This window comes from Parapontixanthobacter aurantiacus (assembly GCF_009827635.1).
In the GTDB taxonomy this organism is placed as follows: domain Bacteria; phylum Pseudomonadota; class Alphaproteobacteria; order Sphingomonadales; family Sphingomonadaceae; genus Parapontixanthobacter; species Parapontixanthobacter aurantiacus.
In genome coordinates this window covers 113,377-157,610 of the sequence record NZ_WTYW01000004.1, presented here as the reverse complement: position 1 = coordinate 157,610, position 44,234 = coordinate 113,377, and the positions used below count along the sequence as shown (strand labels likewise).

General features: G+C 63.2%; 49 protein-coding genes and 1 tRNA gene (1 of these 50 running past the window's edge). 34 read left to right on the top strand and 16 right to left on the bottom strand.

Annotation, left to right across the window (positions count from 1 at the left end; translation table 11 throughout):
• Positions 1-148: 148 nt before the first annotated feature.
• Positions 149-225, bottom strand: a tRNA-Arg gene (locus tag GRI38_RS12865).
• Positions 226-351: 126 nt separating this feature from the next.
• On the opposite strand from GRI38_RS12865, the gene GRI38_RS12860 reads away from it, so the two are divergent.
• From GRI38_RS12860 to GRI38_RS12820, 9 genes are all read left to right on the top strand, one after another.
• The gene (locus tag GRI38_RS12860; protein WP_160684860.1) at positions 352-750 is read left to right on the top strand and encodes a hypothetical protein; all 399 of its coding nucleotides are present in this window, start codon (positions 352-354) and stop codon (positions 748-750) included.
• 96 nt (positions 751-846) lie between these two features.
• Positions 847-1,389 (top strand): MmcB family DNA repair protein, encoded by a 543-nt coding sequence (locus GRI38_RS12855; protein ID WP_160684857.1) that lies wholly within the window; start codon positions 847-849, stop codon positions 1,387-1,389.
• 133 nt (positions 1,390-1,522) lie between these two features.
• Positions 1,523-2,239, top strand: coding sequence for a sterol desaturase family protein (locus GRI38_RS12850; RefSeq protein ID WP_160684854.1), 717 nt, complete (start codon positions 1,523-1,525; stop codon positions 2,237-2,239).
• Positions 2,240-2,259: 20 nt separating this feature from the next.
• Positions 2,260-2,718 (top strand): DUF2141 domain-containing protein, encoded by a 459-nt coding sequence (locus tag GRI38_RS12845; protein WP_237487544.1) that lies wholly within the window; start codon positions 2,260-2,262, stop codon positions 2,716-2,718.
• Positions 2,719-2,833: 115 nt separating this feature from the next.
• On the top strand, positions 2,834-4,720 hold the full coding sequence (locus GRI38_RS14375) for a PAS domain-containing protein (protein WP_160684851.1): 1,887 nt from the start codon (positions 2,834-2,836) through the stop codon (positions 4,718-4,720).
• 43 nt (positions 4,721-4,763) lie between these two features.
• The gene (locus tag GRI38_RS12835; protein ID WP_160684848.1) at positions 4,764-5,903 is read left to right on the top strand and encodes a phosphatase domain-containing protein; all 1,140 of its coding nucleotides are present in this window, start codon (positions 4,764-4,766) and stop codon (positions 5,901-5,903) included.
• Between the two features lie 97 nt (positions 5,904-6,000).
• Positions 6,001-7,383: a M48 family metalloprotease gene (locus GRI38_RS12830; RefSeq protein WP_160684845.1), complete on the top strand. Its 1,383-nt coding sequence runs from the start codon at positions 6,001-6,003 to the stop codon at positions 7,381-7,383.
• A 40-nt stretch (positions 7,384-7,423) separates the two neighbouring features.
• Positions 7,424-8,116 carry a DsbA family protein gene (locus tag GRI38_RS12825; RefSeq protein ID WP_160684842.1) on the top strand — a complete coding sequence of 231 codons (693 nt, stop codon included), beginning with the start codon at positions 7,424-7,426 and terminating at the stop codon, positions 8,114-8,116.
• A gap of 32 nt (positions 8,117-8,148) precedes the next feature.
• Positions 8,149-9,108 (top strand): PDZ domain-containing protein, encoded by a 960-nt coding sequence (locus GRI38_RS12820; RefSeq protein WP_160684839.1) that lies wholly within the window; start codon positions 8,149-8,151, stop codon positions 9,106-9,108.
• Here GRI38_RS12820 and GRI38_RS12815 read toward each other — a convergent pair.
• Entirely contained in the window at positions 9,105-9,737 is a 633-nt protein-coding gene (locus GRI38_RS12815; RefSeq protein ID WP_160684836.1) for an HD domain-containing protein, read from the bottom strand. The genes GRI38_RS12820 and GRI38_RS12815 overlap by 4 nt on opposite strands.
• Before the next feature lie 74 nt (positions 9,738-9,811).
• Here GRI38_RS12815 and GRI38_RS12810 point away from each other — a divergent pair, with 74 nt between their 5' ends.
• The 5 genes from GRI38_RS12810 to GRI38_RS12790 all read left to right on the top strand — a co-directional run bounded on the left by GRI38_RS12810 (position 9,812) and on the right by GRI38_RS12790 (position 13,950).
• A complete protein-coding gene (locus GRI38_RS12810; RefSeq protein ID WP_160684833.1) occupies positions 9,812-11,032 on the top strand; it encodes a sensor histidine kinase in 1,221 nt (406 codons plus the stop codon).
• A gap of 5 nt (positions 11,033-11,037) precedes the next feature.
• Positions 11,038-11,835 (top strand): LytR/AlgR family response regulator transcription factor, encoded by a 798-nt coding sequence (locus GRI38_RS12805; protein WP_160684830.1) that lies wholly within the window; start codon positions 11,038-11,040, stop codon positions 11,833-11,835.
• Between the two features lie 20 nt (positions 11,836-11,855).
• Entirely contained in the window at positions 11,856-12,737 is an 882-nt protein-coding gene (gene nadC / locus GRI38_RS12800; protein ID WP_160684827.1) for a carboxylating nicotinate-nucleotide diphosphorylase, read from the top strand.
• Between the two features lie 62 nt (positions 12,738-12,799).
• Entirely contained in the window at positions 12,800-13,240 is a 441-nt protein-coding gene (locus tag GRI38_RS12795) for a hypothetical protein (protein ID WP_160684824.1), read from the top strand.
• The gene (locus tag GRI38_RS12790; protein ID WP_160684821.1) at positions 13,240-13,950 is read left to right on the top strand and encodes a ribonuclease T2 family protein; all 711 of its coding nucleotides are present in this window, start codon (positions 13,240-13,242) and stop codon (positions 13,948-13,950) included. The genes GRI38_RS12795 and GRI38_RS12790 overlap by 1 nt, the downstream gene beginning before the upstream one ends.
• A gap of 55 nt (positions 13,951-14,005) precedes the next feature.
• Here the strand turns inward: GRI38_RS12790 and GRI38_RS12785 are convergent, their stop codons facing one another.
• Complete coding sequence (locus tag GRI38_RS12785) at positions 14,006-14,581, bottom strand: hypothetical protein (protein WP_160684818.1); 576 nt, start codon at positions 14,579-14,581, stop codon at positions 14,006-14,008.
• 60 nt (positions 14,582-14,641) lie between these two features.
• On the bottom strand, positions 14,642-15,097 hold the full coding sequence (locus tag GRI38_RS12780; RefSeq protein ID WP_160684815.1) for a nucleoside deaminase: 456 nt from the start codon (positions 15,095-15,097) through the stop codon (positions 14,642-14,644).
• A 142-nt stretch (positions 15,098-15,239) separates the two neighbouring features.
• Between GRI38_RS12780 and rpmB the strand changes: the two genes are divergently transcribed.
• Positions 15,240-15,527, top strand: coding sequence for a 50S ribosomal protein L28 (rpmB, locus tag GRI38_RS12775; protein ID WP_160684812.1), 288 nt, complete (start codon positions 15,240-15,242; stop codon positions 15,525-15,527).
• A 53-nt stretch (positions 15,528-15,580) separates the two neighbouring features.
• Here rpmB and GRI38_RS12770 read toward each other — a convergent pair whose 3' ends face one another.
• The 4 genes from GRI38_RS12770 to xseA are packed head-to-tail and all read right to left on the bottom strand — an operon-like array spanning position 15,581 to position 19,258.
• Positions 15,581-16,594 carry an esterase-like activity of phytase family protein gene (locus tag GRI38_RS12770; protein ID WP_160684809.1) on the bottom strand — a complete coding sequence of 338 codons (1,014 nt, stop codon included), beginning with the start codon at positions 16,592-16,594 and terminating at the stop codon, positions 15,581-15,583.
• Positions 16,595-16,626: 32 nt separating this feature from the next.
• The gene (locus GRI38_RS12765) at positions 16,627-17,547 is read right to left on the bottom strand and encodes a M23 family metallopeptidase (protein WP_160684806.1); all 921 of its coding nucleotides are present in this window, start codon (positions 17,545-17,547) and stop codon (positions 16,627-16,629) included.
• Positions 17,547-17,750, bottom strand: a complete 204-nt coding sequence (locus GRI38_RS12760) for a DUF2093 domain-containing protein (protein WP_160684803.1) — start codon at positions 17,748-17,750, stop codon at positions 17,547-17,549. Before GRI38_RS12760 ends, GRI38_RS12765 begins: the two co-directional genes overlap by 1 nt.
• Before the next feature lie 26 nt (positions 17,751-17,776).
• Positions 17,777-19,258: an exodeoxyribonuclease VII large subunit gene (gene xseA, locus GRI38_RS12755; protein WP_160684800.1), complete on the bottom strand. Its 1,482-nt coding sequence runs from the start codon at positions 19,256-19,258 to the stop codon at positions 17,777-17,779.
• Between xseA and purD the strand changes: the two genes are divergently transcribed.
• Positions 19,257-20,561, top strand: coding sequence for a phosphoribosylamine--glycine ligase (gene purD, locus GRI38_RS12750; protein WP_160684797.1), 1,305 nt, complete (start codon positions 19,257-19,259; stop codon positions 20,559-20,561). The genes xseA and purD overlap by 2 nt on opposite strands.
• 5 nt (positions 20,562-20,566) lie before the next feature.
• On the opposite strand, the gene GRI38_RS12745 is transcribed toward purD, so the two are convergent.
• From GRI38_RS12745 to otsB, 3 genes are read right to left on the bottom strand one after another with little or no spacing between them, the layout of a single operon-like run.
• Complete coding sequence (locus GRI38_RS12745) at positions 20,567-21,952, bottom strand: alpha,alpha-trehalose-phosphate synthase (UDP-forming) (protein ID WP_160684794.1); 1,386 nt, start codon at positions 21,950-21,952, stop codon at positions 20,567-20,569.
• A gap of 16 nt (positions 21,953-21,968) precedes the next feature.
• On the bottom strand, positions 21,969-23,804 hold the full coding sequence (locus GRI38_RS12740; RefSeq protein WP_160684791.1) for a glycoside hydrolase family 15 protein: 1,836 nt from the start codon (positions 23,802-23,804) through the stop codon (positions 21,969-21,971).
• Positions 23,801-24,559, bottom strand: a complete 759-nt coding sequence (otsB, locus tag GRI38_RS12735) for a trehalose-phosphatase (protein ID WP_160684788.1) — start codon at positions 24,557-24,559, stop codon at positions 23,801-23,803. Before otsB ends, GRI38_RS12740 begins: the two co-directional genes overlap by 4 nt.
• Positions 24,560-24,739: 180 nt before the next feature.
• Between otsB and GRI38_RS12730 the strand changes: the two genes are divergently transcribed.
• The 10 genes from GRI38_RS12730 to GRI38_RS12685 all read left to right on the top strand — a co-directional run bounded on the left by GRI38_RS12730 (position 24,740) and on the right by GRI38_RS12685 (position 31,876).
• Positions 24,740-25,195, top strand: a complete 456-nt coding sequence (locus tag GRI38_RS12730) for an SUF system Fe-S cluster assembly regulator (RefSeq protein ID WP_160684764.1) — start codon at positions 24,740-24,742, stop codon at positions 25,193-25,195.
• Positions 25,192-26,697 carry a Fe-S cluster assembly protein SufB gene (sufB, locus tag GRI38_RS12725; RefSeq protein WP_160684761.1) on the top strand — a complete coding sequence of 502 codons (1,506 nt, stop codon included), beginning with the start codon at positions 25,192-25,194 and terminating at the stop codon, positions 26,695-26,697. The genes GRI38_RS12730 and sufB overlap by 4 nt, the downstream gene beginning before the upstream one ends.
• 136 nt (positions 26,698-26,833) lie before the next feature.
• Positions 26,834-27,238, top strand: coding sequence for a hypothetical protein (locus tag GRI38_RS12720; RefSeq protein ID WP_160684758.1), 405 nt, complete (start codon positions 26,834-26,836; stop codon positions 27,236-27,238).
• Entirely contained in the window at positions 27,235-27,741 is a 507-nt protein-coding gene (locus GRI38_RS12715) for an endonuclease domain-containing protein (RefSeq protein WP_160684755.1), read from the top strand. The genes GRI38_RS12720 and GRI38_RS12715 overlap by 4 nt, the downstream gene beginning before the upstream one ends.
• Positions 27,742-27,879: 138 nt before the next feature.
• On the top strand, positions 27,880-28,626 hold the full coding sequence (gene sufC / locus GRI38_RS12710; RefSeq protein WP_160684752.1) for a Fe-S cluster assembly ATPase SufC: 747 nt from the start codon (positions 27,880-27,882) through the stop codon (positions 28,624-28,626).
• On the top strand, positions 28,623-29,015 hold the full coding sequence (locus GRI38_RS12705; protein ID WP_160684749.1) for a hypothetical protein: 393 nt from the start codon (positions 28,623-28,625) through the stop codon (positions 29,013-29,015). The genes sufC and GRI38_RS12705 overlap by 4 nt, the downstream gene beginning before the upstream one ends.
• The gene (locus GRI38_RS12700) at positions 29,012-29,770 is read left to right on the top strand and encodes a SufD family Fe-S cluster assembly protein (protein ID WP_160684746.1); all 759 of its coding nucleotides are present in this window, start codon (positions 29,012-29,014) and stop codon (positions 29,768-29,770) included. Before GRI38_RS12705 ends, GRI38_RS12700 begins: the two co-directional genes overlap by 4 nt.
• A complete protein-coding gene (locus GRI38_RS12695; RefSeq protein ID WP_160684743.1) occupies positions 29,767-30,996 on the top strand; it encodes a SufS family cysteine desulfurase in 1,230 nt (409 codons plus the stop codon). Before GRI38_RS12700 ends, GRI38_RS12695 begins: the two co-directional genes overlap by 4 nt.
• Positions 30,997-31,007: 11 nt before the next feature.
• Positions 31,008-31,520 (top strand): SUF system Fe-S cluster assembly protein, encoded by a 513-nt coding sequence (locus tag GRI38_RS12690; RefSeq protein ID WP_160684905.1) that lies wholly within the window; start codon positions 31,008-31,010, stop codon positions 31,518-31,520.
• Positions 31,520-31,876 carry a HesB/IscA family protein gene (locus GRI38_RS12685; protein ID WP_202389986.1) on the top strand — a complete coding sequence of 119 codons (357 nt, stop codon included), beginning with the start codon at positions 31,520-31,522 and terminating at the stop codon, positions 31,874-31,876. Before GRI38_RS12690 ends, GRI38_RS12685 begins: the two co-directional genes overlap by 1 nt.
• Before the next feature lie 27 nt (positions 31,877-31,903).
• On the opposite strand, the gene GRI38_RS12680 is transcribed toward GRI38_RS12685, so the two are convergent.
• Together GRI38_RS12680 and GRI38_RS12675 are read right to left on the bottom strand one after the other, a co-directional pair.
• Entirely contained in the window at positions 31,904-32,335 is a 432-nt protein-coding gene (locus tag GRI38_RS12680; protein ID WP_237487543.1) for a hypothetical protein, read from the bottom strand.
• Positions 32,332-33,027, bottom strand: coding sequence for an EI24 domain-containing protein (locus GRI38_RS12675; protein WP_160684737.1), 696 nt, complete (start codon positions 33,025-33,027; stop codon positions 32,332-32,334). Before GRI38_RS12675 ends, GRI38_RS12680 begins: the two co-directional genes overlap by 4 nt.
• 151 nt (positions 33,028-33,178) lie before the next feature.
• Between GRI38_RS12675 and GRI38_RS12670 the strand changes: the two genes are divergently transcribed.
• Positions 33,179-34,174, top strand: a complete 996-nt coding sequence (locus GRI38_RS12670; RefSeq protein WP_160684734.1) for an adenosine kinase — start codon at positions 33,179-33,181, stop codon at positions 34,172-34,174.
• Between the two features lie 29 nt (positions 34,175-34,203).
• Here the strand turns inward: GRI38_RS12670 and GRI38_RS12665 are convergent, their stop codons facing one another.
• Positions 34,204-36,060, bottom strand: coding sequence for a DUF885 domain-containing protein (locus GRI38_RS12665; RefSeq protein WP_160684731.1), 1,857 nt, complete (start codon positions 36,058-36,060; stop codon positions 34,204-34,206).
• Between the two features lie 362 nt (positions 36,061-36,422).
• Between GRI38_RS12665 and GRI38_RS12660 the strand changes: the two genes are divergently transcribed.
• From GRI38_RS12660 to GRI38_RS12645, 4 genes are all read left to right on the top strand, one after another.
• A complete protein-coding gene (locus GRI38_RS12660; RefSeq protein WP_160684728.1) occupies positions 36,423-37,457 on the top strand; it encodes a quinone-dependent dihydroorotate dehydrogenase in 1,035 nt (344 codons plus the stop codon).
• A 15-nt stretch (positions 37,458-37,472) separates the two neighbouring features.
• Complete coding sequence (gene ggt, locus GRI38_RS12655) at positions 37,473-39,197, top strand: gamma-glutamyltransferase (protein WP_337191293.1); 1,725 nt, start codon at positions 37,473-37,475, stop codon at positions 39,195-39,197.
• An 89-nt stretch (positions 39,198-39,286) separates the two neighbouring features.
• Positions 39,287-41,089, top strand: coding sequence for an AMP-dependent synthetase/ligase (locus tag GRI38_RS12650; protein ID WP_160684722.1), 1,803 nt, complete (start codon positions 39,287-39,289; stop codon positions 41,087-41,089).
• A gap of 53 nt (positions 41,090-41,142) precedes the next feature.
• Positions 41,143-41,550, top strand: coding sequence for an energy transducer TonB (locus GRI38_RS12645; protein WP_160684719.1), 408 nt, complete (start codon positions 41,143-41,145; stop codon positions 41,548-41,550).
• 121 nt (positions 41,551-41,671) lie between these two features.
• On the opposite strand, the gene GRI38_RS12640 is transcribed toward GRI38_RS12645, so the two are convergent.
• Together GRI38_RS12640 and GRI38_RS12635 are read right to left on the bottom strand one after the other, a co-directional pair.
• Complete coding sequence (locus GRI38_RS12640) at positions 41,672-41,917, bottom strand: hypothetical protein (protein ID WP_160684716.1); 246 nt, start codon at positions 41,915-41,917, stop codon at positions 41,672-41,674.
• Positions 41,918-42,045: 128 nt separating this feature from the next.
• Entirely contained in the window at positions 42,046-42,354 is a 309-nt protein-coding gene (locus tag GRI38_RS12635; protein ID WP_160684713.1) for a UrcA family protein, read from the bottom strand.
• Between the two features lie 191 nt (positions 42,355-42,545).
• Between GRI38_RS12635 and GRI38_RS12630 the strand changes: the two genes are divergently transcribed.
• The 3 genes from GRI38_RS12630 to GRI38_RS12620 form a co-directional block, all read left to right on the top strand.
• Positions 42,546-42,818 carry a hypothetical protein gene (locus tag GRI38_RS12630; RefSeq protein WP_160684710.1) on the top strand — a complete coding sequence of 91 codons (273 nt, stop codon included), beginning with the start codon at positions 42,546-42,548 and terminating at the stop codon, positions 42,816-42,818.
• Positions 42,819-42,923: 105 nt separating this feature from the next.
• The gene (locus GRI38_RS12625) at positions 42,924-43,745 is read left to right on the top strand and encodes a diacylglycerol kinase family protein (RefSeq protein WP_160684707.1); all 822 of its coding nucleotides are present in this window, start codon (positions 42,924-42,926) and stop codon (positions 43,743-43,745) included.
• Positions 43,742-44,234 carry the 5' portion of a metallophosphoesterase family protein gene (locus GRI38_RS12620; RefSeq protein ID WP_160684704.1) on the top strand. 368 nt of this gene lie beyond the right edge of the window, so the window shows 493 of its 861 coding nt (coding positions 1-493); the start codon lies at positions 43,742-43,744; its stop codon lies beyond the right edge, outside the window. Before GRI38_RS12625 ends, GRI38_RS12620 begins: the two co-directional genes overlap by 4 nt.

Sequence of the window (44,234 nt, the reverse complement as noted above, 5' to 3'; positions counted from 1 at the left end):
ACCCTCGTGTCACACGTAATTGTCGAGAATGCTCCATCAGAACAATCGTTTAGAGCGTCCTGAGAGGGGGTCTTGTGTGACACACTTGTGCTACACGTCGAGCCACGAGCGTCCTTAAGATGCTGTGTTTCCAACGATTTTTGGAGAATGGCGCACCCGACAGGATTCGAACCTGTGACCTCTGCCTTCGGAGGGCAGCGCTCTATCCAGCTGAGCTACGGGTGCACGAAAAGCGTTCTGCGCCCTAGCAAGCCTTCGAACGGCGCGCCAGCCTCTTATCGCGCGACCGCTCGGCGCCTCGTTTGGGTCTTATGCTTTTGGCAAGTTTCTGCGGCTATAGCGCCTTTTCCTATGGCAGCATCTTCCGACAATATGGCCGTGGCTCTTGCCCAAGAACCGGACACGGCGACCGGCCTCGCGGCGATCGAGGAGCGTTTGGCGAGCCATTGGAGCGCCATTCGCGAAGCGGCCATGGTACTCGCCGAATTCGGCGCGATCGACGATGACGATATATCCGACGTGCTGATGGATACTCCGGACTTCGCGTCTTTTCGCGCGGGCGAAAATCTACGCCTCGCCTCATTTATGATCAGCGATTGCGCCGCCGCGCTCGAACCGGGACTGCGCGCTTTGCAGGCGGTGCGCTCGGAAGGCCGGGAAACTCGCGTCGCCGCGCGGGCCTTGTTCGGCGAACTTACCCGCGCGCACGATTCGCTGATAAGGTTGTGCGGCATCCGCCTGACTGTCTGAGCGTAGGCTCGGCAGGATGTAAGCTTCTCCCGATAATCGTCGTCGACTTCCGATTGGCCGGTTGACGAAGTTCCCTTTCTGTTCCAGCAAGCAGGCATGTCGAACAAAGCGTCCGCCGCCCTTCTCGCCGATTCGTCCAGCAGCTGGGACAAGGGCGATTGCACGTCGGTCGATCCTGGCGTTTGCGACGCGCTTGCCGTGGCGAGGGGAATCAAGCGGTTGTTCGCGCGCAACGGCATCTGGTGCCTTGCCGAGATGCCGCTGCGCAACGGACGACGAGCGGATCTGATGGGTATCGACGACAAGGGGCGCGTCGTGATCGTCGAGATCAAGGTGCAACGCGGCGACCTGCTGGGTGATGGCAAATGGCCCGACTATCTCGATCATTGCGACCGGTTCTATTGGGGGATCGCGCCGCATCTCGACCGCTCGGTGCTCGATACCGAGGCCTATCTTCCGGAGCGGTGCGGGGTCATCGTCGGCGACGCCTACGATGCCGAGATCGTTCGGCCTGCCGCGTCGGACCCGTTGGCCGCGGCTCGGCGCAAGGTGGAAGTCGAGCGGTTGGCGCGCGTCGCCATGAGGCGGCTCTGTCAGGCGGAGGACGAGGAATGCGCCCAGTGGGGAACTGGGGAATAGCTGCCCGACGACGGCGGATTCAGAATCAACTCGCGACATCGACTGTTTCCGCGATGCAACGCGCATCGCCAGACGGACAAGAATGTCGAGATTTTTCATCGTAATGTCAGTCGCCGCGCGATAGTCTCGGCGAATGTTTTTCGGAATCCTCGTCTCCGCTCTTGCCATGAGCGCGATTGTCGCGCTGCGTTACGCGCTGACGAGCGGTTTCTTCGCGTGGGCGACGGAGCGGAAGATACCGGGCCGCCATGCCGCCCTCAAAAACCAGATCGGCCGGGAAATCCGGTGGTCGCTGCTGGCGGCACTGATCTACGGGGTGCCAGCCGGTATCGTCGCATGGGGTTGGGAAGAACGCGGCTGGACGCAGATCTATTCCGACTGGTCCGCCTATCCATTCTGGTATGCGCCGGTTTCTTTGCTGGCTTACCTGTTTCTTCACGATACGTGGTTCTACTGGACGCATCGCGCGATGCACGACCCGCGCCTGTTCAAGCGAATGCACGCCGTTCATCACGCCAGTCGTCCGCCAACGGCCTGGGCGGCTATGAGCTTTCATCCGAGCGAGGCTTTGACCGGGGCGATCGTCATTCCGCTGCTCGTCTTCATCATCCCCATCCATATCGCGGTCCTCGGCCTCGTTCTTTTGGTCATGACCGTCATGGGCGTGACGAACCACATGGGCTGGGAAATCTTCCCGCGGCGCTTCGTCCGTTCGCGTATGGGAAGCTGGTTCATCACCGCGAGCCACCATCAGCGTCATCATGAACAATATCTTTGCAATTATGGCCTATATTTCCGCATCTGGGATCGCCTGTGCGGCACGGACAAGGGGTTGTCCGGCAAAATCTGACTTCGGAGGGAATGATCGGAATGCGCTTGAATACGGGATTTTCGCTGGGCCTTGCCGCCCTGTCGCTGACGATGCTGACCGGCGCGACGGCACCGGCAAAGGAAAGCGGTGGCATTCATGTATCGATCACCGACCTGCGCTCGCATGACGGTGTCGTCCGGGCCTGCCTGACCGCGCGCCCGGAAGCCTTCCCCAAATGCGACAAGGACCCTGCCGCCCTGCGCAAGGTCGTCGATGCCGGCGAGAGGGCGGACTTCTGGTTCAAGGGCGTTGCCGCGGGCCGCTATGCCATCGCGGTGCTGCATGACGAAAACGACAACGGCAAGGCGGACCGCGCCATTACGATGATTCCGACCGAAGGTTTTGGCTTTTCGCGCGATGCGAAGGTTCGTTTCGGCCCGCCCAAATTCGAGGAAGCGGCGTTCGAACTTGATCGCGGCAACAAGCAGATGCCGATCAGGATGCGCTACATTCTCTGACCACGCGCCGAACCGCCCGATCAAGGTCAAACTTGAACGTCGTGCTTAAGAATATGTTTACCATGCTCTTGCACATAGGTCCTCAAGGAAAAGACCTTTGGGGGGCATCAGCCACATGGATACGCTTCGCGGCCAGTTCGACAATGACGATTTGCTCGGGAATCTACCCGAAGGTCTGGCAACCGAACTAGAGGAAGAAGGCTTCGGCGTGGATGGCGAGATTGCCGAAGCGCCGCCCTCCCCCGTCGGTCAGGACGAACGGCGCATGCAGGTTCGCGCCTACAATCACTGGGCGGAATTGCTCGGCGACCAGAACTTTCCCGCGATCGAGGATCTCGACCCGGCCTCGCTCGAGGATTTCGGGCCCTACAGCGTCCTTCTCGACTTTACCTCCGGAATCGAAAGCCCCGGCATCCAGTTTCTCGGTGCGCGGCTGGCCGAGGAATGCGGTGCCGACACTGCCATCAAAAATCTCGATGACGTGCCGAGCCTGTCGCTGCTCAGCCGGATCACCGATCACTACATGCAGATTCTCGCGAATCAGGCACCGATCGGATTCGAAGCGGAGTTCGTCAATCAGCGCAACGTGACCGTGATGTATCGCGGTATCCTGCTGCCCTATTCGAGCGATGATGAGACGATCGACTTCATCTACGGCGTCATCAACTGGAAGGAAGTGGCGGACGACCGGACTGCCGATGAGTTGCTGCTCGAAATCGATCAGGCGCTCGCCGTGGACGACGCGAACGAGGATGACGCGGATGACGGCATCCTCGATCTCGCACTGGTCGGCGTGATGACGGGCGACGATACGCCAGCCGAAGAGGCGCTTGCGCAGGATGAGACGGCGCTTCCCGAGCCCGCCTTCGGCGTCGTCGAGGAACAGGACGAGACGGAGGATGCCGTCGAATTTGACGAAGACGATCTCGGTTATGAGGACGACGAAGAAGAGGATAACGACGACGCGATCTTCCTGCAGCCCGATTTCGGCGACGACGATGTCGACGAGGAAGGCGAGGAAATCATCGTCGACGATTCGGCGCTTCCCAGCCTGATGGGCATCAGCATCGGCAAGACCGAAACGAAGGTCGCGATCGACCTGTCCGATTATTCGCCCGGCAAGCAGGACAGCTTCCCGTTCCGCGACGAAGACGATCTGTTCGCGCAGGATGAACCGGTCGAGGCGGCGATCGACAGCGACACCGCTTACACAAGCGAGACCAGCGATCATGATGGAGGTTTCGCGCCCTTCGTCGAGTTCGGCGAAGACGAAGACGAAGCACCTTTGGCGTTCGATGACGAGCAGCCTGCGGACCAAGCAGTCGACGAAACTGAACCGGCAACACCGCGCGAGCTGTCCATTCCGGCGATCGCCGATAAATTCGAAGACACCGCGCCCGAAGGCCTGCACGAGTGCCTCGCGGTGGCACGCGAATTCGCCTACACCGCCCGTAACAGTGAGGATCGCAGCCGTGCTGCCCTCTACGAAGCGGTAGGCCGAGCCTACGACGTCAGCATCGAGGCCGCCAACGCCCCGGAAGATTTCGCCGAATTGCTCGAAGACAATGGCATGAGCGCGCAGGATCGCGCGCCCATGACGCCGGTCGTGAAGCTCGTATTCGGCGCCGATTACGACAAGACGCGGCTTACCGAATATGCCACCGTTCTTGCCCATGCGCACCGTGTGGGAGTGGAACGCGGCAAACTCGGCGGGTTCCTTTCGGAAACGCGCGGCGGCCTCAAGGAAGTGGTCCGGACCGAACGCAAGCTGCGGCGAGAGGAAAAAGGCGAGACCGTCGCGGAACGCATCGAACCACGCCCGGCAATTGCAAACAAGCTGCGGGCCTTGCCGGAAACATCGCTCGAAGACCTGCCGATCGACGGCGCGGAATTCGCCCTCGTCATGGTGCGACGCACGGAGGAAGGCGAGCTGGTCGTCCTGGGAGAAGTGCCTCAGGACATACCCATGATCGAAAAGGCAGCGAAAAAGCTTATCGGATAGGGCGTTTGCTATGCGCGGGGCGACATTGTAGCGCCCCGGCATCATGCAATTCCTGTTCAGCCATCCCGTCCGCATCCAGCCCTATTTCGGGTATCGCAATCGCGAGCGCCTGCGCATCTCCGTCCGCGCCTTGCGGCAGAAGCGGCGCGAATTCAACGCGTCGGGCAAATGGCAGGCGATGCGCACCATGTTGTCGCAATTCGCCTCTAAGGAAGCGATGGAAGTAAGTGTTGCGCTGGAAATCGAGCATGGCGGTGAGACAACCCTGCACGATGGCGTCACCGACAAGGAAGGGTTCGTACATTTCGATGTCGCACTCGAACCCGCAGCGGAGCTTCCCGAACGGACAAGCTGGGAATCGGTGGTCATTCGATGGTCGAATAGCGACGGCGAGCAGGAAGCGACTGGCCAGGTACTCGTTCCCGGACGCCATGCCGGGCTCGGCGTCATTTCCGACATAGACGACACGATCATCGAGACCGGCATTACCGGGAACTGGCGTGACGTCGCGCGAAACTGGCGGCGCGTGCTGGCGCAGATGCCCGACGAACGCTTGCTCGTTCCAGGCGCGGACATCTTCTACCAGGCGATGGGCGGCGGCGAAGTCCTGCCCGCCGGATCGGCCCACGCCGGCGAACGGCACAGGGCAACGGCCAATCCCTTCTTCTACGTCTCGTCCAGCCCGTGGAACCTGTTTTCCTACCTCGTTGCATTCCAGAAAGGGCGCGGATTGCCACTGGGCCCGATCGCCTTGCGCGATTGGGGCTTCAATCGCGAGACTTTGGGAAAGGCCAGTCACGGCGCGCATAAGCTGGCTGCCATGGATACCATCCTCGGTACCTATCCCGAAATGCAGTTTGCACTGATGGGAGACGACACGCAGGGCGATCTTGTCGCATTCGGCAAGATGGTTGAAAGCCACCCGGGTCGGATCAGAGCCGTACTTATCCGCCAGGCCGGTGAAGCCATGAGCAGCGAGGAACTTGCCGCCAAGGCAACGATCGAGGCGGCCCGCGTTCCGCTCTGGTTGGGCAGTGATTACAGCACGGGCGCCGCTTTTCTCGAAGAGATCGGACTAAGGGGGGAAAGCGCTGCCGAAGAACTGGCAAAGACGATCGAGACCAAGGGCAAGGCGCCTCCCGGCGATCCCGCTCCTCCAACAGGGAAGGCGAGCAGCAGCTAGGGTCGATCGAGCCATCATTCGAGCGGGCGATGGCTAAGCCGCCTCCATGCAAAGCTTCAGTTCCGGTTCAGGCGAAAATGCGCTATCGCTTCGAACCATGCCAACCCGTCCGGCCCGTCTTTCCGCAAGAGCTTTCGCGCGCATCGCGGCCCTGCTCGCCATGTTCACCTGGGCCGCGCAGCCAGCGCTGGCACAATCGGTGCTGCGCGATGCCGAGACCGAGGCGCTGCTGGACGATATGGCGGCGCCGCTCGCCGAGGCCGCTGGGCTCGATCCGTCCAATCTCGACATCGTTCTCATCAACGATCCGACCATCAACGCCTTCGTTGCGGGCGGGCAGGTCGTCTATATCCATAGCGGTCTGATCGACGCCGCCGATACGGCGAACGAAGTCCAGGGCGTCATCGCGCACGAACTCGGCCACATTACCGGCGGTCACATCAACCGCTATAGCGAGGGTGCCGGGAATGCGACGAACATCACGATCCTGTCCATGTTGCTGGGTGCGGCCGCTGCTGCGGCAGGCGGCGGCGGAGAAGCCCTCACCGGCATCATGATGGCCGGTCAGCGGGCCGCCTTAGGCAATTTCCTCGCTTTCAGCAGGGTTCAGGAAGCATCGGCTGATGCCGCCGGGGCCAAGTACTTGTCGGAAGCGGGAATTTCCGGTCGCGGATCGCTGTCCTTCTTCAACAAGCTGGAAAACCAGGAACTGCGCCGCGGCATTCCGCGCAATGCAGAAACCGAATTCATCCGCTCACACCCCCTCTCCAGCGACCGCATCTTCCGCCTGCGCGAGGACTACATGCGCGATCCTGCCTGGGACGCGCCCGACGATGCCGATCTGCAGCAAAGGTTCGAGCGGGTGAAAGCGAAACTCGCGGGCTATCTCGATCCACCCGATCGTACCTTGCTCGACTATCCGGAAAGCGACCAGAGCGTCGCTGCCCGTTACGCCCGCGCCTATGCCTATCACAAGCACGCCTACATGGATAAGGCGCTGGCCGAGACGACAGCCCTTATCGAGAGCGACCCCGCCAATCCCTATTTCCTCGAACTGAAGGGGCAGGTTCTGCTCGAATCCGGGCAGCCGGAAGAGGCGCTTGCGCCGCTTCGCCAAGCGACCGAACTGACGGGCAACCATCCGCTGATCGGCGCGGTCTTCGGCCATGCCCTGATCGCGACGGAGAACGACGCGAATTACGAGGAGGCGGAGCGCGTTCTTCGCGCCGCGGTCGCGCGTGACCGGGCCAACCCCTTTGCCTGGTATCAGTTGGGCATCGTCTATGCCGCACGCGGTGACGAGGCGCGCGCCATGCTTGCGAGCGCCGAACAGCAGGTGTTGCGGCGCGATTATCTGTCCGCACTCCGCAGCGCACAGGCCGCGGAAGGGCGCTTGCCGATGGAAACGCCGGATTGGATTCGCGCGCAAGACATCGTATTGCAAGCCCGCGCCGCGCTCGAGGAAGCCCGGGACCGTTAAGCGCGCAATCGATCCACGCAAATTCAGACGAGGGAAGTACATGCGGCAATATCTGGTGACGGCGATCGTCGCACTCGTGGCGGGGTTTGCCGGGGCGGCATTGTGGTCCTTCAGCGGCCTCGGCGATGCCAATACGCGCGAATACCTCGTCGCCAATCCCGAGATACTGCCGGAAATGGCGGAAGCCTATCAGGCAGCGCAGATGGAGGAGCGGCTGGGTTCGATCCAGTCGCAGGTGACCACCGCCTTTCCCGGCGCGGTGTTAGGTAACCCCGACGGTTCGAAGACACTCGTTAAATTTACCGATTATGCCTGTGGCTATTGTCGGGCGAGCACCGAGGATATCGATCGGCTCGTCGCACAGGATCCGGACCTGAAGGTCGTCGTGCGCGAGTATCCCATTTTTCCGGGCAGCGACCAGGCTGCTCGCATGGCCTTGGCTGCGGCGCGGCAGGGTAAATACCCCGCCTTCTACCACGCGATGTTCGAAGCCGGATCGACCGACGAAGCGAGCATCCTTGCCGCTGCGCAGAAGGCAGGGCTCGACATGGATCAGGCAAACGCTTTCGCCTCATCCGAAGAGGCGGCACGCGAACTGGCGCAAAACATCGGTTTCGCCCGAGAACTCGGTTTTTCCGGGACGCCGAGCTGGGTGGTCAACGGGCAGCTGATCGAAGGTGCCGTCGGCTACGAGCAGTTGAAGAGCGCCATCGACGCCCCGCAGGCCGGCTGACGATGATATTGCTGCGGCTAGCGATCGCCGCAATGCTTGCTCTCGCGCCTGTCGCAGCGAGCGCGCAGGCACCAGCGAAACAGGCCGATACGCAGGCTGCAGTAACCACCTGGCAGGCGCGGGAAGCGCGCCTGTTCTCGATCGGGTGGAAGCTCGTCACCGGCAATGCCGCCTTTTGCGAGAATGCGGAGCCCGCCGCGGGATTCCTGCTGCACGATGCGGCTACCTATAGCGACGCCGATGGCGTCAGGCGCGCGCTGGGCCTCTCGGGCGACATCGCGGTACAGGCTGTCGCTGCCGGATCGCCCGCCGACCGAGCGGGTCTGCAACCGAACGATACCATCCACTCGATCAACGAAGTCATGGTGGAGCGCGACTTTCCCTTTACCGAACCAGCTTGGCAGCGGCTCGAAGACGTACGCGCAGCAATCGGGGAGGAACTCGCCCTGTCGCGCCCCGCGATCATCGGCTGGCAGCAGCCTGACGGGACGCCGCGCGGCGAAGCGCTGTCGCCGGTTCAGGCCTGCCCGACCTGGTTCGAATTGCGCGGCAAGGGAACGGATGCGATGGCAGAAGGAAGGCGCGTGATCTTCGGGTACGAGTTTCCCGGCTTCGCCTACGCGGAACCCGAGCTCGCGGCAGCTATCGCGCATGAACTCGCACATAATCTGCTCGGCCATCGCAAGTGGCTCGATGCCGCGGGGCGGAAGAGGAGCAATGTCAGGGCGACCGAGCGGGAAGCGGATCGGCTGATGCCCTGGCTGCTCGCAAATGCAGGTTATTCCCCACGCGCAGCACAGGAATTTATGACCCGCTGGGGGCCACGGCATGATGGCGGGCTATTGCGCAAGCGAACGCATGACGGCTGGGACGAACGGGCGAAATTCATCGCTGCCGAAATAGCGCTTATCGAACCGCTGCTTGCCGAAACCGGCTCGGCCGACTGGCGCTGGCATTTCCGGCGGGATGTCGCGCCTTTGCGCGCCAACTAGGCAGCTTCGGCGTTCTCCGCAGCCTTGGCGTACATCGATTTGAGCGGTCGGGCCATGACCCGTCGAACCATCGGCTCGAAAAATTCGAGGCTTTCGCTTTCGTAATCGGGGTCGAAGGCGGCCTGGTCGTATTTCTCGCAGAACTCCGCGCAGGCATCGAAATGTTCGTGGTCGCGGAACTGCTCGCGCACGTTTTGGTCCATGCCGAGAAAATGGAAGTAGTAATAGCCCTGAAACGCACCGTGGTTCTGGCAAATCCAGTGAATTTCTTCCGAGACGAAGGGCTTGATGATCGAGGCCGCGACCTCGGGATGATTGTAGGTTCCCAGCGTATCGCCGATGTCATGCAGCAGCGCCATGACGACATACTGCTCGTCCCGCCCGTCGCGATAGGCGCGTGTGGCGGTCTGCAACGAATGTTCGAGGCGGCAGACCGGGAAGCCGCCGAAATCTCCGTCGAGCAGGCGCAGATGGTCGAGCACGCGGTCGGGCAGGTCCTTGGCAAAAGCCATGTATTGCGATCCGATCTTGGCCCAGTCTTCCTTCGTGCCTTCCTTCATCTCCCGAAACTTCGCCCGCTCCATCGCATCATGGGCGAGGGCCGCTTCTGTCCTTGTCTCGTTGCTCATTCGTCTCTCCTGCGTGCCGGAACAATCCTAGCCGCTGGCAAGACATAGCACAATTCGGCTAAGGGAGGCGAATAATGGCCGTGTTGCCGATCAAACCGACGCCGTTCTTCGACAACAAGAACCGGGCATTCTGGAACCTCCAGTTCATCGGCTGGGGCGGGGCCTTCATCCTGCGCTCCGCATCGGCGCTGTCGGGCGGGCAGGAACTGAGCTTTCTCGTCGTCACGCTGATCGAGATGATTACCGGTTTCTCGATCAGTCTCGTCCTTTCGGTCATCTATCGCCAGTTGCTGCACCGCCGACCGCTTATCGCCTGGGGTCTGAGCGGCGTCGCACTAGCCTTCGCCGTCCTCCTGTTCGCCTTCATCAACAGCTGGGTCATCACGCTTTACCGCCCTGGCGCGGAAGGGGCGTTCGGACCCTTGCTCATCGGCATCTTCTTCTTCGACCTGACCTTGCTCGGCGCATGGTCCGCGCTCTACTACGCCATCAATTTCTACCTGCAAATCGAGCAGCAGGCCGACCGAATGCTGCGCCTCGAGGCGCAGGCGGCAAGCGCGCAACTCGACATGCTGCGTTATCAGCTCAATCCGCACTTCCTGTTCAACACGTTGAATTCGATCAGCACGCTCGTTCTCCTGAAGCAGACGGAGCCCGCCAATGCGATGCTGACGCGGCTTTCGTCCTTCCTTCGCCACACGCTCATCACCCAGCCGAGCGGCAAGGTAACGCTCGATCAGGAAATCGAGACCCTGAAACTCTATCTCGACATCGAACGGATGCGTTTCGAAGAACGCTTGCGCACGTCGTTCCGCGTCCAGCACGAGGCGGCGGTCGCCTGCCTGCCGTCTCTCCTGCTGCAGCCGCTGGTCGAGAACGCAATCAAATACGCCGTTTCGCCGCAAGAGGAAGGCGCCAAGATCAGTCTCGTCGCACAGCGCATGGGCGACCGCTTGCGCATTGCCGTAAGCGACACCGGACCGGGACTTCGTCGCGAGCAAGACTGGGCGACGGCCCGGGGCGCACCGGCCCGCGGGGGCGCTCGTCCCGTTTCTACGGGCGTTGGTCTCGCGAATATTCGTAATCGGCTCGCTCAGGCCTATGGCGAAGATCACAGATTCGAAATCAGAACCCCCATCGATGGCGGCTTCATGGTCGTCATCGAAATCCCCTATGAGGTGGACGAAACGGAAGCAGCGAAGCTGGCCGCAGCCAAGCGACGCGGAGAGACGGCGAAACCCTCGCTGGCGACCAGCGTTGTATCCGAATTCGCCACCCCGAAAACTGGAAGTTGACCCCAATGACCATTCGAACACTTCTCGTCGATGACGAAAAACTGGCGATCCAGGGTCTTCAGCTGAGGCTGGAGCCGCACAAGGACATCGAGATCATCGGAACCTGCGCCAATGGACGCGAAGCGATCCGGGCGATCAAGACGCAAAAGCCCGATCTCGTCTTCCTCGACATTCAGATGCCCGGTTTCGACGGCTTTAGTGTTGTCCAAGGCGTCATGGAAATCGAACCGCCGCTCTTCGTGTTCGTCACCGCGTTCGAGGAGCACGCCATCCGCGCCTTCGAAGCGAATGCGGTGAACTATCTCATGAAGCCCGTCGACGAGGACAAGCTGGCCGACACGATCGAGCGCGTGCGGCATCGTTTGTCGGAGAAACGGTCCGCAGAAGAGGCGGAAAAGCTGAAGAACGTGCTCGCCGACGTGGCCCCCGGCGTCGCTGAGGAATTCGGCGAGCAGCAGGGCGAAAGCAGCGATCGCTTCGAGAAACTGATCAATGTGAAGGATCGCGGCCAGATCTTCCGCGTAGAGGTCGACAGCATCGAGCACATCGAGGCCGCAGGCGACTACATGTGCATCTACACGGGCGACAATTCGCTGATCCTGCGCGAAACGATGAAGGATCTCGAACGGCGGCTCGACCCGCGGACATTCCAGCGGGTCCACCGCTCGACCATCGTCAATCTCGATCAGGTCCGGCAGGTCAAGCCGCATACCAATGGCGAATGCTTCCTCGTGCTGGATTCGGGTGCCGAGGTGAAGGTTTCGCGCTCTTACCGCGACGTCGTCGCCCGCTTCGTGCATTGATCCGCGACTCGGTATAGCATTTGAGCGGCTTTCAACTTCCCGGCTTCGACCTCGAGCAATTCGTTCGCGATACGCTTGCGGAGGACCTCGGCGCGGGCCTGCCCGGCGGTGGTCGCGACGTGACGAGCGAGAGCGTCATTCCCGCCGATGCGCGCTTTTCCGGGGTCATGGACAGCCGCGATGCCATCACGGTGGCCGGCCTGCCGATAGCGGAAGCACTCTTTCGCGAACTCGATCCGCACATTGATGTCGAGATGCTGGTCAAGGATGGTGAGCGGGTGCCTGCGGGTACCGATCTCCTGCATGTCGAGGGCAAGGCGCGAGCCCTGCTGACGGCGGAGCGAAGCGCTCTGAACACCGTGCAGCATCTCTCGGGAATTGCGACCATGGTTCGGCAGTATGTCGATGCGATGGACAATCCCGGCTGCACCCTGCTCGATACGCGCAAGACCATACCTGGCCTGCGCCATCTCGAAAAGTATGCGGTTCGCATGGGCGGCGGCAGCAATCACCGCATGGGATTGTGGGATGCGGCGATGATCAAGGACAACCATGTCGCGGTTGCCGGCGATGTGGGAACGGCGGTTTCCCGGGCTCGCGATGCAGGCGTGGCGAAGATCATCTGCGAAGTGGACCGGCTCGACCAGATCGAACCGGCGATCATGGCCGGAGCCGACCACCTCCTCCTCGACAATATGCCGCCCGAGATGCTGCGCGAAGCCGTGGACATCGTGAACGGCCGCGTCCCGACCGAGGCGAGCGGCGGCATCGATCTCGACACGATCAGGGCGAAAGCTGCGACAGGCGTCGATTACGTCAGCGTCGGCCGCCTGACGCAAAGCGCCCCTGCGGCGGATATCGGCCTCGACTTCAAGCCGCTTCGCTCGCCTTCCGCGGGATAAGCCTTGCGCTCCTTGCCGGGGGCGCACACACTGGCCTTTCCAATTTCGGGAGGGGGCAAACAATGACGCGACCAGATTCAATACGAATGTTCGAGAAACTGTTCCTGGCGAGCATTGCGCTAGGGATCGTCAACATGATCATCTCCTTCGGCGATACGCAGGCGACGCTCGCGGACGACCCGGCAACCGCACAGCTCGGTTCCGGATTCGCCATTTTCATCGGCTTGTTCGTGCTCGGGGTGAACCTGCTCTTCTGGTTCTTCATCGCACGCAAGGCGAGCAACATCGCCAAGTGGATCCTCGTTGTCTTCACCGTCCTCGGCCTCGTCATGCTGCCTGGGACGCTCGCTACGCTGAGCGGCTTCGCGCTGATCCTTTCCCTGCTTGTGACGGCGCTGCAACTCGCGGCCATCGTTTTCTTGTTCAAGCAGGATGCGAAAGAGTGGTTTGCCGGCAAGAGGCGCCCGAAGCGCGAGCACGATACCGACGTTCGCATGCGGTAATGCGGCGGACAGCGCGCCTCATCGCGCCGCTGCTGTGCCTTGTCGCGCCTGCTGCGGGGCTTGCCCAGGCCTATCAGTGCCGCATCCCGCCCAAGGTCAGCGTCCCGCAGGTTCGCCCCGACGGACCGTCGCGCCCTCTCGCCGTGACCGGCTACACGCTCGCGCTTTCGTGGTCGCCCGAATATTGCAAGGGCCGCGAAGCCGCCGCCGCGCAGCGGTTTCAATGTTCCGGCAGTAGCGGAACCTTCGGTTTCGTCGTGCACGGGTTATGGCCAGAAAGCAGGGGCAACAGCTGGCCCCAATGGTGCGCGACGCGCCGCGAACCGACGCCCGCGACGATCCGCAGGAACCTGTGCACTGTGCCCTCCGCCGCCCTCATCGCGCGTCAGTGGGCAAAGCATGGTGCGTGCATGACGAGGCGGCCCGAAACCTATTTCAACATTACCCGCATCCTCTACGATTCGCTCGCGTGGCCAGACTTCGACGCGCTTTCGCACAAGCCCGACCTGACGGCGGGGGATGTGCGGAGCCTGTTCGCGGCGGCGAATAAAGGCTGGAGCGAAGCTGCGGTCGGCGTGAAACTGAACGAGCGTGGCTGGCTTCAGGAGCTACGCCTTTGCTACGACCGGCGCTTCCGTCCGAAAGCCTGCGATCGGCGGCGCTTCGGCGCGGGGAACGAGCAAGCTGCGAAGATCTGGCGCGGGCTGTAGGAGATGGGCCCCTGTCGTGCGCCCTGCGACGCCCAGCACTGATTACACAGCTGAGCTAATCTGCCTGACGGTCAGCTTCCTCGGCAACGAAGTCCGCAAGCAGATGTCTGACATGAGAGACAGGCTTGCCATCGCTCCCCTGCCTGACTGGAAATTGGAGAAGTCCGGCTTGGGAGCAAGCTATTTCGGTGAGAGGGGTATCCGCCCCTTCCTCGCCCATGCAATCAGCGATTGCTCCGTTTTCATCCATCAGGACCACGAGCGAGACCCTGGATCGCTCGGCGTCGTCCGGTAGGCGCTTAACCGAAATTTCGAAATCGCTTTTGAACTGGAAACTTGGCCGCTCGCCTCGTTCGACACGCATCAGGAGAATTTCCCCATGGACGGGATCGCTTCCCACATTTCTGGCGGGTTCTTCCACGATACGCCCGATAACCGGATCGCAGGTGCGTTGCACTTCGCGCTCGCTCGCAGCAGGATAAAGGACGTCGCATTGGAGAATTTCGCCGGCCGGATCGACAAACAGTTCGATTGCTGTTGTCGAGCCGAGAAGGCGAATGGCCCTGAAAGTGCCGCTATCGATCTCGGGCAGGCTTATCGCCGCTGCTCCACTCAAAATCAGTTCAAGCATAGGTTATCGTCGCAGACGACGTGCAGCGGGACAATCCAAAAGTTCAGAAGTGACGGGACACTATCGCCGCCGCCTGAAGAATTCGGTCAGGAGGTCCGTCGCCTGTCCCGCCCCGATCCCCGAATACACCTCCGGCCGGTGCAGCGTCTGCGGCTGCTCGAACAATTTGGCGCCATGCTCGATCGCGCCGCCTTTCGGATCGCTCGCGCCGTAATAAAGCCGCGCAATCCGGGCATGAGATATGGCTCCTGCGCACATCGCGCAGGGCTCCAGCGTGACCCAGAGATCGCACCCTTCGAGGCGCTCTCTGCCGAGCGCGGCGGCGGCAGCGCGGATCGCGACAATCTCCGCATGGGCTGTCGGGTCGAACGTTCCACGTGGAGCATTGTGACCTTCGCCGATAACCTGCCCGTCCTTGACGACGACCGCCCCCACCGGAACTTCGCCGGTCGCCGCCGCTGCCTCGGCCAATCTCAGCGCATGCGCCATCGGTTCGGGTAGAGACCATTTCGCCATCCTGCGCAGCGTGCTAACGAACCCATGGGGCGGCGGCAATGATGCATGGAGCCGCTTGACGAAACGGCGGCCGGCGGTTAAGCGCGCGCCTTTCCGAACAACATCGGCATCCTGGCCGAATCAATTCGAGACGAGATCAATCATGTCGCGCATTTGCGAACTTACGGGCAAGGGTCGTCTGACCGGCCACAATGTCAGCCACGCCAACAACCGCACGAAGCGCGTGTTCCTGCCGAATCTGCAGAACGTCACGCTGCTTTCCGAGAAGCTGGACCGCGCATTCAAGTTCCGCGTGTCCACCCACGGCCTGCGCTCGGTCGAGCACAATGGCGGTCTCGACAACTGGCTGCGCAAGACGAAGGATGAGAAGCTGTCCGCCAATGCCCGCAAGGTGAAGCGCGAACTGCTGAAGGCCGACAAGGCCGCCTGACGGTCTGCTATCTGGCTAAAGATCGGGGCGTCGGACGAGAGTCCGGCGCCTTTTCATTTGGGCAATTGCCTCGCGGATAGCCGCAGCTTGTAAAGCAGGGTCCGCTGATTCGCGCTGAAATTGTCGTCGGCGATCAGCCAGACGATCACCGATCCGTCCGCGTCGCGGCGGGTTGCGAGCCCTTCGAAATTCTCGCTCGGCAAGGGCGGTTCGATCCGCGCGAGCACTGCGCCGCTCCACTCACCCGACCGGTCGATGTTATCGAGGCTGGCGACCAGCAATGCGGAGCGAAAGCGCGGCGGCAGGGCCGGAACGAAATCGCGCAACAGGATAAGGACATGATCCTCCGTCAGCATGGCCGCATCGACGGGGCGGTATTCGGGCGGGCTACGAAAGACCGTCTCGCGCGTTTCGGGTTCTTTGAGCGGGTCGCCCGCGAAAACCGCCGCGCGATGCGCGGTCACATCTCCCAACAGCCCGAACAGCCAGCCGCTGCCCCCCTCGGCAATGGCCAGGAACCTGCCGTCCGGCAGGCGCAGCAGGGTTTCCGGTCCCGAATTGAAGTTCCAGTCGGACAGAGCCTCGGGCGCGATCCGGCCGGTCCGCTTCAGATCGGGGTCGTAGCGCTCGATCGTGTTTGTCTGCTCGTATGCCGCCCAGATGGTCCCGGTGTCAGGGTCGCGGGTCAGCGCTTCCAGATCGACATCGCGCTTGTCCTGCTCCGGTCCGGGGGCGAACTGCCCGATCTGCGCCGCCTCGATCAGCGCGGAAGCACCCGGTTCGGGCGGCGTGAAGACCAGGATGTTCCCGGCATCGCTCCCGGCGATGAGGCGGCCGTCTGGCAGGAAGGTCAGCGCGGAATACCCGCCGAAGCGATCGTTGCCGCTCGACAACTCCCGCAGCCCGTCGATCGCAAAGCTTCCGACCGTCCCGCCTTCGGGTATGGGAAGGGGGGAGACCGCGACCGGCGAAGTGACGTCGCGCGGCGGCTTCGGCGTCCTGACGAACGTGCCGGGCGCGAGTGCAATCGCTACGCATAATCCTAGGAACAGGCGAAATTTCCGCATAGACGAATGCTTCGCCTCGCTTCAGTCGAGGATCAGTCCATCGGCCCCGTGAACAGGAGCGGGTCGAGCCGCGCATCCTTCCATTTCAGGCTCCAGTGCAGATGTGCCCCGCGCGCGCTGCCGGTATCGCCGACGAGGCCGAGCGGCTCACCCTGCTTCACCCGCTGCCCTTCGCTTACCAGCAGGCGCGAGGAATGGAGGAACGCGCTGTTGAGGCCCTGACCGTGATCCATGATGATGAGCCCGCCTTCGAGGCTGAACCCCTCGCGCGCAAGCGTCACGACGCCGTCCGCCGGCGCGACGTAGGCGACGCCCGCCCCCGGCGCGATGTCGATCCCGCTGTGATAGCTTCCCGCTTCGCCGCGATAATATCGCTGCGAGCCGAACCGGCCCGAAATGCGCCCCTTGACCGGCCAGACGAAATCCTGCCGCCAGCCCTCGCTGCCCGTCTCGTTCGCCCGTGCCGTGCCGATCGCTTCGAGTTCGGGGCGGCGGCGGTCGAGAAAGGCCTGCGAGGGATTGCTGATATTCCGCGCGAGATCGACATGCTCGATGTTCCAGTCGCGCGGCGAGACAGCGATCGGGCTCTCGATCGTCTTTCCGTCGGCCCGTGTCGCGACCAGCCGGATCGCCGGCCCCTGATCGCGGTCGAAGGCAGCGAAGAACCGGCCTTTCGCATCCAGCGTCAGCTCCTGCTCGCCAAGGCGCGCGCTGCGCGTTCCCGCCGGCGCCTGTCCCCTGATCCAGCCGCCTTGCGTCAACTCACCGTCATAGACGAACGTCGTCGGTCCGGCAGGCTCGGGTTCGGGTTCGGGCAGAACCTGTTCTACCGCGATCGGCTCGACCACCTCGCGGTCCTGGGCGGGATTGGCGGAATTGCGGCTATCGGCTTGCGGGGAGGGGACGCAGGCTGCGCAAAGCCCGGCCAGGCCCAGCATCGCGGCTCGCCGCATCACGTGCCCTCGGTCAGGCGCTGCGTGGCAAGCTGCGCGCTGGCATAGGCCTCCTGGTGCTCGACGCTCCAGTAGCGCAGCTCTTCCAGCGGAATGGCAACGCCCGACATGGCGCAATAAACGTGGTTCCCGGTCCGCAGCACGCGAAAGCCGTTGGGGCCGTATTGGAGTTTCGCTCCATCATCACTCGAAGACATCAACATAGTCGATGCCTCTAACACAGATGGGATTAACCGAACAAATCCTGTTGGCCGCGATTTTCCGGCGGACCGTCCTTCTTTGGCGTACGGGGCTTCGTTCGCGGGGCAGGCGTCGTCGGGCGGGAAGATTGTTGCCCCACGCGAAGCGTGCCGTCCTTGAACTCGATCGCGAGCGCATCGGCCTGCACCGCCTGTTGCTCGCTCGTCAGCAGCGTGCCCTCCCCGTCGCGCACGAGCGCAAAGCCGCGCTGCAGGGGCGCCTTGGGATCGAGCGAGGCGAAGATGCGGCTCTGATTGTCGAGCAATTCGCCCTTCCGCGCGATGCGCTGGACGATGAGGCGTGGGGCGAGCCGTGTATTGGCAAGCGCGGTTCGGGCTTCCCGAAAGCGCTGGCGCAATAGCGGGGCGGACAGTCGCGCCGCATCGGACTGAAGCCGTTCGCGAGCCTCCACCGCGCGATCCTGCAGGCCGCAACGCAGGGCTTCGGACGCCTCGTCGAGGCGCTGCATCTGCGGTTGCAGGAGGCTGCCGGGCTGCGGCAAGCGCTCCGATCGTGCAGCCAGCCGCTCGCGCCCGAGCGATACCGGGCGCATCGCGCATTTCTGCTGGCGATGGGCGAGGTCGGCAATGAAACCCGCCAGATCGATACGCACCGGAACCGCCATCTCCGCCGCTGCCGTCGGGGTAGGTGCGCGGCGGTCCGCGGCAAAATCGGCAAGCGTCGTGTCGGTTTCGTGCCCGACCGCGCTGATGACCGGAACCGGCGATTCGGCGATTGCGCGGACCACGCTTTCCTCGTTGAAGGACCACAGATCCTCGATCGAGCCTCCGCCCCTGGCGACGATCAGCAAGTCGGGGCGCCGCATCGGGCCGCTTTCCGGAAGCGCGCCGAAACCGCGGACGGCTTCCGACACCTGCCGCGCCGCATCCTGCCCCTGCACGAGGACCGGCCAGACCAGCACCTCGCTCGGGAAGCGGTCGGCCAGACGGTGCAGGATATCGCGGATGACCGCCCCGGTCGGTGACGTGACGACACCGATACGGTCGGGCAAAAAGGGCAAGGGGCGCTTGCGCGAGGCAGCGAACAGCCCCTCCCCCTCAAGCCGCGCCTTGGTCTTTTCGAGAAGGGCGAGCAGCGCGCCCTCGCCGGCAAGTTCCATCGTGTCGATGACGATCTGATATTTCGAGCGGCCGGCATAGGTCGTCAGCTTGCCGCTCGCGATCACTTCCAGCCCGTCCTCCGGGCGAAAGGCAAGATTTCCTGCATTACCGCGCCACATGACGCCGTCGATGACCGCCTTCTCGTCCTTCAGCGCGCAATAGAGATGACCCGAGGCCGCCCGCTTCACGCCCGACAGCTCGCCGCGCAGGCGGACATGACCGAAGCGATCCTCCACGACCCGCTTGAGCGCGTTCGATATCTCGCTGACGGAATAGGCGTGCGCGTTGTCGCCTGCCGCTTCGCGCGCTAGGAGGCCGCTGTCATTCCCGGATTGCGAAGGTGAAGCCATGAATATCCTGTTGATCGGCAGCGGTGGTCGCGAACATGCGCTATGCTGGAAACTGATGCAATCCAGCCTGCTCGCGGGGGACGGGGATACGCTGTTCGCCAGTCCGGGCAACCCCGGAATGGCGGAAGAAGGGGCGCGCTGCGTGCCGCTCGACACTGCCGATCATGGCGCTGTCGTCCAATTCTGCCGCGACAATAAGGTCGAGTTCGTCGTCATCGGTCCGGAAGCACCGCTGGTCGATGGTCTGGCCGACAGTCTGCGTACTGCGAACATGGCGGTTTTCGGCCCTTCGGCAGATGCAGCGCAGCTCGAGGGCAGCAAGTCCTTCACTAAGGAGTTGTGCGACCGGGCGAGCATCCCCACGGCGCGGTATATCCGGACCTCTTCGCTCGAACAGGCATGGGGCGCGCTGAAGCAGTTCGATCCGCCGTTCGTGCTCAAGGCTGACGGACTGGCGGCAGGCAAGGGCGTCATCATCGCGGAAACCCGCGAGGAAGCGCAGGAAGCACTGGCAGAAATGTTCGACGGCAAGTTCGGTTCGGCAGGGGCCGAAGTCGTCATCGAGGAATATCTCGAGGGCGAGGAAGTCAGTTATTTCGCGCTAACCGACGGAAATGACATCGTTTTTCTCGCCAGTGCGCAGGATCACAAGCGCGTCGGCGGGGGCGATACCGGACCCAATACCGGCGGCATGGGCGCCTATTCCCCCGCCCCCGTCCTGACAAAATCCTTGGAAAACAAGGTGATGGACGAGATCATCAGGCCGACCGTCACGACCATGGCAGCCGAAGGTCGTCCCTATTCGGGCGTTCTCTTCGCAGGGCTCATGCTGACCGAAAAAGGCCCGCAACTCATTGAATACAATGCCCGCTTCGGCGATCCGGAGTGCCAGGCGATCCTGTCGCGGATGACTTCGGATCTCGGCGAACTGCTCCATGCCTGCGCCACCGGTTCGCTCGGCAAGACGGCGCCCGAACTCGCGCAAGACACTGTTATCACTGTCGTTCTCGCCGCAAACGGCTATCCCGGAACGCCGGAAAAGGGCGGCACGATAAGCGGCCTCAAGGATGCCGAGAACATCCACACAGGCACCAAGATCTTCCACGCGGGCACCAAACGAGGCGACGATGGCGGATTGGTCGCGAATGGCGGGCGCGTCCTCAATGTCACCGCTCGCGGAGCCGATATCGGCGCGGCACGGGACAAGGCTTACGCGGCTATCGATGCCATTCATTTTCCAACCGGCTTCTGCCGACGCGACATCGGCCATCGTGCCCTCGCGCGGGAAAACGCGGCCGAGTAAGCCTCTCAGGTTTCGAGAGCGCGCAGATCCTCGATGATGTCGCGCGTCCATTCGGCGACATTGTCCTCGCGAACGCTGTCGTTCAGCCGCTCCCACCGCTCCTTGCGTTCGTCGAGCGGCATGTCCATCGCCTGCCTTATGCCATGCGCGATGTCGTCGGCGCTGTGCGGATTGATGAGGATCGCATCCTGCATCTGCAACGCGGCCCCGGCAAAGCGCGAGAGGATGAGGACGCCGGGGTCTTCCGGATCCTGCGCCGCGACATATTCCTTCGCGACGAGGTTCATGCCGTCGCGCAGCGGCGTCACGAGGCCAATCTTCGAGGCGCGATAGATGCCGAACAGTTCGGCCATCGAATGACCCTGATTGACGTAGCGGATCGGCACGAGATCGACGCAGGACAGCGCACCGTTGATCTGGCCCGTCTTGCGTTCCAGCGTCTCGCGAATGTCCTGGTAGGAATCGATGCTTTCCCGGCTCGGCGGAGCAATCTGGATATAGACGAGATCGCGCACCTTTTCGGGATAGCGGTCGAAGAAGCGGGCGATGCCGTCCATGCGTTCGGGCAGGCCCTTGGAATAGTCGAGCCGGTCGACACCGATCATCGAGATACGCTTGCGCGTGCTGGCAACGACGCTGTCATAGGCCTGCCGGGCTTCGTCCGTGTCGCCCTGCGCCATGAAATGATCGTAGTCGATGCCGATCGGATAGGCGCGAGCAATCGTCGTCCGCTCGCCGAGCGAGACGCGTCCCGTTTCCTCGTCCACGTCCGCGCCCAGTTCCTTGCGACAGAAATGCAGGAAGCTTTCCAGCCATTCCTCGCTCTGGAAGCCGACGAGGTCGTATTCCAGCATCGTTCGCACCAGCCGCTCGTGATAGGGTAGCGAGACGAGCAACCGCGTCGGCGGCCAGGGAATGTGAAGGAAGAATGCGAGTTTGTTCTTCAGCCCCTTCGCGCGCAGCCGCTCGCCCAACGGAATGAAGTGATAGTCGTGGACCCAGATGAGGTCGTCTTCCTCGATGAGGTCGGCGGCGGCATTGGCGAACAGGTCGTTGACCCGCTCGTAACCCTTGCCGAACTCGCGCTCATATTCGGTGAGGTCGATGCGGTAGTGGAACAGCGGCCACAGCGTCGAATTGGCGTAGCCGTTGTAATATTCCTCAACGTCCTGCGGCGCGAGGTCGATGGTCGCGGTGGTCACGCCCTGGTTGGTCTGGATATGCGGCTCGCGCTCCGGATCTTCGCTTTCCTCGCCCGACCAGCCGAGCCAGATGCCGTCATGTTTCTTGAGCGCAGCTTGCAACGCGCCGGCCAGTCCACCCTGCGCACCGGCCGCGCCGCGCGCATTGGGGATGGCGACGCGGTTCGATATGACGACGAGGCGGCTCATGCCAAACCAACCAAGCTCAACGCACGGCGTTCCATTTGCGCGACAGGAGGCCGGCACAGTTGATGATCCCGACCAGCGAGTAGGTCTGCGGGAAATTCCCCCACAATTCGCCCGTTTCGAAATCGAGGTCTTCGGATAGCAGCCCCGAGGGCGTGCGGTGGGCCAGCATCGCTTCGAACAGCTGGCGCGCTTCCTCGTCCCGCCCGACGAGGTGCAATGCCTCGATCAGCCAGAAGGTGCAGATGTTGAAGGCCGTTTCTGGCGCGCCGAAATCGTCCTCCGCCGCATAGCGCAGCATGTGTTCGCCGCGCCGCAACTCCTTCTCGATCATCGCGAAGGTCGAGAGGAACCGTTCGTCGGACGGATCGATGAAGCGCAGTTCGACGAGTTGCAGCAGGCTCGCATCGAGATAGTCGCTTTCGAAGGAAGCGGTGTAATGGCCGCCCTGCCCGTTTTCCTTCCAGGCGTTCTTGTCGATCGTCTCGCGGATGCGGTTGGCCCGGTCCTGCCAGAATTCGTAGCGGTCCGTCTTGCCGAGGCGCTCGGCCACATTCGCCAGCCGGTCGCAGGCGGCCCAGCTCATCACGGCGGAATAGGTATGGACTTCCTGCCGCGTGCGAAATTCCCACAGGCCGGCATCGGGCTGGTCGTGCATCTTCCAGGCCATGTCCCCGACCTGTTCGAGGCTTTCGAAATCGCCCTCATCCGCCATCCGCAACAGCCGCCGGTCGAAGAACGCCTGCGCCGTCGGCAGGACGATCTGCCCGTAGCAATCGTGCTGAACCTGTTCGTAGGCGGCATTGCCGATCCTGACCGGACCCATGCCGCGATAACCGGCAAGGTCGCCCGCCATGCCTTCCTCGAGCTGCGCCGCGCCCATGACCGAATAGAGCGGCTGGATCTGGCCGCCCGCCGCCTGGTCGACGAGATTGCGCAGATAGGCGAGGTATTTCTCGAGAACGTCGAGCGCGCCGAGGCGGTTCAACGCCTGCACCGTGTAATAGCTGTCGCGGATCCAGCAGAAGCGGTAGTCCCAGTTGCGCTGCGAACCCGGTGCCTCCGGGATGGAGGTGGTGAGCGCGGCGACGATCGCGCCCGTTTCCTCGTGCTGGCATAGCTTCAGCGTGATCGCGCAGCGGATCACCTCGTCCTGCCATTCCATCGGCGTCGCGAGGCCGCGCACCCACAACTGCCAGTATTTGCGCGTCAGTTCGAGCATCCGGCGCACTTCGGAGCGGACGTTGCCGGAAAAGGGTTCGTCCGGGCCGAGGAAGAAATGCTGGTCCGCTTCGACGCGGTAGCTGCGCTCTTCGAGAATGTAGCCGACCGGTGCATCGGTCGAGAGGCGCATTGCCTGGTCGCCTACGAGATAGCGCACATGGTTCGTGCCATGCGTGGTCGCGGCAAGGTGAGAGCCGTAATTGCGCATCGGGGCAAGGCGCACCCGCAGGCGTGGTGCTCCTGCGACCGGGCGCACGATCCGCGCGACGGCGACGGGCCGATACATCCGCCCCGCATTCTCGTAGCGCGGGCAGAAGTCGCGGATTTCGACGGCGCTGCCATCCTCGGCGGTCAGTTTCGTAACGAGGACCGCCGTGTTGCGCTCGTAATGCTGCTCCGCAGAAACCTGTCCTTCGAGTTCGAAGCGCCACACGCCGACCTCGTCGTTCTCGCCGTTCAGCAGCGCGCAGAACACCGGATCGCCGTCGACACGCGGGACGCAGCCCCACACGATCCCCGCGCGCTCGTCGATGAGGGTGCTGATCTGGCAATTCCCGATCGGCCACAGCCTCAGGTTCTGCGTGTGTCCGCCTGCCTCGCCGGGCTCGCTCGCCCCGTTCGTTTCGGTCATCCGTTCAATTCCAGTTGGAGCCAGTCATGCACCGCCGCCGGGTCGGGCAATGCGTATCTGGCTGCGGTTTCGCCGCGGTCCCCGACACATATGCCGAAGCCGCCGGCCTTCGTTGCCGCCTTGAAGCCATCCTCGTCCGTTACATCGTCACCGATAAAGACCGGCAGCGCACCTTGGAAGGGGGCAATTGCGAGAAAGGCCGCGACCGCCCCGCCCTTGTCCGCGCCGGGCCGCACCAGTTCGACGACGCATTTGCCGCGCTTGACGGCGAGGTCGTTGGCGCGCGCCGTCTCTTCCATGAAGGCGATTACCTGCGGCTCGCTCGCCGGATTGCCGCGATAGTGCAGCGCGCCGCCATGCTCCTTCGTCTCCTTTAGCACACCGTCGGTTGCCGCGGCGAACTCCGCCAGGGCGGCGACGACTGCGGGATCGAGCGGACGGGGCCGGTCGCCCAGCACCTCGCCCGTCGCCGTGACCCGGTGTGCGCCGTGCGAGCCGGCCTGCGCCAGTGCGAGGGGGCCGAGATGCTTCGCCAGATCATCGAGCGCCCGGCCGCTGATGAGTGCGAGCCGCCCCGCCAGCCGCTCGGACGAGGCTTCGAGAGCGCGGGCCAGCCCGTCCGGCACGACGATCGCATCGGGTCCGTCGGCAATGGCGACAAGGGTTCCGTCGAAGTCGAGGAACAGGGCGACGGGCCGCGCTTCGGCGAGGTCGGCGAGCGGGGGCGGCGGGGGCAGGTCACTGGCAGCGGTCATCTCGCCCTGCCCCTTGCCCAAACATCGCGCGTCTTTGAAGGGGCTTTGCCTTTCGGATGCGCAAAAATTCGCGGAAATGCTAACGACTCGCAACAAGGGGATTTGCGTTGAAAGGGCGTTTTGGCGCTCTTACGTGCAATTCGGAACGATCCTGTCCGATTTGGAGCTCAACGGCCCGCCATGCGCCTTTCGAACCTAGCCGATTACGCCGTCGTGACGATGTGCGCCGCGGCCCGCCATTGCGGCGGGGGGCGGGTTTCGGCCAGCGAACTGGCGCGCGAGACCGCCCTGCCCGCCCCGACCGTGCAGAAGATCGTCAGCAAGCTGTCGGGCGCGGGCCTGCTCCGCTCGGAGCGCGGGGCGAAGGGCGGACTGCAACTTGGCCGGCCCGCCGCGGCGATCACGCTGACCGACATCGTCGAGGCGGTCGAGGGGCCGATCGCGCTCACCGCCTGCGTCGACGAAACCAAGGCCGACTGCTCTCTTCATGACAGTTGCAGCGTCAAGCCGCACTGGCCCCTCGTCAACGAGGCGATGCGCGGCGCGCTTTCCGAAATCACTCTCGACCGGCTCGCGCGGCTCCCCGCTGCGGCTGTGCCGACGCCCGAACTTATCTCTACGATGGAACCTGCATGACCGACCAGATCGACACGAAACCGGAAATCGACCGGGACGAAATGGACCGAGAGGCGAGGGAAGCGGTCGCCCGCTCCTCCGAATACGAGCATGGCTGGGCGAGCGACATTGAGCAGGATTTCGCCCCCAAGGGTCTGAACGAGGACACCGTCCGCTTCATCTCCGCCAAGAAGAAGGAGCCCGAGTGGATGCTCGAATGGCGCCTCAAGGCGTTCCGCCTGTGGCTGGACATGAAGGAGCCGGACTGGGCCAAGATCGGCTATCCCGCGATCGACTATCAGGACGCCTATTACTACGCCGAACCCAAGGCCAAGCCGAAGCTCGAATCGCTCGACGAACTCGACCCGGAGATCAAGCGAGTCTACGACAAGCTCGGCATTCCCATCGCGGAGCAGGAAGTGCTTGCCGGGGTCGAGGGCGCGCGAAAGGTTGCCGTCGATGCGGTCTTCGACAGCGTGTCGGTGGCGACGACTTTCCGGAAAGAGCTGGAAAGCGCCGGAGTGATCTTCCGCAGCATTTCGGAAGCGATCCGCGAATATCCCGACCTCGTGAAGAAGTGGCTCGGCAAGGTCGTGCCGCAGCGCGACAACTATTTCGCGACCTTGAACAGCGCGGTCTTCTCGGACGGCACCTTCGTCTACATCCCCGAGGGCGTGCGCTGCCCGATGGAACTGAGCACCTATTTCCGCATCAATGCGGAAAATACCGGCCAGTTCGAGCGCACGCTGATCGTCGCCGAAAAAGGCAGCTATGTCAGCTATCTGGAAGGCTGCACCGCGCCCATGCGCGACGAGAACCAGCTGCACGCAGCGGTCGTCGAACTGGTCGCGATGGAAGATGCCGAGATCAAATATTCGACCGTCCAGAACTGGTATCCCGGCGATGCGAACGGCAAGGGCGGCATCTACAACTTCGTCACGAAGCGCGGGCTGTGTCAGGGTGCGCGCAGCAAGATCAGCTGGACCCAGGTCGAAACCGGCAGCGCGGTGACCTGGAAATATCCGTCCTGCGTGCTGAACGGCGAGGACAGCGTGGGCGAGTTCTACTCGGTCGCGGTGACGAACAATCACCAGCAGGCCGATACCGGCACCAAGATGATCCATAACGGCAAGGGCAGCCGCTCGACGATCATTTCCAAGGGCATTTCGGCAGGCAAGTCGGACAATACCTATCGCGGCCTCGTCCGCGTCGGGCCGAACGCCGACAATGTCCGCAACTTCACGCAGTGCGACAGCCTGCTGCTCGGCAGCGAATGCGGGGCGCATACCGTCCCCTATATCGAGGTGAAGAACCCGACCGCGACCATCGAGCACGAGGCGACGACGTCCAAGATTTCCGAGGACCAGCTGTTCTACGCGATGCAGCGCGGACTGGACGAGGAAGAGGCAGTGGCCCTCATCGTCAACGGCTTCGCCAAGGACGTGATGAAGCAGCTGCCGATGGAGTTCGCGGTCGAGGCGCAGAAGCTGCTCGCGATCAGTCTGGAAGGCTCGGTCGGATGAGCAATTTTGCCCCATCCTCAACCGTCACCCCGGCACAGGCCGGGGTCCAGGGCAACTCGGGGCAGTGCTCCGCAGCTTTCGATTCCGGCCTCCGCCGGAATGACCGGGCAGCAATCTTACGCGAAAGGAATTCGGCATGACGATGACGACGATTTTTGGCGCGGCCCTCATCACCGGCGCGCAGCTTTCGGGTAGCCCCGTCCTGCCGCCCGATGGCGATGTCGTGACCGGTCCACCCGAGCAACTGCTTCTCGCGCAATATGAGCAGTGCCTGTCCTTCGAGATCGAGGCGCGCATCGAAACCGACCTGTCCGCCGATGTGGTGTTCGACGAGAGCCACGCCGCCTGCGCCCCGTTCTTCGATGCGTTTGCGGACATTGCCCAGTCGCGCGTGCTGCTGGCCGATTTCGACTATCGTGCCGAGCGCGCCGCCCTTCTCACGGCGATCCGCAATGTCTCGGTCCGCATCATCGATGCCCGCCAGGGCGGCGACCTGACCCGCGACCGCCTCCCCCTCGAACTGCCGAGCGTCATTACATGAGCGAACGCAAGAAACTTTCCCTCGGTTCGTCCGCAGCCGAGAAGGCGGACAAAACCTCCGCCTGGAACGTGTCCGAGGCGCGCAAGGACAAGCTGCACGACCGCGCCCGCTACAATCGCCGCAATCCGAGCGAGGCGGAGGAGCGGATGTGGTCGATCCTGAAGGATAAGGGGATTGGCAATTTTGCCTTCACCCGGCAGGTCGTCATGGGTTCCTCGATTGTCGACTTCGCCTGCAAGGCGCGCTGGCTGGTGATCGAGATTTCCTCCGGCGGCGAGGCGGAGCGCAAGATCGCGGAATTGAGCGACCGCAAGCTTGCCGATGTCGGCGTGCGCGTCCTGCGCTTTACCGAGGAAGAGGTCATGGGCGACCTCGAACCGATCAAACAGACGATCTTTGCCGAATTGCAGAAACCCTTCGACAAGCCGCGCCGCGAACGCGCCGCTCCGCAGCAGCGCAGCGGCACCACACGCGAATTTCACCGCCAAGGATCAATTCGCTAGCCAATGCCAATGATGAATCCAAAAGCTGTAAGGACGCACTATGGGTGACTTGAGCACCGGCCAGACACTCCTGTTTTGGATCGCCGTATTTCTCGCAATTTGGGGCGGCTATCTATTCACGAAAAAGAAGAAATAACGATGCTTGAAATCGAAAACCTACATACGAAAGTCGGCGAAACCGAGATCCTCAAGGGTCTCGACCTCGAAGTGAACGCGGGCGAGATCCACGCGATCATGGGGCCGAACGGCGCGGGCAAGTCCACGCTGTCCTATGCGCTCGGCGGCCGGCCCGGCTACGAGGTGACCGCCGGCTCGGTTACGTTCGAGGGACAGGACCTGCTCGACATGGAACCGCATGAGCGCGCCGCGGCGGGCCTGTTCCTGGGCTTTCAGTATCCGGTCGAGATCCCCGGCATCTCCAACGTCCAGTTCCTGCGCGAAGCCCTGAACTCCCAGCGCAAGGCGCGGGGCGAGGAGCCGCTGTCGGGCGGCGAGTTCCTCAAACACGCAAAGGAACAGGCCGCGCTTCTGAAACTCGACATGGACATGCTCAAGCGGCAGGTGAATGTCGGCTTCTCGGGCGGCGAGAAGAAGCGCGCGGAAATGGTCCAGATGGGCATTCTCGATCCGAAATTCGCAGTGCTCGACGAGACCGACAGCGGCCTCGACATCGACGCCCTGCGCATCGTCGGCGAAGGCATCAACGCGATCATGCGCAAGCCCGACAAGGGCGTGCTCATCATCACGCACTATCAGCGCCTGCTCGACTATGTCCGCCCCGATTACGTCCATATCCTCAGTCGCGGACAGATCGTGAAGACCGGCGGCCCCGATCTTGCGAAACAACTCGAAGAGCAGGGCTATGACGAGGTGATGGCAGCATGAGCATCGCGATAATCTCCAGCCTGTTGCTGATGCAGGCGGCCCCCGCCGACACCGCCGAACCGATGCTCGAGGACGTCCAGCAGGAAATCGTCGTCATCGCCGAGCGGCTGAAGGACTGGAAGGGACGCCTCGGCAAGGACGATACGGGCCTGTCCTGCGAGACGACGAAGTCGAGCGGCGATGCTCAAGTCGATGCGATCCGCTGCGACGCGATGATCGCCTGCTTTACTCCGATCGAGGACGCGATGGACGCAGCCTACGCCTCCGACGATGCTGCACCGGAACGACGTGCGCGGATCAATGCCCTCGTCGAGACGACGGTGCCCTGCATCAGCGACTACGAACGGCAGGCAGCGATCGCCCTCGCCGAGGAAAGGGCTGGCGTATGAGCGAAAGCGTGATTCTTCCGACCAGCAAGGACGAGGCCTGGCGCTATTCCGACATCGACGCGCTCGAGGGAATGGACCTCGGCACCTTCGATGCCTGGCGCGACATCACCGTTCCCCCCGGCGAGACCTATCGCGAGTGCTTCGTCGTGCCCGATGACGACAAGGTCGAACTCACCCGCCTGCGCATCCGCATCGGCAAGGGCGCGCGCTGCGAGATCTTCGCGGTCAATGGCGGCGGGCTCTTCAGTCGCATAGAAATCGTCGCAATGCTGGAAGAGGCTGCGCATTTCGAACTCGGCGGCGTGACTTTGGGCGGGCGCGAGACGACCCGCGAATTCGTCGTGCGGGTGGCGCATGAGGAACCCCGCGCCACTTCGAACCAGACCGTGCGGAGCGTTCACTGGGGCCGCGGGACCGGCAATTTTCTCGGCCGGATCGACGTCGTCCGCGATGCGCAGAAGACCGATGCGGCGCAGAGCTTCAAGGGGCTGCTGCTCGACAAGGGCGCGAGCGCCAACGCCGTGCCGCAGCTCGAAATCTATGCCGACGACGTGAAGTGCGAGCACGGCGCGACCGTCGGGCAGATGGACGAAATGGCGCGGTATTACATGGCGGCGCGCGGCATTCCTCCCGAAGACGCACGCAAGCTGCTCGTCCGGGCGTTTCTCGCCGATGCCTTCGTCGCACTGGATGACGAGGCGGAACGGGAAAGGATGATGGATGCCGCCATCGCCAAGCTGGACAAGCATCTGTGAACGAAACCGAGACCCTTTCGCGCAAGGCGGACTTTCCGGGGCTGGTGACCGCGGACGGCGATCCGTGGCATTACCTCGACACGGCAGCGACCGCACAAAAGCCGCGGGCCGTGATCGACGCGATGGCGCGGGCCCTGGGCGAAGACTATGCCACGGTCCATCGCGGCGTCTACGGGCGCAGCGCGAACATGACGCTGGGCTTCGAGGCGGCGCGCAAGCGGGTTGCGCGATTTATCGGCGCGGCAAGCGAGAACGAGGTCGTCTTCGTGCGCGGCGCGACCGAGGGCATCAACCTCGTCGCGCAAAGCTGGGGCGCAGCGAACCTCAAGGAAGGCGACCGGATCGTCCTGTCGCAACTCGAACACCATTCCAACATCGTCCCCTGGCAACTCATCGCCGAGCGGACCGGCGCGGCAATCGACGTCTGCCCGCTGACCGAGAACGGGCTGATCGATCTCGACGCGTTGGAAGCGATGCTGACCGAGCGGCACAAGATCGTCGCGCTGGCCCATGTATCCAATGTCCTAGGCTCGATCCTCGGCGCACAGCGCGCGGCACGCGCGGCGCACTCGGTCGGCGCGAAGCTGCTGCTCGACGGCTGCCAGTCCGCCCCGCGTATGCGGCTCGACATGGACGAACTCGATTGCGATTTCTTCGTCTTTTCGGGTCACAAGCTCTACGGTCCGACGGGCATCGGAGTATTGTGGGCGCGCGAGAAGCTGCTCGATGCGATGCCGCCATGGCAGGGCGGGGGCGCGATGATCGAGCAGGTGGCCTTCGAGCAATCGACCTATGCGCCGCCGCCGCAACGCTTCGAGGCGGGCACGCCGATGATCTGCGAGGCGATCGCGCTTCACGCGGCCATCGACTATGTCGAGAAGGTCGCCGGCCCCGGCGGCATGGAAGGGCTTTTCGCGCATGAAAGCGCGCTTGCAGCCAAGACCCGCGCGGCCCTGCAGAGTGTCAATTCTGTGCGGCTGCTGGGACCGGAAAAATCTGCCGGAATCGTCTCTTTCGTAATGGAAGGGGTTCATCCGCACGACCTCGGCACCATATTGGACGAGGAAAACGTGGCGATCAGGGCCGGTCATCACTGCGCGCAGCCGCTCATGGCGCATCTGGGCGTTCCCGCGACGGCGCGGGCGAGTTTCGGCCTCTACAGCGACGAAAGCGATATCGACGCGCTCCTGCGCGGTATCGAACGGACGCAGAAGATTTTCGCCTGAGGATAAGCATGATGAGCGAAGAACAGGAAAAGGATTTCATCGCGGCGCCCGCGCCCAACGAGCAGGTGGTGGATACGCTGGCCAAGCCGCCGCGCGCCCGCGTGTCGGATGCGCCGCTGGAGGACAGCGAAAGCGCCTCGGCCAAGCTCGAACGGAAGCGCGACTATCTCGAAGGCTTCCTTGCCAAAAAGCCCGAGGAAACGGCGGTTAGCGGACCCGGCGGCGAATTGCAGCAGGCCGTGATCGACGCGCTGAAGGAAATCTACGACCCGGAAATTCCGGTCAACATCTACGATCTCGGCCTCATCTACGGCGTGGAAGTCGACGAGGAAAAGGACGTCACCGTCACCATGACGCTGACCACCCCGCATTGCCCCGTCGCCGAAACCATGCCGGGCGAGGTCGAGTTGCGCGCCGCCAGCGTGCCGGGCGTGCGCGATGCGGAGGTCAACCTCGTCTGGGACCCGCCCTGGGGCCCCGACAAGATGACCGACGAGGCGCGCCTCGAACTGGGAATGCTGTGATGAGCGATACGAAAACGAGACAGCGCCCGGCCGCCGTCAACCTCACCCAAAGCGCGGAGCAGCGCATCGCGGACCTGATGGCGAAGGCGCCGGAGGATGCGATCGGCGTCAAGCTGTCGACGCCGCGCCGCGGCTGTTCGGGGCTCGCTTATTCGGTCGATTACGTCACGTCAGAAGATAAGTTCGACGAGAAGATCGAGACGCCCGGCGGCACGTTCTACATCGATGGTGCCTCGGTCCTCTATCTCGTCGGTTCGACGATGGACTGGCGCGAGGACGACTTCACTGCCGGCTTCGTGTTCGACAATCCCAACGCCAAGGGCGCCTGCGGCTGCGGCGAAAGCTTCATGGTATAGCGGCCTCGTGCCGAACGTCTTGCGCGACTAGTTGCGCCTGAGGGCGCGCACGCAGCTTGCCCTGTCGACCTCCGCACCGTCGCTCGCCCGGCGCGCCTCGGTATGCGTTGCTACCGCCTCGGCTCCCGGTCGCAGCGGATAGAGGTAGATGTCGAGCACGCACGGCTCGCCTGTGAATTGCAGCTTCATCGCGTCGCCTTCGGGCGTGCGGAGGCGCGGCTGCCCGAACAATCGTTGCAGCCCGGCGGCATCGCGTCCGATCACGTCCTCCAGTCCGCGCATGCGCTGGATTTGCGGGGGGATGAAGCCGACCGAAGGCGGAGCGGGATCGGTCCGCGGAACGCTCTGCTGCGGCGGTGCCGGGGTGGGCCGCTGCACGGGGGCGGGCGCGGTCGAGGGGACGCAGGCTGCCAGCGACACGGTGGCCGCGAGCAGGGACATTCGGGAATAGAGTTTCATCGTCTGGATACTCCGCGATGGACGAGATGCGTTGCACTCGCCGCGCCGATGACCGGCGCAAGCAGGTTGAGGAAAGGTATTGCGAGAAGGGCGACGATCGCCCCGCCGAGCAGGAAGCGGGTAAGGAACCCGATGGGCGCAATCTTGGCCGCGTTCGTGGCATGGGCGGCGGGGTGGCGCTGCCAGACTATGTCCCGCAATTCGCGCCCGAGCAGCACGGCATTGACGAGAGCGAAGACGATGGCCGGACCGATCGCGGTGAACAGCAGCAGGAGCGCCACCGGCAAGGCCAGCGCATTGAGCGCCAGCGCCCGCACCGTTGCCCGTGTCGAATTGCGCATTTCACGCGCGAAGGGCAGCGAGCGCATCTGTTCGGCGGCTTCGGGATAATGGCGCTCTTCGACGGCGCGCACGACATCGTCGGCGAAGAACTGGATGACGGCGAGCGCCACGATGCGGAACAGGAACCAGCTGCCGATGATCACGATGAGCAAGGTGACGAGACCCGTCCACTCGCTCGCTTGCCCCGCGCCCCAGCGCGTGAACAGCCCATCGAGGGCGTAATATAGTGCGATACCCAGCCCTGCGAAGATCGCCAGCGTCCAGCCGAGCGACTTCGCGAGTACGGCAAGGATACGCCTGTCCGAAAGCTGGGCGAAGGAGAGGGAAAGGGCGCGGAGAAGTTCGGTCATGGCAAGGTCGCTCGCGATGCTGCCCGGCCCCGCCAGCGTCAAGCCCGCAAATCTTGGCGGGACCGCTGGGGCTTGGCCGATGCGGCGCAAGAAGCTAACGCGCGCCAAGCAATCGTCCAACCGACCTTAATCCAGCCTGTCAGGAGCCTCCATGTCCGAACCCCGCTACGACGTCATCGCCATCGGCAACGCCATCGTCGACGTCATCGCCTCCTGCGAGGACGATTTGATCGAGGAACTCGGCCTCAATCGCGGCGGCATGACCCTCGTCGATACGGAGCGTGCGACCGAACTCTACGATGCGATGGGTCCGGCGCGGGAGATCTCGGGCGGTTCGGCGGCGAACACGCTGGCGGGTCTCGCTTCGCTCGGCGCGCAATGCGCGTTCATCGGGCAGGTTGCCGACGACCAGCTGGGCGAGGTCTTCGCGCACGACATTCGCGCGGCCGGCATCGACTTCGACACCGAGGCGCGCGAGGGCGAGCCGCCCACCGGACGCTGCCTCATCTTCGTGACCCCCGACGGGGAGCGCACGATGAACACCTTTCTGGGCGCGTCGCAGTTTCTGCCTGAGGCGGCGCTGACCGAAGAGGCCATCCGCTCCGCGTCCATCCTCTATCTCGAAGGCTATCTCTGGGATCCGGAAGAACCGCGCGGAGCCATGCGGCGGGCAATCTCCGTCGCGCGCGGTGCGGGGCGCAAGGTCGCGTTCACCGCCAGCGAGAGCTTTGTCATCGACCGGCACGGCGACGATTTTCGCGCGCTGATCGAGGAAGGGATGATCGACATCCTCTTCGTCAATGAAGGCGAACTGGCGACGCTGACCGGCGAGACAGAATTCGAGGACGGCATCGCCGCGCTGAAGGACAAGCTACCGGTCCTCGTCGCCACGCGCGGTCCCAACGGCGCGGTCGCGCTTGCCGGTGGAGAGCGGGCGGAAGTGGCCGCCGAACCGGTCGCGAAGGTCGTCGATACGACCGGCGCGGGCGATCAGTTCGCGGCCGGCTTCCTGTCGGGCCACGTAAAAGGCGAACCGCTCGAGCGCTGCCTTCGACGGGGCGCGCTCGCCGCCGCCGAAGTCATCGCGCATTACGGCCCGCGGCCCGAAACCGACCTTGCACAGCTGATCGCCGGCAAGATCGATTGATCGGAGCGGCGGACGGCGGTTCGACCGCCTCAGCCGCCCGCCATTGCGAGTTCGTCGCGAATATAGGCGTCGACGTTCTCTTCCAGGATCGACAGAGGCACGGGGCCGCTCGTCAGGACGACGTCGTGGAATTCGCGAATGTCGAAGGCCGGCCCGAGCGAAGTCCGGGCGCGTTCGCGCAGCTCCATGATCTTGAGCTTGCCGATCATGTAGGCGGTCGCCTGTCCCGGATAGACGACATAGCGCTCGATCGCCTTGCGAATGTCGCCGTCGGGATTGGGCGTGTTGTCCTTCAGATACTGGATGGCTTCCTCGCGGCTCCACCGCTTGTGGTGAAGCCCCGTATCGACGACGAGCCGCGCCGCACGCCATAGCTCCATGCCGAGCCGTCCGAAGTCGGAATACGGATCGGTGTAGAAACCCATGTCCTTGCCCAGTTCCTCGGAATAGAGCCCCCAGCCCTCGGTATAGGCGGTCACGCCGCCGAACCGGCGGAAGGGCGGCAGGTCGCCGAGATCGGTCTGGATCGCCAGCTGCAGGTGATGACCCGGAATGCCCTCGTGATAGGCGAGCGCCTCCAGCTCGTTCTTGCTCATGTCCTTCAGATTGTAGAGATTGACGTAATAGGTTCCGGGCCGCGAACCGTCGGGGGCGGGGCGCGAATAGAACGCCTTGCCGGCGGACTGCTCACGAAATTCCTCGACCGGTTTGATCGTCAGTTCCTTGTCGGGAAGGACGCCGAAATATTCCGGCAGTTTCTGCTCGATCCGGGCGATCGCCGCCTCGGCATCGCGCAGGTAATCCTCGCGATTGTCGTAATAGAACCGGTCGTCGGTGCGGGTGTATTCGAAAAAGTCCTGCAGATCGCCCTCGAACCCGACCTCCTCCATGATGTCCCGCATCTCTCCGTGGATACGGTCCACTTCGCGCAGGCCGATCGCGTGAATCTCGTCAGCGGTGAGGTCGGTGGTGGTATAGTTGGACAGGAGCGCCTGATAATAGGCCGCACCTTCGGGGAAGCGCCAGACGCCGTCCTGTGTCGGAGCGTTCGCCTGTTGCCGCTGCATTTCGGCGAGCAATCGCTCATAGGCCGGGCGGGCCGAGCTATCCCAAGCGCTCACCGCATTCGCCTTCAGCGTGGCCTTTTCCGCCTCAGGCACCTCGAGCGCATCCACCTTGCCGGCGAAATCCTCGAGGACTGCGTTGTCGTCGCCTGCCGATAGCAGGTTCCCGATGTCGGAGATGACATAGGGATAGACCCAGTCGGGCGGCATCACCCCGTCATTCGCACGCTCGCGCGATTCGGCGATCAGCGTGTCGAGGCCGGGTCCGATCCCTTGGATGCGGGAAATGTAGTCGCGTGCCTGATCCGCATTATCGACCGAGTGGATGTTGATGAGGAAGGCGGGAAGCTGGCTTTGCGCCCCGTTCATCTGATCGAAGATGTAGCCGTAGTCGCGATAAGGGAACAGCGAGGCAGAGCGCTTCGCCATCGCGTCGAACAGGCGATAGGACAGCGCGTCGCTTTCATCGAGCGCGGATGGGCTGAAATTCTCGCGCATCGCCTCGGCGGTCGATTGCAGCAGCGCCTCGGACCGGACTTCGGCAGCATCGCTGAAATCGCCCCAACGTCCGTAATCCTCGTCGCGGATACCGCGATAGGACTTGGAAATCGGAGAAAGTTCGAGCGAGGCCTCGTCATATTCGGCGAACAGCGTGTCGATGTCCTCTGCCGTAGCAATGCTTTGCGGCGCTTCGGCTGCGGCGACGCGTGGCGCCTGAACACCGACGGTTTCGGCGGTGGCGACATCGCCGCGATAGGTCGAGCAGGCGGAAAGGGCCGTTCCTGCAAGGGCGCAGGCGAGAACGGTACGAATGGATGACATCGGCTTACTCCGGCATGATTGAAACATTGCCGGATTATGTGGCCGCTGCCGCGAGGAAAAGCCACCCCTGCCCTGCGGGGAGCAACCGCCACGCGATGAAAAAGCTCAACCCTCGAAAAGAAATGGGCGACTTCCCGAAACCGGGAAGCCGCCTCAAAAGTCTAAGAACTCGGAACATGGATGCTCGAGCTCTTCGGGTCGCAGTTTGTCCCTAGCAAGTTTCTGACACAGCGATTGTAAGGATACGACACGCACCCCCCTCTTTCGCTCTTATTGTTTCAATCTGATACGCTCGCGACGATTCGAGGAACCCGAGGAAAACCGCTCGACGCAGGGCTTTTTGGGCAGGTAAGAGCACCGTCATGCTGTTCGACATCGCCCGCCCGCTTCTCTTCGCAATCGAACCAGAACGGGCACATCGCCTCACGATTCGCGGACTGGCCCTTGCGCCTGCCCTGCCCCGATCGCGGCCCGGACCGCTGGCGATTCGCGTGGCGGGGATCGACTTTCCCAATCCGGTCGGGGTGGCCGCCGGGGTCGACAAGAATGCGGAAGTGCCCGACGCGCTGCTCGGTCTCGGCTTCGGCTTTACCGAGATCGGCTCGATCACGCCCCTGCCGCAGGCGGGCAATCCGAAGCCGCGGCTGTTTCGGCTGAAGGAAGATCACGGCGTCATCAATCGCATGGGGTTCAACAATGACGGGGCTGCGGTCGCCCGCAAACGCCTTGCCGCGCGTAGCGAGAAGGGCGGCATCGTCGGCGTCAATATCGGCGCGAACAAGGATTCCGCGGATCGCATTACCGACTACGCCGTGCTCGCGGAAATGATGGCGCCGCTCGCATCCTATCTCGTCGTCAACATCTCCAGCCCCAACACGCCGGGGCTGCGCGCCTTGCAGGACGAAGGCGCGCTCGTCGCGCTGCTCGACGCGGTCAGCGAAGCGCGCGAGCGAGCAACTGCCGCCCCGCCCGTTTTCCTGAAGGTCGCGCCCGATCTCGAACCGGCGGATGTCGATGCCATCGCCCGCATCGCGATCGACAAGGGGCTGGATGCCTTGATCGTCAGCAATACGACCATTTCGCGCCCCGCTTTGCAAAGCGGCAATCGCAGTGAGGCGGGCGGCCTTTCCGGTGCGCCATTGCGCGATTTCGCGCTTACCCGACTGCGCGACTTTCGCACGGCGACAGGCGAGGCGCTCCCCCTGATCGGGGTCGGCGGCATTGCGAGTGCAGAGGATGCCTGGCAGCGTATTCGTGCCGGGGCGAGCCTCGTCCAGCTTTACAGCGCGCTCATCTACGAGGGGCCCGGCCTCGCCCGCCGGATCGTCAAGCAGCTCGAAGACCTCATGCGGCGCGACGGGTTTGCGAGCATTGAAGAAGCGGTCGGGACCGAGTAGCCGGACGGCATGACGATGCGACCGTTGCTTATCGCGCTGCCCGCCGCGCTTGTCCTGTCGGGCTGCGCCACTCTCGAAAAACCGGGTGAGCCTGCCCTTTCGCCGCCACAGGCCCAAGCGAGGACCGGCGCCGTCAGCGCCGCCGACCCGCGCGCACAGGCCGCGGGCGAAGCAATCCTCGCAAAGGGCGGAAACGCCACGGATGCAGCCATCGCGGTAATGCTCGCCCTGACGGTGGTCGAGCCGCAATCCTCCGGCATAGGCGGCGGCGGCTTTCTCGTTCACGGAAGCGCGGACGGCACGGTCGTGACTTTCGATGGCCGCGAAACCGCCCCGGCAGCCGCCGGGCCGAACTGGTTTCTCGGGAAAGAAGGCGACCCGCTATCCTATCGCGAAGTGGTGACGACCGGCCTCAGCGTCGGCGTTCCGGGCAACATCGCGCTGGCGGCAAAGGCTCACGCGGCAAACGGTTCATTGGCCTGGGAAGAGCTGTTCCAGCCCGCTATCGTGCTTGCCCGTGACGGCTTCCTTGCGAACCGGCGGCTTCACCAGTCGCTGGAGGGACAGATCGATCGGGCCGGCGTCACCGAGTTCGGGCGCTCGCTCTATTACACCGCCGATGGCGCGCCGGTCGCGGCTGGCACGCGCATCGTCAATCCCGCGCTTGCCGAAACGCTGGAGCGGATTGCCGCGCTCGGTCCTGACCATTTCTACAAGGGACAATATGCCGATAAACTCGCCGCGACGGTCGCCGCCGCGACTCCCGGCGGAATTGGCATGACGCGGGACGATGTGACGTCTTACGAAGCGCCCATGCGTAATGCGGTCTGCGGTTCCTATCGCGACTACCGGATTTGCGGAATGGGACCGCCATCGTCGGGAGGGATCGCGGTGATCCAGATTTTGGGGCAACTCGAACGCTTCGACCTCGCTGCACTGGGCGCGGACAACCCGGTGACCTGGCATTTGTTCGTCGAATCGCAGCGGCTCGCCTATGCCGACCGCGAACTCTACGCCGCCGACGCCGATTTCGTGTCCGTGCCGGTGAGGGGACTGGTGGCGCGCGATTATCTGGCCGAGCGCAGCGCGCTCATCTCGCCCGATACCGCGCTCGATGACGTCGCCGCCGGGCGGCCTCGCGGCGTCGTCACGGTGGCAAGCGACGGCGACGAACCGCCGGAGAATGGCACGTCCCATTTCGCCGTCGTCGATGCGGAAGGCGCGATGGTCAGCTACACCTCGACCATCGAGGGGCCGTTCGGCTCGGGCCTCACTTATGGCGGTTTCTTCCTCAATAACGAACTGACCGATTTCAGCTTCTCGCCGATGCGCGACGGAGTGCCGGTCGCGAACCGTGTCGAGGGCGGCAAGCGCCCGCGCAGTTCGATGGCTCCGATGGTCGTCTACGATCCGCAGGGTGAGCCGGTTCTCGCGATCGGCGCGGCCGGCGGCAGCACCATCCCGGTGCAGACCGCGCGCAGCATCATCGGCATCATCGATTTCGGTCTGGACATCGAAGATGCGCTCGGCCTGCCCTTCATCATGGCGTTCGGGGACCGCCTCCTTCTGGAAGAGAGCAGCTGGCTGGCGGACCGCAAGGCGGCGTTCGCGGCGCTCGGCCATGACGACATCGCAACCGCCAGTCCGCCACTGAAGGCTGGCGGCGTTTATCGCACGCAAACTGGCTGGGTCGCGGCGCGCGATCCGCGGCTCGACGGATTGCTCGAAACGCAGGAATAGGGACGACTTGCCGCGAGGGGGCTTCGCGGCCTAAACAAACCTCAAGACCCGCGGCAATTCGATTTGCGGGCAATGGGAGAGCGCCACGCATGGTCCTCGATGATATCGACACGGCAAACAATCTGGTCGAGTTGTTCTTCAAACGCGCCGATGCCCGCGCCGACCGCCCCTTTTTGGGTGCCAAGCGCAACGGCGAATGGCAGACGATAAGCTGGGGCGAAACGGCGGAACGGGTCTGTCTTCTGGCGGAGAACTTGCGGAAGCTGGGCCTTGGCGATGGCGACCGCGTCGTCCTCGTCAGCGAGAACCGGCCCGAATGGTGCATCGCCGACCTCGCGATCATGGCGGCGGGATGCATCACCGTGCCGACCTACATCACCAATACCGAGCGCGACCACGTCCACATCCTCGACAATTCGGGGGCACGCGCGGCGATCGTCTCCACCGAAAAGCTGCTCGGACCGCTTCACGGAGCCTTGCAGGCGAGCGGCGTCACCGAGCACGTCATCGGGATTGAGGACCTGCACCGCAAGCAGTCGAGCGGCTTCGAATATCACAGTTGGGACGCGATGCTCGAAGGCGATGCCGAGGCAGCCCGGGCGGCTGCGGAAGAGCGGATCGCGAGTATCGGGCGAAACGACACCGCCTGCATCATCTATACCAGCGGCACGGGCGGCGCCCCGCGCGGCGTCAAGCAGCATCACGGCGCCATCCTGTGCAACGTCGCGGGCGCGGCGGAAATCCTGAACGAGGACTTCGGGATCGAGGACGAGCGGTTCCTGTCCTTCCTCCCGCTCTCCCACGCCTATGAACATTCCGGCGGCCAATTCCTGCCGATCGGGGTGGGGGCGGAAATCTATTATTCCGAAGGGCTGGAGAAACTCGCGGGCAATATCGAGGAAGTCCGGCCCACGCTGATGGTGGTCGTCCCCCGCCTGTTCGAGGTGCTGCGTACGCGGATCATGAAACAGGTGGCAAAGCAGGGCAAGCTCGCCAATTTCATGATGGACCGCGCGCTCGAGATCGGAGAGCGCAAGCAGGATGGCCGCGTCCGCCTTGCCGACCGGCCGATGGACTTCGTGCTCGACAAGGCGCTGCGCCCGAAGATCAGGCAGAAATTCGGGGGTCGGATCAAGGCGATGGTGTCGGGCGGCGCGCCGCTCAATCCCGAGGTCGGGCTGTTCTTCGACGCGATGGGCCTCACTATGCTGCAAGGCTATGGCCAGACCGAGGCCGGTCCGGTCATCAGCTGCAATCGCCCGCGCGCCAGTATCGGCATGGACACTGTCGGGCCGCCGATGAAGGGGGTCGAGGTGCGGATTGCTGAGGATGGTGAAATCCTGTGCCGCGGCGAACTCGTCATGCAGGGCTATTGGCGCAACGAAGCGGAAACGCAGCGCACCATCCAGGACGGCTGGCTGCATACGGGCGATATCGGCCATCTCGACGAGAAGGGCCGGATCGTCATCACCGATCGCAAGAAGGACATGATCGTCAACGACAAGGGCGACAATGTCGCGCCGCAGAAGCTCGAGGGGATGCTGACGCTGCAACCCGAGATCGCGCAGGCGATGGTCTCGGGCGACCGGCGTCCCTACGTCGTCGGGCTGATCGTGCCGGATGCCGAGTGGCAGCTCGAATGGTGCCGGGCGCAGGGCAAGGAGTTCGACTGCAAGCAGTTGCAAGATCTTCCCGCTTTCAAGAACGCCGTGCGCGCCGCGGTCGACCGGGTGAACCAGGACCTCTCGATTACCGAGAAGGTGCGGCAGTTCACCTTCGCCGACGAACCGTTTTCGATCGAAAACGGGGAAATGACCCCGAGCATGAAGATCAGGCGGCACAAGATTAAGGAGCGCTACGGCGACCGGCTCGACGGTCTCTATCGTAGCTGAGGGGGGTTATGATGCGACCTAAATCGATTTTCCAAATTGGCACGGCGGTAAGCTTGGGCGTTCTCAGCGCAGCATTGGGCGCTGCGGCGCTAGCGGACGAATCCGCTACGGGTAAGGATATTATCGACAAAGGCAGCCAGACGCAGCGCATGGGCCCTTCGGGGGCGCGTCCGATCGACTACAATGCAACTGCTATGGCGATTATCATGGACTACCCATCCGAAGCGATCAGGCTCGGGCAGCAAGGTAGAGTGAAGGTCAGGTTGACCATCGATCCGACCGGCCGGACTTCCGATTGCGACGTGATTGATTCAAGCGGCCACGCAATACTTGATCAGGCAGCGTGTGATGGTCTTGCGACGCATGCTCGGTTCGAACCCGCAATCGATGAGCAGGGCAATCCGACCGAAGGGCGCTGGACGATGACAATTGTGTACCAAATGGAGATGATCGGTCCATAGACCTAATTTCGTTCAGCAACTATCGAGTGCGAACATTGCACAGCCAAGGCTGCAATAATCGTTGAAGTTGAATGTCCGTCCGAGCTTTCGGAAGTAAGGCACTGACGAGGCGCCGCTCGGGTCAGCCGTGGCTCTCTTCCGGCATGGAGCGGCCTGGATAGATATGTGCGCGTCGTTCCTTGCATACGCCGCAGCGCAACCGGCGCTCGACATGGTGCACGAGGAGGCCGACGCCCGTCTTCGCGCAATGTTTTCGCAAAGCCACCGGATGCAATTCGGACTTGTGTCCGCAGGCGGTGCAATGGGCCTGCACCATGATGGCGTGGCCCTGAAAATCGGAGATGGTGCGCAGGCGAATCGATGACATGCGCGTGAGAAGAACACTTCGCGAACATGTAGGAAAATGCTTTGGCCTGTCGCGTGCTTTCACGAAGCGGAAAAGATGAACCCCGGCCGGGGGACTGGGCCGGCCGGGGTTCGGGCTAGCCGGGAAATTCAGCCGCCCAAACGGTGATCGGCCACGAGGGCGGCATGCCGCTCCATCGCGGTCGCCATGGCCATCTTGTAGCAAGCCTGTGTTTTCTGATCGACGATCCGGCTGCCGGTGCGCTGCTGGTCGAGGCCGCAGACTTCACGCGCGGCTTTCTTCAGGCGGCGTTCGAGCCGGTCCTGACCTTTCTGCGATGCGAGGTTCAGGTCGGTGTATTCGACTTCGATCTGCGCCTGTTCGACCATCTGCGCCGAAGCGGGCATGGCAACGGCAAGGGCGCTGGCGGCGGCGAAAAGGGTAAATGCTGTCTTCATAAAATCCTCCATATCTGTATCGTTTATCCGAACCCTCGGGGACTTGGGCCGGGCGTTGTTCGCAGTTATGAAAGTAGCGGGATCGAAGGCACGCGCATCACGCCGTCGACCGGCGGACAGTCGATTGGACAAATGGACGAAATGACCGGACGAACAGCCAATCGCCATCGACCAAAGATGAGGTTCGACGCTTGTCGGTCGCAATAATCGCCCTGTTTCTCCTCGGAATCGGTAATTTTGCGATTCTCAAGGCGTTTCTCGCAAGCGGCCATCCCGCGCTTCGCCACGTTCCGCGATTCCTGCGCGACAATGGCGGGCGCGGCAGCCTCATCCTCGAGTTCATCCTGCTGGTCTCGGCGATGGTCCTCACGAGCGAGGGGCATGGTGCCGCTGGCATCGCATACGGCATCTATGCGATGCTGAACGGCGCGACCTTCATTTTTGTAGTCTGGAACGACGGCTGAGAATCCACGGCTGAAATAAGGGATGCTGCGCGGGAACGTTCGCATATTCGCCGCGCTGTCATGCATATGGGAGAGCCTGCGAACCGATCGCGAAGACGCTGGCTGATGGTGAACGAGACAAGCGGGAGCCATCAGGAAGAGCTGATCGCCGAATTGCGCACCATGCTGGGCGAAGGCAATGCCGATGCCGTAAACGTCATTGACTGCAAGGCCGATGGTCAGCCCAGCCGCGGCGACCTGGAGCGGGCGGGGGTCGATCACTTCGTCGTGCATGGCGGCGACGGCTCGCTCAACTATGCGACGCGCGAACTGGAAGGCTGGGGCGGCGCGCTGCTTGCCCTGCCCGGCGGCACGGCGAACCTGCTTTGCCACAGGCTCTACGACGAATGCGACAGCCGCGACATCGTGCAACGGTACATGAACGGCCAGTTCGAACCCTGCCGCATCCGGTGCGTCAGAGGCAGTTCGGTCTTCGGTCTGTCCGAAGTGCTGGCGGGGCCGGGTGCGAAATGGGCCGATGTGCGCGAGGACTTGCGCGACAACGACTTTACCGACGCGGCGAGCGAGGCGGCGGAAGCGATTGCGGAAAGCTGGGGCGGGCCGAAGATTCTGTTGCGCGATCCGGCTTGCGGCAAGGAAGATGGCTATGCCGGCGTTCGCTTGTCGCCGATGCCTTCGGGCATTCGGATCCAAGGGTATACCGCCGATACGGTCGGCGACTTTCTCGGACAGGGGCTTGCCATCCTGAAGCATAATTTCCGCGACGGACCGCATGACGATCTCGAACCCGTTGCCGCTATCACCTGCGCGAGCGAAGACGACAGCCCCATTCCCCTGATGGTCGATGGCGAGCGGTTCGAAGGAAAGTCACGCGAGCGGTTTTCCCTTGCCACCCTCGATCTCGATCTGCTTTGCCCGCTTGCATGACGACCGACAACGCCCTGCTCTTTCATCTCAGCGACATCCATTTCGGGCTGGAGGACAACCAGGCGCTCGACTGGGTCGCGCAGGAAATCGCCACCCGCAAGCCCGACGCGGTCGCCATTACCGGCGATCTGACGATGCGCGCACGCCACCGCGAATTCGATGCTGCGCGTGACTGGATCCTGTCGCTCGAGGTGCCGGTAACGGTCGAAGTCGGCAATCACGACATGCCCTATTTCAATCCGATCGAGCGGTTCTTCGATCCCTACAAGCGGTTCAAGGGGATGGAAGAACTGGTCGAGAAGGAAATCGACCTGCCGGGCATCGCCATCGTCCCGCTGAAGACGGCGGTTCGGGCGCAGTGGCGCTTCAACTGGTCGAAGGGCTGGGTGACGGACGACGCTCTCGGCAAGACACTGGCCGCGATCGACGCCTTGCCGAAAGGGACGAGGGTGCTCGTCGCCGTGCATCACCCCTTGCGCGAAGTCGGGA

Bases quoted from the DNA above. Each gene is read 5' to 3' on its own strand.
- sufB (WP_160684761.1), top strand. From the start codon at position 25,192: ATGACCGACCAGATCGACACGAAACCGGAAATCGACCGGGACGAAATG.
- GRI38_RS12765 (WP_160684806.1), bottom strand. From the start codon at position 17,547: ATGCGGCGAGCCGCGATGCTGGGCCTGGCCGGGCTTTGCGCAGCCTGC.
- GRI38_RS12770 (WP_160684809.1), bottom strand. From the start codon at position 16,594: ATGCGGAAATTTCGCCTGTTCCTAGGATTATGCGTAGCGATTGCACTC.
- GRI38_RS12820 (WP_160684839.1), top strand. From the start codon at position 8,149: ATGCTTGCTCTCGCGCCTGTCGCAGCGAGCGCGCAGGCACCAGCGAAA.
- GRI38_RS12675 (WP_160684737.1), bottom strand. From the start codon at position 33,027: ATGACCGAACTTCTCCGCGCCCTTTCCCTCTCCTTCGCCCAGCTTTCG.
- GRI38_RS12795 (WP_160684824.1), top strand. From the start codon at position 12,800: ATGACGCGACCAGATTCAATACGAATGTTCGAGAAACTGTTCCTGGCG.
- GRI38_RS12810 (WP_160684833.1), top strand. From the start codon at position 9,812: ATGGCCGTGTTGCCGATCAAACCGACGCCGTTCTTCGACAACAAGAAC.
- GRI38_RS12625 (WP_160684707.1), top strand. From the start codon at position 42,924: ATGGTGAACGAGACAAGCGGGAGCCATCAGGAAGAGCTGATCGCCGAA.
- GRI38_RS12830 (WP_160684845.1), top strand. From the start codon at position 6,001: ATGCCAACCCGTCCGGCCCGTCTTTCCGCAAGAGCTTTCGCGCGCATC.
- GRI38_RS12745 (WP_160684794.1), bottom strand. From the start codon at position 21,952: ATGAGCCGCCTCGTCGTCATATCGAACCGCGTCGCCATCCCCAATGCG.
- GRI38_RS12790 (WP_160684821.1), top strand. From the start codon at position 13,240: ATGCGGCGGACAGCGCGCCTCATCGCGCCGCTGCTGTGCCTTGTCGCG.
- GRI38_RS12665 (WP_160684731.1), bottom strand. From the start codon at position 36,060: ATGTCATCCATTCGTACCGTTCTCGCCTGCGCCCTTGCAGGAACGGCC.
- GRI38_RS12660 (WP_160684728.1), top strand. From the start codon at position 36,423: ATGCTGTTCGACATCGCCCGCCCGCTTCTCTTCGCAATCGAACCAGAA.
- GRI38_RS12860 (WP_160684860.1), top strand. From the start codon at position 352: ATGGCAGCATCTTCCGACAATATGGCCGTGGCTCTTGCCCAAGAACCG.
- GRI38_RS12705 (WP_160684749.1), top strand. From the start codon at position 28,623: ATGAGCATCGCGATAATCTCCAGCCTGTTGCTGATGCAGGCGGCCCCC.
- GRI38_RS12730 (WP_160684764.1), top strand. From the start codon at position 24,740: ATGCGCCTTTCGAACCTAGCCGATTACGCCGTCGTGACGATGTGCGCC.
- GRI38_RS12780 (WP_160684815.1), bottom strand. From the start codon at position 15,097: ATGGCGAAATGGTCTCTACCCGAACCGATGGCGCATGCGCTGAGATTG.
- GRI38_RS12715 (WP_160684755.1), top strand. From the start codon at position 27,235: ATGAGCGAACGCAAGAAACTTTCCCTCGGTTCGTCCGCAGCCGAGAAG.
- rpmB (WP_160684812.1), top strand. From the start codon at position 15,240: ATGTCGCGCATTTGCGAACTTACGGGCAAGGGTCGTCTGACCGGCCAC.
- GRI38_RS12690 (WP_160684905.1), top strand. From the start codon at position 31,008: ATGAGCGAAGAACAGGAAAAGGATTTCATCGCGGCGCCCGCGCCCAAC.
- GRI38_RS12785 (WP_160684818.1), bottom strand. From the start codon at position 14,581: ATGCTTGAACTGATTTTGAGTGGAGCAGCGGCGATAAGCCTGCCCGAG.
- GRI38_RS12670 (WP_160684734.1), top strand. From the start codon at position 33,179: ATGTCCGAACCCCGCTACGACGTCATCGCCATCGGCAACGCCATCGTC.
- GRI38_RS14375 (WP_160684851.1), top strand. From the start codon at position 2,834: ATGGATACGCTTCGCGGCCAGTTCGACAATGACGATTTGCTCGGGAAT.
- GRI38_RS12825 (WP_160684842.1), top strand. From the start codon at position 7,424: ATGCGGCAATATCTGGTGACGGCGATCGTCGCACTCGTGGCGGGGTTT.
- GRI38_RS12635 (WP_160684713.1), bottom strand. From the start codon at position 42,354: ATGAAGACAGCATTTACCCTTTTCGCCGCCGCCAGCGCCCTTGCCGTT.
- GRI38_RS12805 (WP_160684830.1), top strand. From the start codon at position 11,038: ATGACCATTCGAACACTTCTCGTCGATGACGAAAAACTGGCGATCCAG.
- ggt (WP_337191293.1), top strand. From the start codon at position 37,473: ATGCGACCGTTGCTTATCGCGCTGCCCGCCGCGCTTGTCCTGTCGGGC.
- GRI38_RS12835 (WP_160684848.1), top strand. From the start codon at position 4,764: ATGCAATTCCTGTTCAGCCATCCCGTCCGCATCCAGCCCTATTTCGGG.
- GRI38_RS12700 (WP_160684746.1), top strand. From the start codon at position 29,012: ATGAGCGAAAGCGTGATTCTTCCGACCAGCAAGGACGAGGCCTGGCGC.
- sufC (WP_160684752.1), top strand. From the start codon at position 27,880: ATGCTTGAAATCGAAAACCTACATACGAAAGTCGGCGAAACCGAGATC.
- GRI38_RS12845 (WP_237487544.1), top strand. From the start codon at position 2,260: ATGCGCTTGAATACGGGATTTTCGCTGGGCCTTGCCGCCCTGTCGCTG.
- GRI38_RS12720 (WP_160684758.1), top strand. From the start codon at position 26,834: ATGACGATGACGACGATTTTTGGCGCGGCCCTCATCACCGGCGCGCAG.
- GRI38_RS12815 (WP_160684836.1), bottom strand. From the start codon at position 9,737: ATGAGCAACGAGACAAGGACAGAAGCGGCCCTCGCCCATGATGCGATG.
- purD (WP_160684797.1), top strand. From the start codon at position 19,257: ATGAATATCCTGTTGATCGGCAGCGGTGGTCGCGAACATGCGCTATGC.
- otsB (WP_160684788.1), bottom strand. From the start codon at position 24,559: ATGACCGCTGCCAGTGACCTGCCCCCGCCGCCCCCGCTCGCCGACCTC.
- GRI38_RS12680 (WP_237487543.1), bottom strand. From the start codon at position 32,335: ATGAAACTCTATTCCCGAATGTCCCTGCTCGCGGCCACCGTGTCGCTG.
- GRI38_RS12740 (WP_160684791.1), bottom strand. From the start codon at position 23,804: ATGACCGAAACGAACGGGGCGAGCGAGCCCGGCGAGGCAGGCGGACAC.
- GRI38_RS12855 (WP_160684857.1), top strand. From the start codon at position 847: ATGTCGAACAAAGCGTCCGCCGCCCTTCTCGCCGATTCGTCCAGCAGC.
- GRI38_RS12760 (WP_160684803.1), bottom strand. From the start codon at position 17,750: ATGTTGATGTCTTCGAGTGATGATGGAGCGAAACTCCAATACGGCCCC.
- GRI38_RS12685 (WP_202389986.1), top strand. From the start codon at position 31,520: ATGAGCGATACGAAAACGAGACAGCGCCCGGCCGCCGTCAACCTCACC.
- GRI38_RS12850 (WP_160684854.1), top strand. From the start codon at position 1,523: ATGTTTTTCGGAATCCTCGTCTCCGCTCTTGCCATGAGCGCGATTGTC.
- GRI38_RS12650 (WP_160684722.1), top strand. From the start codon at position 39,287: ATGGTCCTCGATGATATCGACACGGCAAACAATCTGGTCGAGTTGTTC.
- xseA (WP_160684800.1), bottom strand. From the start codon at position 19,258: ATGGCTTCACCTTCGCAATCCGGGAATGACAGCGGCCTCCTAGCGCGC.
- GRI38_RS12640 (WP_160684716.1), bottom strand. From the start codon at position 41,917: ATGTCATCGATTCGCCTGCGCACCATCTCCGATTTTCAGGGCCACGCC.